We start from the raw sequence: 57,671 nt of genomic DNA on the forward strand, positions 1-57,671 counted from the left end.
GTGCTGCCGAGCACTGAGTGCGGGGCGTGGCCAGGGCTGCGGTCGGCACGGGGCCCCGGCCGCCCTCGTCACGGTGCGGGCTGCCGGGCGTCGAGCCGTGCCGCCGGGCTGCCGCCGACGCAGTGGCGGCAGAGGCCGTCGCACACCGGGGGCGCCCGACGCCTCCACCTGGGCGTGTCACGTGTCGCCGTCGGGTGAGTGGCCGGGCGGGGCCCGGGTAGGCGGGGAGTAGTCAAGAGGCGACGACGTTCAGCGACCGCCGGAGGCCAGCCATGACGAGTCCGCATCCCGACCCCGTACCGCCCGGCCCGACTCCGGGTCCGGGTCCGGCGCCGGGGCCCACCCCGCCGGATCCCTACCCGAGCCCGGTCCCGCCCCCGGCCCCGGGGCCCGAGCCGACGCCGCCGGCCCCGGGTCCCGAACCGACACCGCCTCCCGCGCCGCCGGCCCCCGGCCCGCCGGAGCCCTCACCGTCCCCGATCCCCCCGGGCCCTGATCCGACCCCCAGCCCGGAACCGGGTCCGCCGCTGACCACCGGGACCTGAAGGGGCCGAGGGCCAAGGCCAGGTTCCGCCCCGGCCTCGCCTCCACCGCGGCCAGCCGCTGACGATGAGGGGTCTGGCGGGGCCGAGGGCCAAGCGCGGGCCCCGAGCCGACTCCCGGCCGCCGGAGCACTTACCTTCCCCGACGCCCCAGGCCCGGACCGGGGCCCTCAGCCCGGGCCCCGGTCCGCCGCTGACGACCGGAACCTGAAGAAGGAACCGAGGGCCAAGCCCCGGTCCGGAGTCGACTCTCGCGGCCCTGTGCCCGTCCGGAGCCGACTCTCGCGGCCCTGTGCCGGTCCGGAAGCGACCCTGGCCGCCCCGTCCCGTCCCGGAGTCGACTCTCGCGGCCCTGTGCCCGTCCGGAGCCGACTCTCGCGGCCCTGTGCCGGTCCGGAAGCGACCCTGGCCGCCCCGTCCCGTCCCGGAGTCGACTCTCGCGGCCCCGTCCCGGTCCGGAGCCGACCCTCCCGGCCCCGGCCCCGCCCCTCAGCCCGTACCCCGGTCAGCGGCCACCGACCGGCGGCCACCGACCGGAGGCCGGAAAGGCCTGAGGCCCAGGGAGCTGCGCGGGTGGACGGTGTGCCCATGCCGGAGACGCCGCCCCCCGCGGAGCGCTACGCGCGGACCTCCGACCGGTCCCCGCCCCACAGCGTGTGGAAGGACCCGTCCCGGTCCACCCGGCGATAGGTGTGCGCCCCGAAGAAGTCCCGCTGCGCCTGCGTCAGGGCCGCCGGCAGGCGCTCCGCGCGCAGGGCGTCGTAGTAGGCGAGTGCCGCCGCGAAGCCGGGTGTCGGCACGCCCTGCCGGGTGGCCGCGATGATCACCTCGCGCCAGTCGTCCTGCGCCTCGGCGATCTCCTGCGCGAACGTCTCGTCCGACAGCAGGCTGGGCAGGTCCGGCCGGGCGTCGTACGCGGCGCGGATGCGGTCCAGGAAGGCCGCCCGGATGATGCAGCCGCCGCGCCAGATCGCCGAGACCGCGCCCAGGTCGATGTCCCAGTGGTACTCCTCGCTGCCCGCCGCAATCTCGTGGAAGCCCTGCGTGTACGACACGATCTTGGACGCGTACAGCGCCTGCTCCACCCGGTCGGCGAAGGCGGCGGCCTCCGCCTCGCCGAGCGGCGCCGGCTTCGGTCCGGCCAGCCCCCGGGACGCCTCGCGCAGCGCCGCGTGACCGGACAGGGAGCGCGCGAACACCGCCTCGGCGATGCCCGACACCGGCACGCCCAGGTCCAGCGCGATCTGCACCGTCCAGCGGCCGGTGCCCTTCTGCTCGGCCTGGTCCACGACCACGTCCACGAACGGCTTCCCGGTGGCCGCGTCCACGTGGGACAGCACCTCGGCGGTGATCTCGATCAGGTACGAGTCCAGGCGCCCGGTGTTCCAGGTGCGGAAGATCTCCGCGATCTGCGCGGGGGAGTACCCGGCGACGTCGCGCAGCAGCTGGTAGGCCTCGCCGATGAGCTGCATGTCGGCGTACTCGATGCCGTTGTGCACCATCTTCACGAAGTGACCGGCGCCGTCCGGGCCGACGTGCGTCACACAGGGCGCCCCGTCCTTCGCCTTGGCGGCGATCTTCTCCAGCATCGGGCCGAGGGAGTCGTAGGACTCCTTCGGGCCGCCCGGCATGATGCTCGGCCCGTGCAGCGCGCCCTCCTCGCCGCCGGAGACGCCCATGCCCACGAAGTGGATGCCCTGCTCGCGCAGCGCCTTCTCCCGGCGGCGGGTGTCCGCGAAGTGCGCGTTGCCACCGTCGATGATCATGTCACCGGGCTCCAGCAGCGGCGCGAACTCCTCGATCACCGCGTCCGTGGGCCCGCCGGCCTTCACCATGACGACCAGCCGGCGCGGACGCTCCAGCGCCGCGACGAAATCCTTGGCGGTCTCGGCCGCGATGAAGTCGCCCTCGTGACCGAACTCCTCCACCAGCGCGTGCGTCCGCGACGCCGTACGGTTGTGCACGGCGACCGTGTAGCCGTTGCGCGCGAAGTTCCGGGCGAGGTTGCGGCCCATGACCGCGAGCCCGGTGACGCCGATCTGCGCTGAAGTGCTCATACCGCCTGCTCCCTAGCTGCCTCGTGACTGCGGCTCCGTCGGTGCGGACCCTCGCCCATCCTGACGCGCCGCCACGGCGAGCGCACATCCGACCCGCCACGCTTGTTTACGCACGGAACGCGCCGGTCGGCTCACCGTGGCCACAGGTACCGCCAAGGAAGGTTCCTTACCGGCCACTTGCGGCGGACAGGAGGCCGATTTCCCGTCTTGTCATGGCCTGTTCGTGGCGCTTACTTTTGCCGCTCCTGACGCATGCCGAGGGGATTTCGGACATGGCCGTACGCGGCCGGCATCGCCGGTACCAGCCGAACAGGATCAACCGCGCCTCACTGACCGTCACGGCGGGCGGCGCCGGACTCGCGATCCCGCTGGTCGCCGCGGGCACCGCCGACGCGGCCGACGCGGCGACCTGGAACAAGGTCGCCGCCTGCGAGTCCAGCGGGGACTGGCACATCAACACCGGTAACGGCTACTACGGCGGGCTGCAGTTCACCCAGTCCACCTGGGAGGCCTACGGCGGCGCCCGGTACGCGCCGCGCGCCGACCTCGCCACCCCGGACCAGCAGATGGCCGTCGCCGAACACGTCCTCGACGGCCAGGGGCCCGGGGCGTGGCCGGCGTGCTCGGTACGGGCCGGCCTGAGCCGGGGCGGCGCCGCTCCGGACGTGCACACCGACGGCGCCGCGAGCCGGCCGGCCAGGACCGGTCCCAAGCGGGACGTGCGGGACGTGAAGCCGCAGACGACCCCGCAGTCCCGGGCGGGCCGGGCCGAGATGTACACCGTGGTGCGGGGCGACACGCTGTCCGGCATCGCGGGCGAGCAGCACGTCCGGGGCGGCTGGCGGCAGCTCTACGAGGGCAACCGGGCCGTCATCGGCTCCGACCCCGACCTCATCCTGCCGGGCCAGCGGCTCGGCCTGCGCGCCACCGCGTCCCCGGCCTCCGGCACCCGGCCGCACACCGACACCGCGTCCAAGTCGAAGTCCCCGAAGAAGAAGGAGCCTTCGAGGAAGAGACCCGCGGAGAAGAAGCCCGCGGAGAGACCCGCGGAGAAGAAGGGCCACTCGGGCCGGACCGGGCACGCGGAGCACAGGACGCATCCGGCGCCGTCCGGCGGACACTCGTTCACCGCCCCGGTGCACGCGGGCATCGGCACCGGCTACCACGTTGCCGGGTCGCACTGGTCGAAGGGCTACCACACGGGCGTCGACTTCCTGGTGCCGACCGGTACCAGCGTCGAGGCGGCGGGGGCCGGACAGGTGGTGTCCGCGGGCTGGGGCGGCTCCTACGGCTACCAGGTGGTGATCCGGCACGCGGGCGGGCACTACACCCAGTACGCCCACCTGTCGGCGATCTCCGTGCGGGCCGGGCAGAGCGTCGCCACGGGCCAGCGCATCGGCCGGTCGGGGTCCACCGGGAACGTCACGGGCCCGCACCTGCACTTCGAGGTGCGGACCGGGCCCGGCTTCGGCTCCGACATCGACCCGATCGCCTTCCTCCGGGCCGGCGGCGTCAGGATCTGACCCGCGCCCGGTGTGCGTTCAGCACGGACGGCGGGGCGTAGATGTTCGCGCACAGCGGGACGTACGGCGTGTCGTCCCAGGCGGCGCCGAGGGCGTCGCCGGGCACCCGTACGTCCCCCGGCACCCGTACGTCCTCCGGGACGGCCGGTGCCAAGTCGCCCTCGGGCAGGCCCGCGTCAGCGGAGCGCGCCGGGGCGGGGCCCGCCGGAACCGGGTTCGCCCGGGCCGGGCCGGTCCGGGCCGAGCCCTCCGGGTTCGAGCGGACGGGTCCCTCCCGCGTCGGGCCCTTGCGCTCCGGGCCCGTCTCCGCCGGCCCGGCCCCGGCCGCGGCGGGCGTGCGCTCGAGCCGCTCGGTGGTGAGGAGGATCAGGCCGCCCGCGGTCACCGCCGCGCAGCCGAGCGCCAGCACGGTGCCCGCACTGCCGTGCCGGAACGTCTCGCCGAACATCAGGACGCCGACCGCCGCCGCCAGCACCGGATTGACCACGGTGGCCGTGGCCAGCGGGGCGGCGAGGCCGCCGCCCCGGTAGGAGGCCTGGGAGAGCATGACGCCGGCCGTCGCGAACGCGCCGATCACCGCGAGGGAGGGCAGGTCGCCGAGGTCGATCCCGTGGCTCCAGTCGACCGCGACGGTCTTGGTGAACACCGACGACATGCCGAACGCCGTGCCGGAGGCGGTGGCGAGCAGCACGCTGCGCACGGCGGGGTGCCGGTGCACGGCCAGGCCCGCGCAGGTCAGCGCCGTGACCGCCCCGCCGGTGACCAGCGCGACGGCCACCCGCTCGGCCGGGCCGAGGGACTGCGCGTCGGCCGAACCGACCAGGGACAGCAGGCCCGCGAGGCCCACGGTGGCCATGACCGCGCCCCGCCAGGCGGCCGCCCCGGCCCTGCGGCCGACGAACAGCGCCGCCATGGGCAGGGCGAAGACGATGGTCAGCGCGCCCAGCGGCTGCACCAGGCTGAGCGGGCCGCAGGCCAGCGCCACGACGTGCAGCACGCCGCCGAGGCCGTTCAGCGCCAGCGCCGCCCACCAGCCGGCCCGGCGCAGCGGCACGTACGACCCGTCGGGGCACGACACCGCGACCTGCTCCTGCACGATGGCCCCGCCCGCGTAGGCGACGGCGGAGACGAACGACAGCAGCACGGACAGCGCGAGGGCGCTCATCTGCGGCTCCTTCGCGCGGGGCGGGCCCCCTGGGCCCGGCGCGGCGTACGGTCGGCGGTCATGGCGAACACTCTGCCCGCCCGGGCCCGTTCCCGTCGTCGTCCCTGAGCACGCAATGGGTCATACTGCCGATGGAGTACACCTGCGCCCCGATCATCCCCGAGACGGGTGCGAGCGGGCGGCGGACCCCGGTTCCGCGGCGGCGTCCGGGGGTTGGTAGTAGTGCTGTCCGTGGACCTCGACCCCGAACTCGCCGCGCTCCGCCCGCTGGGCGGCTTCTTCGTGCTGCGCACCGCCGCGGCCCCGGCCGGGCCGGCGCCCGAAGGCCTCGCGACCCTCGCGGAGACGTACGCGGCCACGGCGCCGGAGGCCCGACACGACGCGCTGGCGCTCCGGGTCGCGACCGTCGCCGGCCGGCTGCGCGCCCCTGAGCCGCGGGTTTCCGCCTCCATCAGCCAGCAGGGGCTCGCCGCCCGGCTGTGGTCCGTGGCCCTGGGCTGCGCCGCGCTGTACGGCCGGCTGCCCGGCCTCGACCCCCGGCTGCTGCGCTGGGACCCGGCCGCCGCGGCCCCGGACGACCTGTGGCTGACCGAGGTGCGCCCGCTGCCCGGGGACGCCGCCACGCTCGCGGACACCGTGCTGCACGGCCATCTGGAACCCCTAGGGGTGGCCCTGAGGACCCGTTACGGGATCGCGGCCGGACTGCTGCGGGGCAACGCCGGCTCCGCGCTCGCCGGCGCGGCGCGGGAACTGGACCGCTGGGCCCGCGCCAACGGCCGTACCGACGTGGCGCAGCGGGCCCGCGTCCTCACCGACGGTCTCTTCGCCCATCCGCTGCTGCGCGGCACCGGCACCGTCACCGGCACGGCGACGGCGTTCCGCCGCCGCAGCTGCTGCCTGTACTACCGGGTGCCCGGGGGCGGAGTCTGCGGCGACTGCTGCTTCACCCGGCCGCCGCGCTCTTCCCCGCGCGCCGCATCTGGGTGACCATGAAGGGCAACGTACGGACGAGACCTGGGGGTTGTCGGGTGCGAGTGGGACTGCTGACCCGGGAGTACCCCCCGGACGTGTACGGCGGCGCGGGCGTCCATGTGGAGTTCCTGGCCCGTGAACTGGCCGCGCTGGTGGACCTGGAGGTGCACTGCTGGGGCGAGGGGCGCGCAGCGGGCGTCGTGCGCCACCGCCCCTGGTCCGCGCTGGACGGCGCCAACGACGCGCTGCGCACCTTCTCCGTGGACCTCTCCATCGCCGCCGCCCTGGAGGGCCGCGAACTCGTCCACTCCCACACCTGGTACGCCAATCTCGCCGGGCACCTCGCCAAGCTCCAGTACGGCGTCCCGCACGTGGTGACCGCCCACTCGCTGGAGCCCCTGCGCCCCTGGAAAGCCGAGCAGCTGGGCGGCGGGTACGCGCTGTCGAGCTGGACCGAGCGCACCGCGATCGAGGCGGCCGACGCGGTGATCGCCGTGTCCGGGGCGATGCGCGAGGACATCCTCGCCTGCTACCCGGCCCTCGACCCGGACCGGGTGCACATCGTGCACAACGGCATCGACACCGCCCTCTACCGCCCGGACCCCGGCATCGACGCCCTGCTCCGGCACGGCGTCGACCCCACCCGCCCGTACGTGCTGTTCGTCGGCCGGATCACCCGGCAGAAGGGCGTGCCGCATCTGCTGCGCGCGGTGCGGGACATCGACCCCGGCACCCAGGTGGTGCTGTGCGCGGGCGCGCCCGACACCCCGGAGATCGACCGGGAGTTCCGCGAGCTGTACGAGGAGCTGAGCCGGGTCCGTGCCGGCGTGCTCTGGATACCGCAGATGCTGCCCCGCCCGGAGGTGATCCAGCTCCTCACCCGGGCCGCCGTGTTCGTCTGCCCCTCGGTGTACGAACCGCTCGGCATCGTCAACCTGGAGGCGATGGCCTGCGGTACGCCGGTCGTGGCCTCCCGGGTCGGCGGCATCCCGGAGGTCGTGGACGACGGGCACACCGGCCTGCTGGTCGACGTCGACGACGACTTCGAGGCGAACCTCGCCCGGGCGCTGGACACCGTGCTCGGCGATCCGGCGGCCGCCGGCCGGATGGGGGAGGCCGGACGGCTGCGCGCAACGGGCGAGTTCGGCTGGGACGCGGTGGCCCGGCGGACCGCCGGACTCTACGCGGAGATCCTCAAGCAGGCTTAGTCCGGCCCGCTCGGGGCATCCATGTGGAACCAGGGGTGAGGGGAGCCGTCATGCGTCGTGGTGGGCCTTCGGTACTCGGCATCGTGCTGGCGGGCGGGGAGGGCAAGCGCCTGATGCCGCTCACCGCCGACCGCGCCAAACCAGCGGTCACCTTCGGCGGCACCTACCGGCTCGTCGACTTCGTCCTGTCCAACCTCGTCAACGCCGACGTGCTGCGCATCTGCGTGCTGACCCAGTACAAGTCGCACTCGCTCGACCGGCACATCACCACCACCTGGCGGATGTCCAGCCTGCTGGGCAACTACGTCACGCCGGTCCCCGCCCAGCAGCGGCTCGGCCCGCGCTGGTACCTGGGCAGCGCCGACGCCATCCTGCAGTCGCTGAACCTCGTGTACGACGAACAGCCCGAGTACGTGGCCGTGTTCGGCGCCGACCACGTCTACCGGATGGACCCGCGGCAGATGCTCCGCCAGCACATCGAGGGCGGCGCGGGCGTGACGGTGGCCGGTATCCGGGTGCCGCGCTCGGAGTCCTCCTCCTTCGGGGTGATCACACCTGGCTCGGACGGCCGCACCGTGGAGCGCTTCCTGGAGAAGCCGGCCGACCCGCCCGGCCTCACCGACGACCCCGAGTGCGTGTTCGCCTCGATGGGCAACTACGTCTTCACCACCAAGGCCCTCATCGAGGCGCTGCAGCGGGACGCGGACGACAGCCAGTCCGTGCACGACATGGGCGGCTCGATCCTGCCCCAGCTCACCGCCCGCGGGGAGGCGCAGCTCTACGACTTCAGCCAGAACCACGTCCCCGGCGAGACCACCCGGGACCAGGGCTACTGGCGGGACGTCGGCACGCTCGACGCCTACTACGAGGCGCACATGGACCTGATAGCCGAGCGCCCCGCCTTCAACCTGTACAACCGTCAGTGGCCCATCTACACGCACTCCTACCAGCTCTCCCCGGCGCGGTTCAACGCGGGCGGCATCGCGAGCGAGTCCATCATCAGCGCCGGCTGCCTGATCCGCGGTCAGGTCACCCGCTCCGTGCTGTCGCCGGGGGTACGGGTCGATCCGGGCGCCGTCGTCCAGGGCTCGGTGCTCCACGACAACGTGCGCATCGGCCGGGGCGCGGTGGTGCGCGGCGCCGTGCTCGACAAGAACGTCGAGGTCCCGCCCGGCGCGACGATCGGCGTCAACCCCGAGCGGGACGCGGAGCTGTACACCGTCTCCAAGGGCGGTGTGATCGCCCTGGGCAAGGGGCAGCGGGTCGACTGACCGGCGCCCCGCCGGAACGCGTCGTCGCGACGCGTTGAGCATCACCCTCCTGGAATGCCCGGGTTCGCCTCGTTCGCCCGCCACGATGCAGGCAGCGATGTCGAACCATCGGAGGTCATCCGACATGAGAGGGACCCGGCGCACACGGCTGTGCCTGGCCGGGGTGATGGCAGCGTCCACGCTGATCGCCACCCCCGCCGCACGGGCCGCCGAGCGGACCGACGGCCACCTCACCGACCTGGTCAACCCCTTCATCGGGAGCCAGGACGAGGGCAACACCTTCCCCGGCGCGGCCGTGCCCTTCGGCATGGTGCAGCTCTCCCCGGACACCGGGCACAACACCGGCTACGACTACACGCAGAACCGGATCCGCGGCTTCTCGCTGGTCCACCTGTCCGGCGTCGGCTGCCGGATCGGCGGCGACCTGCCCGTGCTGCCCACCACCGGCGACGTCACGCGGACGGACTACGCCCAGTACGCCGCGGGGTTCCGCCACGCTGACGAGGACGCGAGCCCCGGCTACTACCGCGTCGGCCTCGACTCCGGCATCCGCGCCGAGCTGACCGCGACGGCGCGCACCGGAGTGCAGCGCTACACCTTCCCGGCCACCGGCCGGGCCAACGTGCTGCTGAACGCCGCCCAGGCGCTGCACCGGCCGGGCGGCAGCAAGGTGGAGATCCTCGACGACCGCACCGTGCGCACGGAGATCACCGGCCACGGCTTCTGCCGGGACACCGGCCCCTACACCGTCCACACGATCACCCGCTTCAGCCGCCCGTTCACCGCGTACGGCACCTGGGACGGACCGACGGTCACCGAGGGCGCCCGCACCGGCGGCGGCGGCGCCTTCGTCCGCTTCGACACGACTCGGGACCGTACCGTCGAGGCGACCACCGCCCTGTCGTACGTCGACGCGGACGGCGCGGCCGCCAACCTGCGGGCCGAGGGCGGCCGGTCCTTCGACACCGTGCGGCGCAGGGCCCGCGAGGAGTGGGAGCGGCGGCTCGCCACCGTCCGCGTCCGGGGCGGCGCGCCGGCGCTGCGCCGGACCTTCTACTCCTCGCTGTACCGCTCGTTCCTCGCGCCCAACGCCGGCAGCGACGCCGACGGCCGCTACCTCGGCTGGGACCGCCGCGTCCACCGCGCGCGGGGCTACACGTACTACCAGAACTGGTCGCTGTGGGACACCTACCGCACCCAGGCCCAGCTCCTCGCCCTGCTCGCGCCCCGTGAGGCCCGCGACATGGCCCGGTCGGTGGTGCAGGTGGACGAGGACGGCGGCTGGCTGCCCAAGTGGGGCTACGGGCCGGTCGAGACGAACGTGATGAGCGGCGACCCGGTCACCCCGTTCCTGACCACCGCGTACCAGACGGGACTGCTGAAGGGCTTCGAGGAGCGGGCCTACCGCGCGCTCAGGAAGAACGCCGACGGCGTGCCGCCCGCCGCCTATCCGGGCATCGGGCGTGAGGCCAACGCCGAGTACCTCGCGCACGGTTTCGCGCCCTACGTCTGGAACCGCCCGCTCGCCAAGATGGGCGACTCCGACTACCACCACGGCGCCTCCGTCACCCTCGAGTACGCCCTCGCCGACGCCGTGCTCGCCCAGATGGCCCGCGGCCTCGGGCACCGCGCGGACGCCGCCCGCTACGCCGCCCGCGCCCAGAACTACCGGACCCTCTTCGACCCCGCGACCGGCTTCTTCCGCCCCCGCGACGCCGCCGGCGCCTTCACCGGCACGTCCGACCCGGCCCGCGCGCCCGGCTTCCACGAGGGAACCGCCTGGCAGTATCAGTGGCTGGTGCCGCACGACCTGCCCGGCGTGGTCCGCCTGATCGGCGGCGAGCGCGCGGCCAACGACCGCCTGGACGGCTTCTTCGCCTACGACCGGCTGCTGGCCGACCCCGGGCGCACCGCCCGCGAGGTGTGGGTGCACGGCGACGCTTACGCCTACTACAACGCCGACAAGTACAACCCGATGAACGAGCCCGACCTCACCGCGCCCTACACGTACCTGTCGACCGGTCAGCCGTGGAAGACAACCGACGTGGTGCACGCGGCGCTGACCCTCTTCACCGACGGACCCACCGGCATGACCGGCAACGACGACCTGGGCACCATGTCCGCCTGGAACGTCCTGTCCTCCGTCGGACTCTTCCCGATCCAGCCCGGCTACGACACCTGGGGCCTGTCCACCCCGGTGTTCGACCGGGTCGACCTCACCCTCGACCGCCGCTTCTGGCCCGGCGGACGGCTCACCGTCACCGCCCCCGGCACCTCGGCCGCCGACCGGTACATCCAGGGCGTCCGCACGGACGGCGCCCCGCACGCGCGGACCTATCTGCGCACCGCCGCGCTGCGCTCCCTGCGCACGCTCGCGTTCACGGTCGGCCCGCGCCCGTCCGAGTGGGGTACGGCGCCCTCGGCCGCGCCCCCCGTACTGAAGTGACCGCGGCCGACCTCGGCTGTCTCGCGAGTCCCGCCCCTCCCGGCCGGGGCGGGACTTAATATGCCGTTAACTGTCTGTAGCGCGGTCGTACTTGACCGTAATCACCCCTCGGGGTTTCACTTCTGGTTTCACCCCTTCGTCGACGTGCGAGGCAAGCCTTGACCTCCGACCCGCTCGCTCCCCTCGACCTGGCCTTCTGGAACATCGAGTCGGAACGGCACCCGATGCACCTGGGCGCGCTCGGCGTGTTCGGCGCGCACTCGCCCACCGCGGGCGCGCACGCGGCCGACCTGCTGGCCGCCCGCGCCGCCGCCGTGCCGGGCCTGCGCATGCGCATCCGGGACACCTGGCAGCCGCTGGCGTTCGGCGGCGCCACCCGTGAGCCCGCCCCCGACTTCGACCCGCTGGACCACGTACGCCTGCACGCGCCGACCGCCGACTTCCACGCGGTCGCGGGCCGGCTGATGGAACGGCCGCTGGAGCGCGACCGCCCGCCGTGGGAGGCGCACGTGCTGCCCGGCGAGGACGGCGTCTCCTTCGCCGTGCTGTTCAAGTTCCACCACGCCCTCGCCGACGGCCTGCGCGCGCTGAAGCTGGCCGCCGGCGTGCTCGACCCGGTGGACCTGCCCGAACGCGCCCCGCGGGCCCTCGAGCCGCCGCGCGGCCCGCTCGCCGACGTCCTGTCCGACGTGCGCGCACTGCCCGGCCTGGTGCCCGGCCTGGTCCGGGGCGCGCTGTCCGACGTGGGCCGGGCCCTGGACATCGGCGCCTCGCTCGCCCGGTCCACCCTCGGCATGCGCCCCTCGTCCGCGCTGACCTCGGCGCCCAGCGGCACCCGCCGCACGGCCGGGGTCGTCCTCGACATCGACGACGTGCACCGGGTCCGCAAGAGCGCCGGGGGCACCGTGAACGACGTGCTCATCGCCGTCGTCGCCGGCGCGCTGCGCCGCTGGCTGGACGAGCGCGGCGAGAAGACCGAGGGAGTGGCGCCGCGTGCCCTCATCCCGGTCTCCCGGCGCCGTCCGCGCACCGCGCACCCACAGGGCAACCGGCTCTCCGGGTACCTGATACGGCTTCCGGTGGACGACCCCGATCCGCTGCGCCGGCTCGACGTCGTCCGTACCGCGATGGTCCGCAACAAGGACGCGGGGCCGAACCGGGGCGCCGGCGCGGTCGCGCTGCTCGCCGACCACGTGCCGGCCATCGGCCACCGGCTCGTCGGGCCGCTGGTCGGCCAGGCCGCGCGGCTGTGGTTCGACATCCTGGTCACCAGCGTGCCGCTGCCGGGGTTCGGGCTGCGGCTGGGCGGTCACGACCTGACGGAGGTGTATCCGCTGGCCCCGCTCGCCCCCGGGCAGTCGCTGGCGGTCGCCATCTCGACGTACCGCGGGCACGTCCACTACGGCCTCGTCGCCGACGCCCGGGCCGTGCCCGACCTGGACGTCTTCGCCCGCGCCGTCTCGGAGGAGGTGCGCGACCTGCTCGCGGTCTGCGAGCCCTGAGCCAAGGCCTCCGGCCGGGGCGCGGCCCGGTGCGGGGGCCGGCTGGGGCCGCGTCCCGGACGCGCGCCGGGCCCGCGGCCCTCCTCCCCTGGACGCGAGTGGGCCTCGGGGTCCCACCCCCGCCACCGCTCCGGTTCGCCTCGGGGCGGACCTGCAGCGGGGCCCGACGCGGTTTCTTCCCGGTCCGCCTCGCGGCCGGTGCGGGCGCGGGGGGATCAAGGCCGCCGGCGGGACGGGTGTCGTCGCAGCCCAGTGGGTTGGGTCGGTGACGGGGAGTGGGGGCCGGCGAAGCCATTTGGTCCTACGGTGGGCCGCTCCGTAAAATTCCCGCTTCGAAAGCGGGCGCGAGTCGGAGCGCTGCGCGGATGAGCAGGGAAGCGGCAGCGCGATGACGGTGACAGAGGACGGTTCCGTGTCCATGGAGGCAGCCATGGCCGTCCCCACGGACGCATCCATGGACGAGATGGTCCACGGACCGGGTATCGACCCCGAGCGGCTGGCCGTGTGCCTCAGCGTGCTGGAGGAGCTGGACCGCATCGACGTCGACCACCCCGACGCGATCGCGGTGCGCCGTGCCACCTCGCACATCTACCGCACGGTCAAGCAGCGCCGCCGCCAGGAGCGCCGGGCCGCCAAGACCGCGCACGACCGCGCGGTCACGGAGGCCACCGCCACCGGCTCCGCCGAGCGCATCGACGACGAGACCGAGGGCATCCTGCCCTCCTCCAAGATCGAGGAGGGCCGGGTCGCGGGGATCCTCCAGCGCCCGCGCTCCTGCTACGTCTGCAAGCAGCGCTACGTCGAGGTCGACTACTTCTACCACCAGCTCTGCCCGAAGTGCGCCGACGAGAACCGGGCCAAGCGGGACGCCCGCGCCGACCTCACCGGCAAGCGCGCCCTGCTCACCGGCGGCCGCGCCAAGATCGGCATGTACATCGCGCTGCGGCTGCTGCGGGACGGCGCGCACACGACCGTCACCACCCGCTTCCCCAAGGACGCCATCCGCCGGTTCAAGGCGATGGAGGACTCGGCGGACTGGCTGCACCGGCTGGAGGTCGTCGGCATCGACCTGCGTGACCCCGCGCAGGCCGTGGCCCTGGCCGAGCAGGTCGCCGAGGCGGGTCCGCTCGACATCCTGATCAACAACGCCACGCAGACCGTGCGCCGGCTGCCCTCCGCCTACGCCGCCCTGGTGGAGGGGGAGAGCGCGCCGCTGCCCGCCGGTGAACTGCCCTCCCACCACGTCATCGGCGCCTTCAACTCCGGCGCCGTCGACGGCATAGCCGCGCTGCCCGTCGGCATCAGCGGCCTGGACGCGCAGAAGGTCGCCGACCTCGCCCTCGTCGCGGGCAACGCCAGCGTCGCCCGCCACCTGGACGGCACCGCCATCGACGCGGGCGGCCTCGTCCCCGACGTGGTCGACACCAACACCTGGGTGCAGACCATCGAGCAGATCTCCCCGGTGGAGCTGCTGGAGACCCAGCTCTGCAACTACACGGCGCCGTTCATCCTCATCAGCAAGCTGCGCCCGGCGATGGCGGAGGCGGCGCGGCGGGCCGGCCGCGGCCGCGCCTACGTCGTCAACGTCTCCGCGATGGAGGGCGTCTTCAGTCGCGGCTACAAGGGCGCCGGGCACCCGAACACCAACGCCGCCAAGGCGGCCATGAACATGGTGACGCGGACCAGCGCCCAGGAGATGTTCGACACGGACGGCATCCTGATGACCGCCGTCGACACCGGCTGGATCACCGACGAGCGGCCGCACTACGACAAGCTGCGGCTGGCCGAGGCCGGCTTCCACGCGCCCCTGGACCTGGTCGACGGCGCCGCCCGGGTGTACGACCCGATCGTGCGCGGCGAGGCGGGCGAGGACCTGTACGGCGTCTTCATGAAGGACTACGCGCCCGGCAAGTGGTGAGCCGGCCCGCACCCCGGCGGACGAGGAGCCCACTCGGCCCGAAGGCGTGTTCGCCCGATGGGCCGAGTGGGTGATTCAGTCGGACCATCGGGTGATGCGATTTGTGGCGAACGGCTGCATTCTGAGACGCATCGGGGGGTCGGACGACTCACGATAGTTACACCTTGTTTGCACTCCCTATCGAGCGGCGGCCCGCTCATTTGGTTAATCTGGAGTCCGCGGACAGCAGTACAGGGTTCCACCCACACCCATCGTCCGTACCGGCGCCACCGCGTCCGAACTGGCCTTCCATCCAGACCCGAGCGGGCACGAGCGCCGGATAGCGCAGCTGTGCGGTATGCCCCGAGGGTGAGCCCGACACATAAGGAGTGCGCGGTGACACCGGAGACGACGAACCTCGACGAACGCACCAAGGAACGCGGCGAGCGCGCCGGACGGCGGCACGGCGAACTCGGCAGCCTCGACGTGTGGGCCCGGTCCGCCCCCATCCGCCTCGCGGGTTATGAGGAAGACCTCGCCGAACCCCACATCCTGCCCAGCGTGGACTGACCGCCGGGCCGAACCACCCGGACCACCCGAACCACCCGGACCACAGGGTCCCCCGTGGACATGGGCGTGACGAGTTCACGCCCATGCCGGGTTCCGCGGACCGGACCGCCGCATCACCCCGTACGGCCCGGTCAGGCCGGGTCCGGCAGGGGCGCCGTCCGGGTCCACGGGCGCAGGCTCTCCAGCTCCTCCGCCAGGGCCAGCAGGTCCGCCTCCCGCCCCGGCCGCGCCACCAGCTGCACGGCGCACGGGGCGCCGGACGGCAGCGCGCCGACGGGGACGGACATCGCCGGCCAGCCGGTCAGGTTCCACGGCGGGGTGAACGGCGAGTAGGCGGTGTTCGCCACGACGTTGCGCAGCCAGCCGCGCTCGTGCCAGGCGGCGGCCCGCGGGGAGCGGCGTGCGAGGGCCGGAGTCAGCAGCACGTCGTGCTCGGTGAGGAACGGGGTCAGCCGGGCGCGCAGGCGTTCGCGCTGGTCCCCGGTGCGCACCGACCCGACGAAGCGGCGGCCCACGGCCGCGTGCACCCGGGTCCGCCGGGCCAGCAGCGCCGGGTCGAGGGCCTCCGCGTCCACCGCCGTACCCGCCGTCCAGTGCCGCAGCGAGGTCACGGCGAGGGAGAGCGGATAGGGCGGCTCCGCGCGCCTGACCCGGTGTCCCGCCCCGGCCAGCGCCCCGGCCGCCTCCCGGACCGCGGCCGCGTACGGCCTGCTCACACTCACCCCGGCGAGCGGGCTGCGCAGGCCTACGGCGATCCTGAGCGGCGTCCGCCGCGCGGGCCGCGGGAACCCGGTGTCCGCGAGGACCGACAGCATCAGCCGCAGATCCGCGACCGTGGTGGCCAGCGGGCCGTTCTCCGACATGCCGAACCAGTCGCCGTTGCCGATCCCGGCCGGGACCACCCCGTGCCCGGGCTTCAGCGTGACCAGCCCGCAGTTGGCCGCCGGGATGCGCAGCGAGCCCATGCCGTCGTTGCCGAGCGCGAGCGGCACCAGGCCCGCGGCCACCGCGGCCGCGCTGCCGCCGGAGGAGCCGCCCGCCGTGCGGGTGAGGTCCCAGGGGTTGCGGGCGGTGCCGTGGACGCCCTCCGTGGTGCCGAAGACGCACAGCTCGGGCACGTTCGTCAGACCCACCACCACGGCCCCGGCCGCCCGCAGCCGGGCCACCGTCACATGGTCCTCGGCAGCCGGTTCGTCCGGCGTCGCGGCGGACCCGTCGCGGTGCGACTCGCCGCGCACCGCCAGGTTGTCCTTGACCGCGACCGGCACGCCGGCGAGCGGCAGCCCGGCCAGACCGGCCCGCGCCGCCACCTCGTCAGCCTCCGCCAGCGCCGCCTCGGCCCGCACGGTACGGAAGGCCCCGATCCGGGCGTCCAGCCGCTCGATCCGCGCGAGGTGCTCCGCCACCACCTGCCGCGGCGTGACGTCCTTGTCGCGAACGGCCGCGGCGATCTCGGCGGCGGTCCGGCCGACCCAGCTTGTCACGGGCACTCCCTGGTTACTCGTCGGTATGAATGAAGCGCGCAGGGAGAACTGTGCACGGTCGGGCGCAGCACGTCGAGAGGCGCGGCCGCCACGGACGCTTCGAACCGCGGTCGTTAAGCGGTCTTGGTACGGGAACCCGGAGGCGGAACCGGTCAGCGGCGCCCCCGCCGCGGACCGGCGTCCATGTGTCCCGACCCGTGCCAGAAACGCCAGCGAGGAGCGCCCATGACCGACCCGGCCGCCACTTCCTTCTCCCTGCAACGCGCGATCGCCCGCGAACTGCGGGTGAGCGAACACTTCGACGTGCGGCAGGAGACCGAGCGCCGGGTGGCCTTCCTGGCCGACCGGCTGACCGCCACCGATCTGTGCTCGCTCGTGCTGGGCATCAGCGGCGGTGTGGACTCGACGGCGGCGGGGCGGCTGTGCCAACTGGCCGTCGAACGGGCCCGCGCCGGGGGCCGGGAGGCGACGTTCTACGCGATGCGGCTGCCCTACGGCACCCAGGCCGACGAGCACGACGCGCAGGCGGCGCTCGACTTCATCCAGCCCGACAAGGTCCTCACCGTCGACGTGAAGGCCGCCTGCGACGCGGCGCTGGAGGCGCTGCTGGACGGCGGCGCCGTCTTCCGAGACCCCCACCACCGGGACTTCGTGCACGGCAACATCAAGGCCCGGCAGCGCATGATCGCCCAGTACGCGGTGGCGGGCGCGCACGCCGGCCTGGTCGTGGGCACGGACCAGGCGGCCGAGGCCGTCTCCGGCTTCTTCACCAAGTTCGGCGACGGCGCGGCCGACGTGGTGCCGCTCACCGGCCTGACCAAGCGGCGGGTACGGGCCCTCGCCCGGGAGATGGGCGCGCCGCCCGGGCTGGTCGGCAAGGTCCCCACCGCCGACCTGGAGAGCCTCAACCCGGGTGTCCCCGACGAGGAGGCGCTCGGCGTCACCTACGACGACATCGACGACTTCCTCGAGGGCAGGCCGGTCGACGAGGCCGCCTTCGCCGCCATCGTCCGCCGCTACCGCGACACGGAGCACAAGCGGCAGCCGCCGATCGCCCCCTGAGCGGGACCCGCCGGCTCAGAGGGCGATCGGGGACGGCGGGTCCGGGCGGGCGGCGGACGCCGCCCCGGTGCTGCCGCGCGAGGTGAGGCGGGGCACCGGCACGCCCACCGCCGTGCCCGCTCCCCGTCCAGCAGGGCCATCAGCTCCCGCGCGGCGGTCCGGCCGGACCCGGCGCTGCCGCGGGACAGCGCGGACAGCCGTGGCGTGACCATCCGGCACAGCGCCGAGTCCTCCCAGGACCCGACCGGCACGTCCCGCGGCCCGCAAAAGCCCGGGTCGGCCGCGGCGGCCGGACCCGCCACGGCCATCACGTCGTTGTCGTGGATCAGCGCGGTCGGCGGCGGTGACCAGCCGAGCACCCGGCGGGTCACCGCCGCGCCCTGCGCGTCGGAGCTGTCGGTGGTCACCGAGCTGACCCCGGTGAGGCCGCGCCGCCGCGCCTCGGCGGGCAGCGTGGCGATCCGGCGCCGGGTGTGCGCCAGGCCGGGCGGCCCCGCGACGCGCACGATCCGGCGGTGCCCCGGCGCGACCAGCTCGTCCACCACCGAGGCCGCGCCGGAGCCGCCATGACCGTCGACGCCCACCACCTCGTGCCGGGAAGTGACCCGGCGGCTCGCCCCGGCCGAGCGCACCGCCCCGTACGAGGGCACCGACCGCCGCGTCCACGGTCTGTGAGCCGGTCGCCGCGCCTAGGACCGCCCCGCCGCCCCCGCGAGCCGGGTGGGCGGCAGGTACTCGCGTACGAACGTCCGCTCCCAGCACGCCCCGGTCGCCCGCAGCTCCCGCCAGGTGGTGTAGCGGTAGCGGAAGAGGCGGGCCCGGACGAACCGGGGCGGGGTGTCCCGCGGGAAGGGCGAGCGGCGCAGCAGCCTCAGGGTGTCGCGGTCGTTCTCCAGCAGCCGCTCCACCAGCCCGCCGAACCAGTCGCCGGCGTAGCCCGGGGACAGCGCTGCGAACCACATCAGCCAGTCCAGGCGCAGGTGGTAGGGCGCGAAGGGGCGCGGCCAGTGCCGCGGGTCGCCCGGCTTGCCCTTGAACTCGTACTCCAGCCACCGCGAGTCCTCCCGCGGCGCGTCGTCCAGCGTGCCCTCGATCACCACCTCGTACCGGATCCGGCTGACGCTGCCGAACGCGCCGTAGGTGTTCACCAGGTGCAGCGGGTCGAAGGACCGGTTCATGACCTGGCGCCGGGAGACCATGTTCAGCACCGGGCGGTGGCTGAGGAACAGCAGCAGCGCGGCGACGGCCAGGACCAGCACCTCGTACCAGAGCGGGGCCGCGGGCACGGACGGCGCCGTCGCGGGCAGCCGCAGCGCGGACAGCGCCAGCACGATGGTGATCCAGTTCAGCCAGGCGAAGTTCCCGGACAGCACCAGCCACAACTGGGTGACGATCATCAGCGCGGCCGCGGCCGAGGCGACCGGCTGCGGGGTGAACAGCAGGAACGGCACCGCGAGCTGGGTCAGGTGGTTGGCGGCCACCTCCGCGCGGTGCAGCGGCTTCGGCAGGTGGTGGAAGAACCAGCTCAGCGGGCCGGGCATCGGCTGGGTCTCGTGGTGGTAGTCCAGGCAGGTCAGCTTGCGCCAGCACGCGTCGCCCCGCAGCTTGATCAGCCCGGCCCCGAACTCCACCCGGAACAGGATCCAGCGCAGCAGGAACAGCACGACCACGGGCGGCGCGACCTCGTCGTTGCCGAGGAAGGCCGCCAGGAAGCCGGTCTCCAGCAGCAGCGACTCCCAGCCGAAGGAGTACCAGGTCTGCCCCACGTTGACGATCGACAGGTACAGCGCCCACGGCACCAGCCACAGCAGGATGCCGCCCCACAGCGGCAGAGCCGAGTCCACCCCGGCGAGCAGGGCCGCCGACACCGCGCAGCCCGCCCAGGCGACCGCCGCGAAGAAGCGGTCGGAGTAGTGCAGGTGGAACAGGCTGGGCGCCCGCCGGAAGGGCACCCGCGCGGTGAAGCGGGGGACCGGCAGCATGCCGCGCTCGCCCAGCAGGGCCCGGAACTGCAGGGCGGTCACCAGGAACGCGACCAGGTAGACACCGGCGAGCGCGCGCTGGAGGACCAGCCGGCTCAGCCAGTAGTCGGGTGCGGTGAACCAGTCCACAACTGTGCTCCTGCCAGGGTCGTGGCCACCGCGACGAGGGTGCCCAGTGGCGCGGGAAGGGCCCGTGACACCGTGTACCGCACGCCTCCGCCTGCGTAACACGGCCGGGTGCGGCGGGCCGCGCACGCCCGCTCGAAGAATCATGCAAATGCTGGCAAGGTGGGCGCATGGCTGATCGGGGAGCGAGCGCCCCGTCCCTCCCGGAGGACTGGCCCGCCCACCCGGACCCGGTCCTGGCGCTCAACAACATGGGCAGCTTCGACTGGGACCTGGACACCGGTCTGTTCAGCATGGACGCCCAGGCGCACGAGGTCTTCGACATGCGCCCCGACGAGTACGACGGCAATCCCGGGACGCTCTCCGTGCGGGTGCCGCCCGCCGAGGCGCACCGGCTGGACACGCTGGTGGCCCTGGCCATCAAGGAAGGCCGGGAGAACTACGGCGCGTACTTCCGCCTCCGACGCCGTGACGGCAGCCTGCGCTGGACCCACACCCAGGGCTTCATACGGCGGGACGAGACCGGCCGCCCGCGCCGCATCATCGGGATCGTCCGGGACGCCACCGCGGAACTGGTGGAGAGCGAGAGCGCGGGCAGCCTCGACTCCGCCGCGCCGGACGCCGCCCGGCGCGACCAGACCGACGTCGTCCAGATCGCCACCGCCGCCCTCGCCCACGCCCGCACCGTCCAGGACGTCATCGACGTCGTCACCGACACCCACGGCCTGACCCTGCTCGGCTCCAGGAGCATGGTCCTCGGGCTGGTCGAGGCGGGCCGCATCCGGCTGGTCGCGGAGGGCCCCGCGGGCAGCTTCGTGCCCGGCACCCGGGTCACCCGCACGGACGAGCCCTACCCGATGAGCGAGGCGGTGCGGACCCTCAGCCCGTGCTTCATCGAGTCACCGGAGGAGTTCGCCGAGCGCTTCCCGACGCTGTGGTCGCACATCACCGGCCTGCGGATCACCTCCGCCGCCTACCTGCCGCTGATCGCCCAGGCCCGCCCGATCGGCGCGATGGGCCTGCTCTACGACGACCGGCGCGGCTTCTCCCCGCAGGAGCGCAACGTGCTCGTCGCGCTCGGCAGCAGCATCGCGCAGAGCCTGCAGCGGGCCATGCTCTACGAGCAGGAGAAGGACCTCGCCCAGGGCCTGCAGCAGGCCATGCTGCCCCGCACCATCCCCAGCGTGCCCGGCGCCGACGTGGCCGTCCGCTATCGAGCCGCCGCCGTCGGCGGCGCCCTCGGCCGGGACATCGGCGGCGACTGGTACGACCTGATCCCGCTGCCCGGGGGCCGGGTCGGCGCGGTGATCGGCGACGTCCAGGGCCACGACACGCACGCTGCCGCCGTGATGGGCCAGCTCCGGATCGTGCTGCGCGCCTACGCCGCCGAGGGCCACACCCCGGCCACCGTCATGGCCCGTGCCTCCGTCTTCCTGCGCGACCTCGACACCGACCGCTTCGCCACCTGCCTGTACGCCGAGGCCGACCTGTCCACCGGCGTCGTCCAGGTGGTCCGCGCCGGGCACATCGACCCGCTGGTCCGGTACGCCGACGGGACCTGCCGCCGCGTCCCGGTGGAGGGCGGCCTGCCGCTCGGGCTGTCCGCCGAGTTCGGCCGGCTGGAGTACCCCGTCTGCACCCTCGAACTCGACCCGTGCGACACCCTGCTGCTGTGCACCGACGGGCTCGTCGAGCAGCCCGGCGTCGATCTCGACGACGGCGTGCGCGCCCTGACCGCCCTCATCGCCGAGGGCCCCGAGGACGTGCGCGCGCTCGCCAACCGGCTGATAGCGGCGGCCGAGGCACGCGGCGGCGACGACGACGTGGCCCTGCTCCTGCTGCGCCGCCGCGCCCCGGAGGCCCGGCGGACCGGCGGCCGGTTCCAGCAGCACGTGGCGCCCGGCGACCCCGAGGCGCTCAGCCAGGCCCGGCACCTGATCCGCGCCGCCGTCCGGGGCTGGGGCGCACGGGAGCGGGCCGACGACATCGAGCTGGTCGCCGACGAACTGATCACCAACGCCCTCATGCACACCGAGGGCGCCGCGATCGTCACCCTCCGGGCCCTGGATGGCAGCGACCGGCGGCTGCGGGTCGAGGTGGAGGACTCCTCCAGCGCCCTGCCGCGCCGCCGCGACGCGGGGGAGGACGGCGTCTCCGGCCGCGGGCTGCTCCTGGTCGACCGGCTCGCCGACGTGTGGGGTGTGGAGGCGCGCGGCGGCGGCAAGGCCGTGTGGGGCGAGTTCCGGGTGCCGCGGCGGCCGGCCGCCTGACCGGTGTGGCGCCGCGGACGCCGGATGGCACCCTGGAACCATGCCGGAACTGCCCGAGGTAGAAGCGCTGAAGGACTTCCTCACCGAGCACCTGGTCGGCCGCCGGGTGGTGCGGGTGCTCCCGGTCGCCGTCAGCGTCCTGAAGACGTACGAGCCCCCGGTCACCGCGATCGAGGGCAGCGAGGTCACGGCCGTGCGGCGGTACGGCAAGTTCCTCGATCTGGCCACGGGCGACGGGCTGCACCTGGTGACCCACCTGGCCCGCGCCGGCTGGCTGCAGTGGCGGGACCGGCTGCCCGACGGCCCGCCCCGGCCGGGCAAGGGCCCGCTCGCGCTGCGCGTCGCGCTGGAGACGGGCGAGGGCTTCGACCTCACCGAGGCCGGCACCCAGAAACGCCTCGCGGTCTACGTCGTGCACGATCCGGAGGAGGTCCCGGGCCTCGCCCGGCTCGGCCCCGACCCGCTTGCCCCGGACTTCGACGCCGGCCGGCTCGCAGCCCTGCTGAAGGACGAGAGACGGCAGCTCAAGGGCGCGCTGCGCGACCAGTCCCTGATCGCGGGCGTGGGCAACGCCTACAGCGACGAGATCCTGCACGCCGCCAGGATGTCCCCGTTCAAGCTCGCCGCGTCCCTGACCCCGCAGGAGATCCGGCGGCTCCACGAGGCCCTGCGCGGCACCCTCGCCGAGGCGGTCGAGCGCTCGCGCGGCATCGCCGCCGGACGGCTGAAAGCGGAGAAGAGGAGCGGTCTGCGGGTGCACGGCCGCACCGGCGAGCCCTGTCCGGTCTGCGGCGACACCATCCGCGAGGTGTCCTTCAGCGACTCCTCGCTCCAGTACTGCCCGACCTGCCAGACGGGCGGCAAGCCGCTGGCCGACCGCAGGCTCTCCCGGCTGCTGAAGTGAGACCCGCCCGGCCCGCCCGGCCCGCCCGGCGGAACGGCACGCGCGGCCGTCGCGGTCGGCGTGCGCCCGGCGGCCCCGTCGCCCGGGGCGCCGCGCCTACCGGGGGGTGAGCGACACCAGCGGCTGTCCGTCCGCGGTGCGCACGTCGTAGCGGGCGATCTGGTCCGGACGCATCGAGGAGCCGGCCATGGTCGTGGTCGTCCCGCTGTCGCGGGCGCCCACCGTCCAGCCGGAGACCGTCTGCTCCGAGCCGTCGCGGCCGACGACCACGAGCCGGCAGGAGTGCGGCCCCGAGCCGTCCTTCACGTCCAGCCGCATCCGGCTGCCCAGGTCCCCGTCCTCCGTGGTCACCTGAGCCCATACCCCGGTGCCCGGGTCGGTCGCCGCGGTCACCCGGGCGGCGGGAGCGCCGTGCGCGGCGTGCAGCACGACCCCCGGTCCGGCCACCGCCAGCACCACCGAGGCCGCCAGGCCGTACAGGAGGCGGCGGTGCCGGACGCGGTGCCGGAGCGCCAGTTCGCCCAGGAGCCGCTCCAGCAGCCGGGGGCCGGGCTGCGCCACGGGCTGCACGAAGCGCGGCGTGGCCCGGCGGTACAGCATCAACTGCCGTGCGGCGGGACCGAATTCGGTCACCTGTGCCGCGCACCGGGGGCACTCCATGAGGTGGTCCTCGAAGCGGAAGGCCTCCGCCTCGTCCAGCACGCCGAGCGCGTACGCGCCGACGTCGCGATGCCGTTCCAGGGACCTCATGCCGAATCCTCGTGCCGATGGGTGCGGGTGGGGTTACTCCTTGCTCCCACCCGTACGCAGCGGACAACCGAATCACTCAAGGCGCGCACCGAATCGTGACCAAGAGATTCGTAGCGGCGCGCCCCGCGGATTGGTGCGATTTCCGGAAAATCTCGTAGCCGGCCGAAGCGGAGGTCAGGGCGTCGGCCGGGGCCTTCAGAACAGGTGGATGGCGAGATGGCCGAGGGGCAGTCCGAGCCGCCAGGCGGGGGTCCACACCTTCGGCCCGTCGTCCTCGCCGGACACCGCGCCGCCGCCCGGCACCGCGTCCAGGTCGGGCGCGAGCAGCTCGGTCTCCTCCAGCCAGCGCCAGGCCTCGGCGGCGAGCGCCAGGTCCGGCGAGGGCGCGGCGGCCGCGGACTCCCCGGCGGCCAGCTCGGCCATCCGCCGGCCCACCCACTCCTGCCACGCCTGGTCGTACGCCGTCAGCGACAGCCAGTTCTCCAGCTGCGAGATCACCCGGATGCCGGAGAGCTCGCCGTCGGTGTCGGAGAGGAAGACGGTCAGCGCCAGGGCGTCCCGCCCGGCCCGGAACTCGAAGGACGTCGGCGGCATCAGATCGCCGGTGCGCAGCAGCTCGTCGGCGATGTACTCCGCGTAGAACCAGGCCATCGGGACGGCCGGTTCACCGCCGCCGGTGCCGTCGCCGCCGTCGGTGCTCTCGTGACCTCGGTGCCGCATCCCTTCCTGCCTTCCTCCGGTGCGTGCGCGTCGCCCGAATCCCGGACCGGCCAGGGCCCGGCCCCCTCCGGAAACGCGGATGAGGACAGCTCATGGCCCGAACGGGGGTCTCAGCAAGGCGCTTTACCGAGGCTTGACCCGGCAGCCGGTTTCACCGCAGGTCGGCCGCATAACCCGGAAGGACCCGGCGCAGGGCGCGCAGCGCGTAGTACGCGCGGGATTTCACGGTACCGGGCGGAATGCCGAGGATCCGCGCGGCCTCCGCCACACTGGCCCCGCGGAAGTACACGAGTACCAGTACGTCACGGTGTTCCGGCGTGAGTGTCTTCACAGCCTCCCGGACGTCGAGCGCGGCGGTGGCCCGTTCGGCGTGGTCGGCGGTCACCCGCGCGTTCTCCGGCACCTCGTCGCCGATCTCCGGCGGCCGCGCCTGCCGGGCCCGCCGCGCGTCGATCGCGAGCCTGCGGGCGACGGTCAGCAGCCAGGGCCGTACCGAGTCGAAGTCGGCCGCGTGCAGGGCCTCCGGATGCTGCCAGGCGCGTACCAGGGTCTCCTGCACGAGGTCCTCGGCACGCTGCCGGTCTCCGTCGCTCAGCCTCAGCAGCAGCGCGAAGAGGGGGCCGCCGTGCTCGCGCTGGAGTGCGGCGAGCTCGTGCTCGGCGGTCGTCGTCCCGTGGGGAAGTGAGGTTCCGGCCGTCATGGCCGTATGGCAGCGCAGGGCGCCGCCGGGGGACAGGGGGCGCGCGCCGCTCTGCGGCGGACGGTCCGATCGCGTCGGTGAGCGGTCGCGCGAGCGGTGCGCGCACCGGCGCGGGCGGCACCGGATGGGCTAATTCCGGCCGCCCGTCCGTTTGCGCCGGGCGCGGGATTCATACCCATATGCCCGTCATGGCTTTGCCGGTGAACGAGAAGTCCGCAGTGACGACGATGCTGGGGTGAATCGATGATCGCACGCAGGCATCAGGTGGCGCTGGCGCTGACCGCCCTGCTCGCCGCCGGGGCCGCCTGCCTGAACCAGGAGCGGCGCGAGCCCGTCGCGGCGGGCCGCCCGGCGCCGCCCGCCGCCCGCGCGGTCACCCTCGTCGCCACCGGTGACGTGCTCCCGGACCGCTCGGTCGCCGAGCGGGCGGGCTACGACGCCGGCGGCCGCGGCCACGACTACCGCCCGATGCTCTCCGGCGTGGAACCCCTCGTCCACGGGGCCGACTTGGCGCTGTGCCACCTGGAGACCGTCACCGGCGACGGCGTGGACCCCGCAACCGCCTCCCCGCCGCAGCTCGCCGCCGGCCTCGCCGCGACCGGCTACGACGGCTGCGCCACCGCGTCCGAGCACGCCCTCGACGACGGCGCCCCCGGCATCCTGCGCACCCTGGACACCCTGGACCGGGCCGGCCTGCGGCACACCGGCACCGCCCGCACCGAGGCCGAGTCCCGCTCGGTCACCCTGTACCGGGCGGGACTGGCCAGGATCGCGAACCTGTCGTACACGTACGGCACCGACGGCCGGCCGCTCCCCGACGGGCAGCCCTGGGCCCTCAACCCGCTCGACGCCGACCGGATCGTCTCCGACGCCCGCGCCGCCCGGCTGGCCGGCGCCGACGTGGTCGTGGTCTCCGCGCACTGGGGCACCGAGTGGCAGGACGTCCCCGACGGGCTCCAGCTCGGGCTGGCGCGGGCCCTGACGGCCTCGACGACCAACGGCCGCCCGGACATCGACCTGATCCTCGGCACCCATGCCCACGTCCCGCAGGCCTACGAGAAGGTCAACGGCACCTGGGTGGTCTACGGCCTCGGCGACCAGATCGCCGGTGAGATGTTCAACGACAGGGGCGTGCGGGACTCGCGCGGCAACGAGTCCACCCTCGCCCGGTTCACCTTCGCCCCGCCCGCCGCCCCCGGCGACCGCTGGCGGGTGACCAAGGCCGAGTTCGTCCCGCTGATGTACGACGTCGACGCCGGGCGGGTGATCGACCTCGGCCGGGCGATCGCCGGCGGCGCCGAGCTGGAGGGGGTGCGCGACCGCATCCGGGACGTGGTCCTCAGCCGCGGGGCGGCCGGGGACGGGCTGCTCATGGGGAACTGATCAGCCCACCGGGCCGCGCTCGGCCGGCCCGCGCCCGGCCAGCACCGAGCGCCGGTAGGAGTAGCCGAAGTAGATCACGCAGCCGACCAGGAACCACACCGCGAACCGCACCCAGGTCTGCCACTGCAGGAACGTGATCAGCCAGACGGAGAAGAGGACTCCGAGCGCCGGCAGGAAGGGCATCCACGGCGTGCGGAAGGTGCGCGGCAGGTCCGGCTGCCGGTAGCGCAGCACGATCACCGCCGTGCACACCACGACGAACGCCAGCAGGATGCCGATGTTGGTCAGCTCGGCCGCCTCGCCGATCGGGATGAACCCGGCGATGACCGCGGACGCCGCTCCGACGATCCAGGTCACCCGGGTCGGCACGTGCCGGGTCGGGTGCGTCTTGGCGAACCAGCGGGGCAGCAGCCCGTCCCGGGACATGGAGAACCACACCCGGGTCACGCCCAGCATGAACGTGAACATCACGGTGAGGATGCCGATGATCGCGCCCACCGCGATCACGTCGGCCAGCCCGCTGAGCCCGACCGACTTGAACGCCGTGGAGAAGCCGCTCTCCGGGTCGATGTCCTTGTAGTTCTGCATGCCCGTGAGCACCAGGCAGGCCGCCACGTACAGCACCATCGAGATCGCCAGCGAGTAGATGATCGCCTTCGGCATGTGCCGCTGCGCGTCCTTCGACTCCTCGGCGGCGGTCGACATGGCGTCGTAGCCGAACACCGCGAAGAACACGGTCGCCGCGCCGGTGAACGCCCCGCTGACGCCGAACGGGAAGAACGGGTGGTAGTTCGCCGTGCTGATGTGGAACACGCCCACCCCGATCACCAGCAGCACCACCAGCACCTTCAGCGCGACCACGAAGGTCTCGAACCGGGCGGCGCTGCGCATGCCCTGGTTGAGCAGCCAGGCGATCAGCAGGCACAGCAGGGCCGCGAACAGGTCCACCCGGTGCCCGTGGCCGGTACCCGGCGCGCCCAGCATCCAGGCGGGCAGGTTCGCGCCCATCTCCTCCACCAGGAAGCTGAAGTAGCCGGAGATGCCGATGGCGACCACCGCCACGATCGCCGTGTACTCCAGCAGCAGGTCCCAGCCGATGAACCAGCCCGCGAACTCGCCGAGCACCGCGTAGCCGTAGGTGTACGCCGAACCCGCCTTCGGGATCAGCCCCGCGAACTCGGCGTACGACAGCGCGGCGCAGGCGCTGGCGACACCGGCGATGAGGAACGACACCAGCACCGCGGGCCCGGCCGTCTCGTTGGCCACCGTTCCGGCCAGCGTGAAGATGCCCGCCCCGATGATGCCGCCCACCCCGATCGCGGTGAGCTGCCACAGGCCGAGCGACCGCTCGAGCCGGGCTCCCGCGCCCCCGCCGACCTCGGTCTCCTCGATGTGCTCGATGGGTTTGCGGCGGAGAATCCCTTCACCCGCTCGGAGCTTGGCCACGCGATCCACCTCTTCGCCGACGGCAAACGGCTGACGGCGGATCATGATGGCTCAGCGGCGTCACGTACGGAAGACGCCACGCACTGCCGCTCCGGCCCGCTCCGGCCCGCCCCGGCGGGCGGCGGCACGCCCGGCCGCGGCCCCGTCCGGCACCGCGCCCGCTACGGGACGACCGTCACCGGCCAGCGCCCCGCCTTCACCAGCCGCACCGCCACCGAGCCGATGATGCGGTGCCCTGCCTGCTCCGAGGCGCCCACCACCACGGCGTCCGCCTTGAGTTCGTCGGCAGCCTTCACCAGGCCGTTGTAGGGGTCGCCGCGGAAGGTGTGGAACTCCCACCGGATGTCGAATATCCCCCGTACCCGCTCGGCCGCCTCCCGGATGTAGGCCACCAGGTCCTCGGCGATCTCGTCGGTCGTCTCCGCGACCGGCGCGCCGAGCGCGGCTCCGGCCGCGAGCACCGGCTGCACGTACACGACGGCCAGCAGCGCGCGCTGCCGGCGGGCCAGGCCGCCCGCGTAGGCGGCGGCGCGCAGCGAGGAGTCGGAGCCGTCCACCCCGACCACGATGACCTTGGGCCCGTCGGTACCCCGCTCGAACTGGTGCGCGTGCTGTTCGTGCTGTTCCGTCACGGCCCGAGGCTATCGGAAGCACCCCCTCCACCCGAAGCACGGGTTCACGCCCGCCCCGCCCGGCGCTGCGCCGCCCCGGGGCGGCCGCCCGCTCGCGTGCCGGCCGCCGCCGCGACCCCCGGGCCCCGCGGCGGCGGCGTTCGTTCGACGGGCGGCGGGACCGGGGCCTTCCTAGAGTCGGAACCATGACTGCCACCGCCGGGCCGGCCGCACGGAGGGCTGCCGGAGGGCCGGGGGACCCGGCCGCCGGCGGGCTCCTCGGGCGGGTGCCCGAGGCCTTCGCGGCCTTCTTCGCCGTGTGCGGCCTGCTGTGCGCCCTGCTCGCGTTCTTCGCCCCGCTGCGCCGCGCGCTGCGCCCCCTCGTGCGCGCCCTCGACCTGCTCCTGATCCCGATCAGCGCCAACCTCGCCTACGCGGTCTTCCTGTTCCTGCTGGCCGGCGCCACCGCCGCCCGCAAGAAGGTCGCCTGGTGGCTGGTCGTCGTCTACCTGGGCCTGCTGGTGCTCAGCGACGCCCTCGGACTCGCCCTCGGCCTGTACGGCCAGTCACTGCCGTCCCTGGTGCTGTGCGCCCTGCTGCTGGGCGTGCTGGTGGTGGCCCGGGGGGAGTTCTGCGCCGCCTCCCGCCACGGCGCCGTGTGGCGGGCCCTGGGCGTACTGCTCGGCGGCCTCGCCGTGGCCGTCCTGCTGGGCTGGGGCCTGGTCTCGCTGTTCCCCGGCACCCTCCCGCAGAGCCAGCACCTGGCCTGGGCGGCTGACCGGGTGTGCGGCGGGCTGGTCGCCAACAGCGCCTTCGACGGCCGCCCGCCGCGCCGGGTCACCTTCGTCCTCGGCCTGTTCGGCGCGCTCGCCCTGCTGAACGCGGCGGCCGCGCTGTTCCGTTCGCAACGGCTCGAGGCGGCCCTGCACGGTGACGAGGAGGACCGCGTCCGGGCCCTGCTGAGGGCCTACGGCGACCGGGACTCGCTCGGCTACTTCGCCACCCGCCGGGACAAGGCCGTCGTCTTCTCCGCCAGCGGCAAGGCCGCCGTCACCTACCGCGTCGAGGTGGGCGTGTGCCTGGCCAGCGGCGACCCGGTCGGCGACCCCGAGGCCTGGCCGCACGCCATCGCCGCCTGGCTGGACGTGGCCCGCCGCCACGCCTGGGCCCCCGCCGTGATGGGCGCCTCGGAGGACGGCGCCCGCGCCTACGCCCGCGCCGGGCTCGGCGCCCTCCAGCTCGGTGACGAGGCGATCCTGCACGTACCCGGGTTCGACCTGGACGGCCGGGACATGCGCGTCACCCGGCAGGCCGTGCACCGCGTCCGCCGCACCGGCGCCACCTGCCGGGTCCGCCGCCACGCCCAGCTCACCGAACGGGAGACGGAGGAGATCGTCGCCAAGGCCGACGCCTGGCGGGACACCGAGACCGAGCGCGGCTTCTCCATGGCCCTGGACCGGCTCGGCGACGCAGCCGACGGCGACTGCCTGCTGGTGGAGGCCCTCGGCGACGACGGCCGGCTGCTGGCGCTGCTCTCCTTCGTGCCCTGGGGCCGCGACGGGGTCTCCCTGGACCTGATGCGCCGTGACCGCGGCGCGCCCAACGGGGTGATGGAGTTCATGGTCGCCGAACTGTGCGCCGCCGCGCCCAAGCTGGGAGTGCACCGGATCTCCCTCAACTTCGCCGTCTTCCGGTCCGCCTTCGAGGAGGGCGCCCGCATCGGCGCCGGACCGGTCCTGCGGCTGTGGCGCCGGCTGCTGCTGTTCTTCTCCCGGTGGTGGCAACTGGAGGCCCTGTACCGCTCCAACGCCAAGTACCACCCGCAGTGGTACCCGCGCTTCATCTGCTACGGCGAAGCCGCCTCCCTCGCCCGTATCGGCCTCGCCTCCGGCATCGCCGAGGGCTTCGTATCCGTACCGTCCTTGCGCAAACTCCGCGGAAAGGGGCACCCGGAGACAGGGCGGCGGCCCGCCACCATGGAGGGGCCGCCGTCCTCGAGCGCGCTCGGCCTCGACGGAGGGGACGAGGCCGCGGCCGCCGCCCCGGACGCGGGCCTGCCCGACCAGGTCCGCGTCCGGCACCGCACCCTCGGCCGGCTGCGCGCCGCCGGCACCGACCCGTACCCGGTCGGCACGCCCCGGCCCACGCACGCCCTCGCCCGCGTCCCGCAGGGGCAGGACGTCACGGTCGCCGGCCGCGTCATGCTGGTCCGCGACTTCGGCGGCATCGTCTTCGTGGCGCTGCGCGACTGGTCGGGCGACCACCAGCTCGCCCTCACCCGCGACCGCTGCGGGCCCGCCCTCGACCGCTTCCGGGCCGACGCCGACATCGGCGACCACATCACCGCGAGCGGGTACGCGGGGCGCAGCGACAAGGGCGAGCCCACCGTCTTCGTCCGCTCCTGGCAGCTCACCGGCAAGTGCCTGCACCCGCTGCCCGACAAGCGCCACGGGCTCACCGACCCCGAGGCCCGGGTCCGCCGCCGGCACCTCGACCTGATCACGCGGCCGGACGCCCGCCGGGTGCTGAGCGCCCGCTCGGCCGCCGTGCAGGCGCTGCGCCAGGGCCTGCTGGACCGCGGCTACCTGGAGGTGGAGACGCCGGTGCTCCAGCAGATCCACGGCGGCGCCAACGCCCGGCCCTTCACCACCCACGCCAACGCCTACGACCTCGACCTGTACCTGCGCATCGCCCCGGAGCTGTACCTGAAGCGGCTGTGCGTCGGCGGCGTGGAGAAGGTGTTCGAACTGGGCCGCACCTTCCGCAACGAAGGCGTCTCCCACAAGCACAACCCCGAGTTCACGATGCTGGAGGCCTACCAGGCGCACGCCGACTACGACGTGATGCTCGGCCTGGCCAGAGAACTGGTCCAGGGCGCCGCCCGGGCCGCCCTCGGCGCCCCCGTCGTCCACCGGGACGGCAGGGAGTACGACATCTCCGGCGACTGGCCGGTCAGGACGGTGTACGGCGCGCTCTCCGAGGAACTGGACGAGGAGATCGGCTCCGGCACCGAACTCCTGCGGCTGCACCGGCTGTGCGACCGCGCCGGGGTGCCGTACACCGCCGACGACGGCCCGGGCGACGTCGTCCTGGAGATGTACGAGCGGCTCGTCGAGCAACGCACCCTGCTGCCCACCTTCTACAAGGACTTCCCCACCGACGTCTCCCCGCTCACCCGGCAGCACCGCAGCGACCCCAGGCTCGCCGAACGCTGGGACCTCGTCGCCTTCGGCACCGAACTGGGCACCGCCTACTCCGAGCTGACCGACCCCGTCGAACAGCGACGCCGGCTGACCGCGCAGTCGCTGCTGGCCGCCGGGGGAGACCCCGAGGCGATGGAGCTCGACGAGGACTTCCTCGACGCCCTCGAGTACGGGATGCCGCCCACCGGCGGCCTCGGCCTCGGCGTCGACCGGCTCGTCATGTTCCTCACCGGCCTGACGATCCGCGAGACGCTGCCCTTCCCGCTGGTGCGCCGCGGCCGGCGGCGCTCCTGAGGCCCGTTCACCGGGCGCCCCGCGTTGCGCCGTACGGGTGCATTACCGCCGCCGCACCGGTGCCGTTGTGGTGCGCCGGTGGCGCGCCGGGCGACTGATGAGTCATGCAGAAGGATCAGTTGTTCACACGGCGCCGCATGCTGCTCGCCGGATCCGCCGCGCTGGGCGCCGCGGGCACCGCGGGGATCGTCCTGGCCGGCGGCGGGGAGCCGGCCCGTACCGCCGCACCCGTCGCGGGCCCGCAGGCCCGCCAGCAGCTCAAGTCCTCGGCCTTCCGGCTCCAGCCGCTCACCGGGTACGGCCCGCCGCGCGCCGCGCCCCGCAAGCCCAAGGTGCGGCACGAGCCCATCCTGCGCATCTCCGGACGCGGCCGGCAGATGATGCTGACGTTCGACGACGGCCCCAATCCGGCCTACACCCCGCACATCCTGGACACCCTGGCCAAGTACGACGTCCGGGCGATGTTCTTCGTCTGCGGGGAGTGCGTCGTGGACAACCGGGAGCTGCTGGCCCGGATGGCCGACGAGGGGCACGTGGTCGGCAACCACACCTGGACGCATCCGCTGCTGACCAGCCTCAGCCGCAAGGAGATCCGCTCCGAGATGGCGCGCACCAGCGACGCCATCGAGGACAGCTACGGCGAGCGCCCCCAGTGGTTCCGCGCGCCCTACGGCGCCTGGAACCGCGCCGCCTTCCAGCTCGGTTCCGAGCTGGGCATGGAGCCGATGGCCTGGACGGTCGACACGACCGACTGGATGACGCCCGGCACCGGCACCATCGTCGACCGGGTGGAGAACGGCGCCGCCCCCGGGGTCGTGGTGCTCTCCCACGACGCCGGGGGCGACCGGTCGCAGAGCGTGAAGGCGATCCGGGAGTACCTGCCTTACCTCCTGGACTCCGGTTACCACCTCACCGTGCCGCCCAGGCGCCTCGCCTGACCGGGCGTCAGCCCGTCCGGCGGCGGCTCACTCCACCGCCACCAGGCGGGCGAAGACGACGACGTTGCCGTCGTAGCCGTGCTGCTTGGTGAAACCGCCGCCGCAGGTGATCACCCGCAGCTCCGGGTCGCCCTTCGAGCCGTACACCCGGTTGCCGGGGAAGCCGCTCTTGGCGAAGACCTCCACGTCGTAGATCTCGAACACGGCGGTCTTCCCGTCCTGGCGCCGGACCTCGACCCGGTTGCCCTTCTTCAGGGCCCCGAGCCCGTAGAAGACGGCGGGCCCCTGCTGGTTGTCGACATGCCCGACGATCACCGCGGTGCCCTTCTCCCCGGGGGACACGGCACCGGTGAACCAGCCCGCCAGATTGGGGTTCTCCGGTGGCGGAGCCCCCACCCAGCCCTGGGTGTCCAGGCCGACGGGCTGCACCGGCGCGTCGACGCGGATCGCCGGGATCCGGACCCGGTCGACCGGGGAGAACCCCAGCGGGGTGACGGCGGCCGTCACGGCGGACGGGTCCTGGTCCGGCGTGGCCCGGCTGTCCGCGGCCGCCGCCGACGCGGGCTGCGGCGGGCCGGTGTCGAACTCACCGGAGCCGTTGCGGATGAGCGCGAGACCGGTCAGCAGAACCAGCGCCACCACGCCCCAGGGGGCGCGCCTGCGCCGCCGCTCCTCCTCTTCGGCCAGTTCGGCGAGTTCGGCCGCCATGGACGCGTACATTCGCCATCCCCTCTCGACACGGCGGTCACCACGTCTTCACGCATGGGAAAACGCTAAGTCCCATGCGGGGGACGGGCGACGGGGCGACGGGCGAACGGGTGGCCCGTCACCTCGCCGGTGCGCCATCCGAGTTGCGGCCCGGAGATATTTTCTGATGCGCCGTGACCTGCGCGAATATCTGATTGTGTGGTTTTCCGTCGGCGTGTCCGATCACCAGAACGGACCATTCTCGAAGTGCGGGCGTGTTCCGGGCGTCTGAGGGTGTTGTCTGGAGGTGCTTTCTCGCCGATCGCCCGGGGACCGGACCCGGGGTGCCTCCTGCGGAGGATCACATGCGAAACCAACGTGCCCTGGGGGCCGCGTGCGCTGCTGTCGCCGTGCTCGGGCTCGCCACCGCCCCCGGGGCCGTCGCGGACGGCATCGGGAACGGCGGCGGCACATCGGGCAACACCGGCACCGGGAACACCGGTGCGGTGGTGATCCCCGGAACCGGCAACGGGAACTTCAACGGAGTCCTCCCCGGGAACGGAATCCTCCCCGGGAACGGGAACTTCCCCGGGAACGGGAACTTCCCCGGTAACGGGAACTTCCCCGGGAACGGGAACTTCCCGGACAACTTCCCCGGGAACGGGAACGGGAACGACAACGACCGGGAGAATGGGCGCGGGAACGACAACGACCGGGGCAACGGGCGGGGCGACGACGATTTCGGCAGGGGCAACGGGCGGGTCGACGACGACTTTGGCAACGGGCGGGGCAACGGACGCGGGCACGACGTCGACTTCGGCAACGGCAGGGGCGACGAGTTCCGCGGCGACGACTTCGGGCACGGCGGCGACTTCGGCGAGGGCGACGCCCGCCGCGTCATCACCTCGCCCGACGTCCTGCCCGCCGGCGGCCGGCTCACCGTGATCGTGAACGGCTGCCGCAGCGGCACCGCGTCGTCGCGCGCCTTCCACACCGTCCACCTCACGCCGGACCGCGACAGCGTCTCGCGCGGTCTCGCCCACGTCGACCGCGACGCCCGGCCCGGACGGTACGAGATCAGGGTCGACTGCCACGGCCGCACGCTGACCCGCCGGGCGGCCTTCACCGTGCTCGGCGGTGTCCAGGGCGGTCTCGGCGGCAGCAGGTCCACCGGCGCCACCCCGACCGACATGGCCATCGGCGGCGGGCTGGTGGCCGCAGCCGCCGTGTTCGGGGGCGGCGCGTTCTGGCTGCGCCGCCGGCCCGGCAAGCGCGTCTGACCCCTCACGGCTGCGGCCCCACTGGTGCCCGGCCCCCGGACGGCCCTCGCCTCGCTCCGGTCCCGTCGTGCGGCCGGGGCGAAGTCGGGTGGTGCGGCGGTCCGGACCGGCGCGGCGGGCTACGCGCCGGCGCCCGGGATCAGGGTGAGGAACGGCTCGGCGGTCGCCGCGATGCCCCGGCTGTAGGGCGCGTCGAAGTCCCAGATGAGGAAGAGCATGAAGGCGATGGTCGCGGAGAACAGCCCGGCCAGCACCAGCTCACGCACGGTGCGCCGGATCTGCAGGGCGAAGACCATGCCGATGGTGATCACCGCCCCGCTGATCAGCCCCCACCAGACGACGGGCGGCATGGTCGGGCCGGTCGAGTCGGCGCGCGCGTTGCGCGCCTGGTCGGCGGCGGAGATCTGGTCCAGCACCGGCTGGTACGCCTGCGCCTCGAAGTCGTTCCTCGGCTGGTAGTCCGTCACGTCGTGGCGGATTCGGGTCAGCAGCGCGCCGCCGCGCTCGGTGACCTGCCCGCGCTCGGTCATCGACTTCCACTCGGTGGTGACCACGTACCGGGCGTACGCGTCGACATCGGCGCGGATGCGGTCGCGGACGCCGGGCGGGTAGACCCGGACCCGCTCGGAGATCTCGTGCAGCGCCTGGGCCTCGGCCTGCACGTGGTCCTGGGCGGCGCTGCGCGCCTCCCACACGCCCGCGATGGCCAGGCCGAGCACGATCGCGTACACGACGCCGATCCACATCGTCATGTACTCGATGACGTCCGGGGTCTCGCTGGGGTCCTCGTTCTCGGGAGCCCTCCGGTGCCGTACGAGGGTGATGACGACCACGACGGCGCAGGCCCCCAGCATGGCGAGGACGAGAACAAGCCAATCCGACAACGGTGCCTCCAGAGGTGAGCGGCCGGCGCGTCAGCGCGGGCGCAGCGCCGCGACGGCGACGATCGCAGGCACGGTGATGAGCAGGACGTAGGTGACCGGTGAGGTGGGGGAGGGGGGCGTGTGGCGGGCCGGCCGCGGGTGGTACGCCGGGTAGCTCACCGGAGTCGCGGCGGGCCGCGGGGCCGGCTTCGGGGCGGGCTTCGGCGCCGGCGGCGGGGCGGGCGGGGGCACGGGCCTGGGCCTGGGCGGGGGCGGGAGCGCGGGTGTCGCCGGGGCGGACCGGGCGGGCGGCGGGGCGGGTGGCCGTGGCTTCGGCGGAAGATCGGGTGTCGGCCTCGGCTCGGGCGTGGGTTCCGGTGGCGGGGTTGGCGTCGGCGTGGGTGTGGGCGTCGGCTCGGGTGTGGGCGTCGGGGTCGGGGTGGGGGTCGGCGGGCACGGGGGCGGGGTGGGTTCCGGGCAGGGCGGGATCGCGGGCCAGTGGCCGTACCCTCCCGCCACGGCCACCGCCACCGTGCCGTCCGGGCCCGTCGAGGCGTACGCACAGGCGTCGGCCGACGCGGTCCCGGCCGGGCAGCCCACCAGGGCCCAGGTCAATGCCACCAGGGCCAACGCCCGTGTGACGGGCGCGCATCGGGTCGCTTCGGGTCCTTGCACGACGAAGATCATGAGGCTCGGAGCGGGGTCGTACTCCGCGGTGTGCGGGGATTGATCCGAAGGGATGACAAAACGCCATCAATGGTTTGACAGGGTGAAACGCAGCAAGTGGCTGGTTCGACCGCCTTCGTGCCGTCCGCCCCCGGTGCCCCGTCAGAGGGAGCGAAAAGAAATTCGCGTCCGGGTTGAACGCTGCCACCCTCTCGCCCCGTACCCATGGCCGTGCGGCGGCGCAGCCGGGCGCTGCAACATAAAGGCAAATTATGGGAGTTGACGATGAGGACCTCCTGGCGGACCGCCTCACTGGTGGCTACGGCCGCTTCGGTGCTGGCACTGACGACGGCGTGCGGTCAGGACAACACCACGACGCCCGCGTCGGCGGCCCAGAACGTCGGCGCCACGGCGGCGGCGGGTGGCTACGGCAGCCCGGGCGCGGGCACGGAAGCCGGCAACGGCTACGGCGCCGACGGCAACCAGAGCTCTGCCTCCCCCAGCCCGGCCGCCCCCGCCGGCAAGCTGACCGTGGCCGCCAACCCCGACCTGGGCAATGTGCTGACGGACGGATCCGGTCTCACCCTCTACCGGTTCGACAAGGACACCGCCAACCCGCCCAAGTCGAACTGCTCCGGCGACTGCGCCACCACCTGGCCGCCGGTGCCCGCGGACGACGCCACCGCCGGGGCCGGGATCGACAAGGCGCTGCTCGGCGAGGTCACCCGGGCCGACGGCGCCAAGCAGCTCACCGTGGGCGGCTGGCCGGCCTACCGCTACGCCAAGGACGTCAACTCCGGCGACGTCAACGGCCAGGGCGTCGGCGGCAAGTGGTTCGCCCTCGCCCCCGACGGGAAGAAGGCCAAGACGTCCGACCTGCCCGGTCTGTCCGTGCGCAAGGACCCCCGACTGGGCGACATCGTCGTGGACAAGAACGGCATGACGGTCTACCGCTTCCTGAAGGACCAGGCCTGGCCGAAGTCCGTCTCGAACTGCACCGGTGCCTGCCTCGAGAAGTGGCCGGCCGTCGGCCCGGTCAAGGCCGACGACACCGAGGGCGTGAAGAAGAAGGGGCTCATGCCCTTCACCCGGCCCGACGGCGTCAAGCAGATGTCGGTCAACTGCTGGCCGATCTACACCTTCTCCGGGGACAAGGCCCCCGGAGACACCAACGGTCAGGGCGTGGGCGGCACCTGGTACGCCGTCTCGCCCGACGGCAAGCCGGTCGGCGCGCCGGGCAAATAAGGATCACCTCCCCAGGGTCGATCGCCCCGCCCCGCCCGGCGCGCGGCCGAAGGTCCGCCCCCTCCGCACCGCACGGAGGGGGCGGACCGTTCGTGTGCCGTGCGAACCGCCGGAACTGGCCGCAGCGCCGTGACGCAGCGGGGTCGTACGGGCACTTGCCGCAGGCAGTGACCGGGAACGGATGGTCAATTTCCGGTTGGGGTCGCTCCGTTGGCGGGCGATCAGTAGCCTCTGCTCGAACACCGGATCGCCTTCCCCGTCAGCCATCCCTGGGAGAGATACATGGAGCGTCCCGCCTGGGCACCCCGGAGCATCGACATCTCGGTGCCGAGCGTTTCGCGTATGTACGACTTCTACCTGGGCGGATCGCACAACTTCGAGGTCGACCGGGAAGCGGCCCGCAGGGCGATGGAGTTCATGCCGGGGCTGCCGAAGATCATGCAGGCCAACCGGGCGTTCATGCGCCGCGCGGTCCGCTTCGCGGCGGGCGAGGGCGTCACCCAGTTCCTCGACATCGGCTCCGGCATCCCGACCTACGGCAACGTCCACGAGGTGGCCCGGGCCGCGACGCCGGACGCCCGGGTGATGTACGTCGACCACGACCCGGTCGCGGTGGCGCACAGCCAGGCCGTGCTCCAGGGCGACGACCGCACGGACGTGATCGCCGCGGACCTGCGCAAGCCGCAGGAGATCCTCGCCAGCCCGCAACTGGAGCGTCTCATCGACCTGAATCGGCCAGTGGCGCTGCTTCTCATTGCGATACTGCACTTCGTGGAAGACGTCGACGACCCCTACGGCGCGATGGCCGAGCTGCGCGAGGCGCTCGCGCCCGGCAGCCTGCTGATCCTCACCCACGCCTCGTACGAGGGAATACCCCTGACGGCGGAGCGGGCCGAGGGCACGGTGGACGTGTACAGGGACATCCGCAACCCGCTGATCATGCGCTCGCCCGGCGAGATCGCGCGGTTCTTCGAGGGGTACGACATGGTGGAACCCGGAGTGGTGCCGATGCCGCGCTGGCGGCCGGAGTCGGCGCCGGAGGACGATGACCCCTATGCCTCCTCCGGGTTCGCCGGCGTGGGGCGCAAGGCGTGAGCGCGGAGCCGGACGGACCGGAGGACAGACTGCGCCGGTTCGCGACGATCTGGAGCCGGGCGGTCTTCCCGGTCACCTCCACCTCGCTGCCCCGCGCGGAGTTCGAGCAGCGGATCCTGCCCCTCGCGGGCCGGCTGCGCGACCTGCTGCACACCCGCGGCTTCGCCGCCGACGAGGCGAAGGCCGTCGGCGCCGCGCTGGTCGGGGCGCACTGCACCGACCCCGAGGCACTCGCCCGCACCCTGGACTGCGTCGACGCCTACCTGGTGCTCTACTGCGGCGACGACAGCCCGCGGGACGAACTGCGGGCGCGTTCCTCGCGGTTGCAGCACGCGATGGCCGCCGGGTACGCCCAGGCGCTGCGGGAGCGCACCCTCGCGGAACAGGAGTCCATCGCCCAGGCCGCGCTGCGGGCCCAGGGCGTGGTGGCCCAGGCGCTGCACGCCAGCGAGGCCCGGTTCCGCGCCGTGTTCGAGGGCGCGGCCATAGGCATCGGCATCGCCGACCTGGACGGCAACATCCTGCAGGTCAACAAGGCGCTGCTGCGCATGTTCGGCTTCTCCGAACCGAGCCTGCGCGGTCGCCCGGTGCTGGAGTGGACCCACCCGGAGGACGCCCCCCAGGTCTGGAAGCTCTACGAGGAGCTCGTCCGCGGCGAGCGCGAGCACTACCACGTCGAGAAGGCTTTCAACCGGCCCGACGGAACGGTTCTGTGGACCAACCTGACGGTCTCCCTGCTACGGGACCCCGACGGCAACCCCCAGTACCAGCTCGCCCTCATGGAGGACACCACCGAGCGCCGCCTGCTCAACCTCCGGCTGCGCTACGAGGCCACGCACGACGCCCTCACCGGCCTGCCCAACCGCACGCTGTTCTTCGAGCGCCTGGAGAAGGCCCTCGGCGCGGGCGAGGGCCAGCGCTTCGGCCTGTGCTACCTCGACCTGGACGGCTTCAAGACCATCAACGACAGCCTCGGCCACGCGGCCGGCGACCGGCTGCTGGTGGAGATCGCCGACCGGCTCCAGTCCTGCGCCACCGCGCCCGGCGAGATGGTCGCCCGGCTCGGCGGTGACGAGTTCGTGGCGCTGACCACGGGCGCCGACACCGAGCGCGAGGTCGACGAACTCGCCGAGCGCATCATGAGCGCCCTGGTCACCCCCGTCAGCATCGACGGGCGGGACCTGCTGGTGCGCGGCAGCCTCGGCATAGTGGAGGGACCGGCGGGCGAACGCACCGCGGCCGAGGTGCTGCGCAGCGCGGACATCACGATGTACCGGGCCAAGTCGGCGGGCGGCAACCGCTCCGAGCTGGCCGACCCGGAGGCGGACGCCCGTGCCATCACCCGCCACGGCCTCACCACCGCCCTGCCCACGGCCCTGGAACGGGGCGAGTTCTTCATCGAGTACCAGCCGCTGGTGCACCTCGGCGACGGCAGCGTCCGCGGCGCCGAGGCCCTGGTCCGCTGGCTGCACCCGCAGCACGGCGTGCTCGGGCCCGACCGGTTCATCCCGCTCGCCGAGCACACGGGCCTGATCGTGCCGCTCGGCCGCTGGGTGCTGGAGGAGTCCATCCGGCAGGCCCGCGAATGGCGGGAGAGGCACGCGGGACGGGACGCCGCGACCCCACTGCGCATCAACGTCAACCTCTCCCCGTGCCAGCTCGGCCACCCCGGCCTGGTCCAGGACACGGTCGACATCCTCGAACGCGCGGGCGTCACCCCGGACGCGCTCTGCCTGGAGGTCACCGAGTCGGCTCTGATCGGCGCCGACGACGACCTCCTCAAACCCCTGCGCCGGCTCGCCGAGATGGGCGTCGACATCGCCCTGGACGACTTCGGCACCGGCTACTCCAACCTCGCCAACCTGCGCCGCCTCCCGGTGAGCGTCCTGAAACTGGACCGCTCCTTCACCCGGGGCATGCAGCAGTTCCCGGCCGACCCGGTCGACCTGAAGATCGTCGAGGGCATCGTCTCCCTGGCCCACAACCTCGACCTCGCGGTCACCGTCGAGGGCGTGGAGACCGGCGCCCAGGCGGAGCAACTGCGCATCCTGGGCTGCGACACGGCCCAGGGCTGGTACTACGCGAAGCCGGGCCCGCCGGAGCGGCTGCACGAGCTGGCGCTGGTGGACGCGACGGGCTGACGGCCGCCCCGCCGGGGTACGACCCCGACGAGCGGCGTCCGCGCCCGCCACCGCGTCGTCCACCGCGCCCGGGGGCGGGGGCCGGACGACGGGCCGCTCGCTGCCCCGGGGCGCCGGGACGTGGGGCCCGCGCCGGCCTGCCCGCGCTTCCCGGCGCGCGGCCGCCGACCGGCGACGAGTCCGGCCCGGCCACCGTGACGCCACGCCCCGCGCACCTCCGGCCGGATGTCGCGCCTGATCAACGGCGCACGGCCGACGACGCCGCCGCGCTCACCGCTCCAGCAGCATCCGCTGCAGTTCCCGGGCCGCCCGGGGCGGGGCGACGTCGCTGCGGTGGGCCAGCGCGATGGTCCGGTGCAGCCCGGGGCGGGCCAGCGGGGTGACCCGCAGTCCGAGCCCGGCCCGGGTGGCGACCATCCGCGGCACCACCGCCACTCCCAGTCCGGCCCGCACGAACCCCAGCACCGCGTCCATCTCACCGCCCTCCACGGCGAAGTCAGGCTCGAACCCGGCGGAGCGGCAGGCAGCGACGGTCAGTTCCCGCAGGTCGTAGCCGTGCCGGAACATCACGAGCCGCTCGCCCTCCAGACCGGCGATGTCGACGACCCGCCCGCCCCGGCCCGGCGCCCGCGCCTCCGGCGAGGACACCACCACCAGGTCCTCCCGCAGCAGCTCCACCGTGGTCAGGGCGGGCGACGGCGTGGGCAGCGGCAGCACCACCAGGGCCAGGTCCAGGGCGCCACGGGCGAGCTGGCGCACCAGGTCGTGCGATCCGCCCTCCTCGATCAGCAGCCGGATCCCCGGGTACCGGTCGTGGAAGGCGCGCAGCACGTCCGGCAGCAGTCCGGTGCACAGGCTCGGCGTCGCGCCCAGCCTGACCCGGCCCCGGCGCAGCTGCACAAGTTCCTGCACCTCGTGCCGGGCCGTGTCCGCGTCCGCGAGGATCCGCCGGGCCAGCGGCAGCAGGGCCTCACCTGCGTCGGTGAGCGTGATGTTGCCCCGGGCGCGCTGGAACAGGTCCGCACCCAGCTCCCGCTCCAGCGCCTTGATCTGCTGGGACAGCGAGGGCTGGGCCACGTGCACCAGTTCGGCGGCCCGGGTGAAGTGCCGGGTCTCGGCGACGGCCACGAAATACTGGAGCTGCTGGAACTGCATGGTGTCAGGATAGCCTTCGCCTATGGAATCAAGCCGGACCATGTCTTGGACCGATCAGGCCCTTCGGCCCTAGCGTTTCGGACATGGCTCTGGCAACGCGGACGGACCGACGGCCGTCCATGGCGCGCACGATCTGGGACAGCACGGTCGGCAAGAAGACGGTCATGGCCGTCAGCGGACTGATCATGCTGCTGTACCTGGTCGCGCACATGATCGGGAACCTGAAGATCTACTTCGGGGCGGGCGAGTTCAACCACTACGCCCACTGGCTGCGCACCGTCGGCGAACCCTTCATGCACTACGAGTGGACGCTCTGGCTGGTCCGGATCGTCCTGGTCGTCGCCGTGGTCGCCCACGCCACCTCCGCCTACCAGCTCAGCCGCCGGGACATCAGGGCGCGCCCCGACAAGTACGTGCACAAGCGGCCGCGGGCGAGCTACGCCACCCGCACGATGCGCTGGGGCGGGATCATCCTCGGCCTGTTCGTCGTCTGGCACCTGCTGGACCTGACCACCGGGACCGTGCACTCCGGCGGCTTCCAGCCGGGGCACCCGTACCAGAACGTCGTCGACACCTTCTCCACCTGGTACGGCAACGTGATCTACATCGTGGCGATGCTCGCGCTCGGCCTGCACGTCCGGCACGGCTTCTGGAGCGCGGCCCAGACCCTCGGCGTCGGCAGCCGCTCCCGCGACCGCGCCCTGAAGACCCTCGCGAACGTCCTCGCGCTGCTGCTCACGGCCGGCTTCATCGCCGTACCCGTGGGCGTCATGACCGGAGTGGTGAGCTGACATGACCGACTACGTGAACTACACGACCGGCGAACCCGCCGTCGACGCCAAGGCCCCCTCCGGGCCGATCCACGAGCGCTGGGACAAGCGCCGCTTCGAGGCCAAGCTGGTCAACCCCGCCAACCGGCGCAAGCACACGGTCATCGTGGTGGGCACCGGTCTGGCCGGCGGCTCCGCGGGCGCCACCCTCGCCGAACAGGGCTACCACGTCGTCCAGTTCTGCTACCAGGACTCCCCGCGCCGCGCCCACTCCATCGCCGCGCAGGGCGGCATCAACGCGGCGAAGAACTACCGCAACGACGGCGACTCGGTCCACCGCCTGTTCTACGACACCGTCAAGGGCGGCGACTTCCGGGCCCGCGAGTCCAACGTGCACCGCCTCGCCCAGATCTCCGTCGAGATCATCGACCAGTGCGTGGCCCAGGGCGTGCCCTTCGCCCGCGAGTACGGCGGCCTGCTCGACACCCGCTCCTTCGGCGGCGTGCAGGTGTCCCGGACGTTCTACGCCCGCGGCCAGACGGGCCAGCAGCTGCTGCTGGGCGCCTACCAGGCGCTGTCCCGGCAGATCGCGGCCGGGAACGTGGAGATGCACCCGCGCACCGAGATGCTCGACCTGATCGTCGTCGACGGGCGGGCCCGGGGCATCGTCGCCCGGGACCTGATCACCGGGAAGATCTCCACCTACTTCGCGGACGCCGTCGTCCTGGCGAGCGGCGGCTACGGCAACGTCTTCTACCTGTCGACGAACGCCATGAACTCCAACGCCACCGCGATCTGGCGGGCCCACCGGCGCGGCGCCCACTTCGCCAACCCCTGCTTCACCCAGATCCACCCGACCTGCATCCCGCGCACCGGCGACCACCAGTCCAAGCTGACGCTGATGAGCGAGTCGCTGCGCAACGACGGCCGGATCTGGGTGCCGAAGGCCAAGGGCGACGACCGTCCCCCGAACAGGATCCCCGAGGACGAGCGCGACTACTACCTGGAGCGCATCTACCCGTCCTTCGGCAACCTGGTCCCGCGCGACATCGCCTCACGCGCCGCGAAGAACGTCTGCGACGAGGGCCGCGGCGTGGGCCCCGGCGGGCAGGGCGTGTACCTCGACTTCGCCGACGCCGTCCGGCGGATGGGCCGGAGCGCCGTCGAGGCGAAGTACGGCAACCTCTTCGACATGTACCAGCGGATCACCGACGAGGATCCGTACGAGGTGCCGATGCGCATCTACCCGGCCGTGCACTACACGATGGGCGGCCTCTGGGTCGACTACGACCTGCAGACCACCGTCCCCGGCCTGTTCGCGGTCGGCGAGGCCAACTTCTCCGACCACGGAGCCAACCGGCTCGGCGCCTCGGCGCTGATGCAGGGCCTGGCCGACGGCTACTTCGTGCTCCCGGCCACCATCAACGACTACCTGGCGCGCAACCCGCACCAGGAGCCGGTGACCGGGGAGCACCCGGTGGTGCAGGAGGTGCTGGCCGAGACGGAGGACCGGCTCAACCTGCTCCTCGCCGTCGACGGCGACCGCACCCCCGACTCCTTCCACCGTGAACTCGGCGAACTGATGTGGGAGTTCTGCGGCATGGCCCGCACAGACTCCGGTCTGCGCAAGGCCCTGGAGCGCATCCCGCAGATCCGCGACGAGTTCTGGCGGCGCATCAAGGTGCCCGGCACCGGCGAGGAGTTCAACCAGTCGCTGGAGAAGGCCAACCGGATCGTCGACTACCTGGAGCTCGCCGAGCTGATGTGCCTCGACGCGCTGCACCGCGCCGAGTCCTGCGGCGGCCACTTCCGCGAGGAGTCGCAGACCCCCGACGGCGAGGCGGCCCGCAGGGACGACGAGTTCGGCTACGCGGCCGCCTGGGAGTTCACCGGCACCGGCTCCGCTCCCGTCCTGCACAAGGAAGACCTGGTCTTCGAGTACGTCCACCCCACCCAGCGGAGCTACGCATGAAGCTCACCCTGCGCGTCTGGCGGCAGAAGAACGCCGACGCCGACGGCGCGATGTCCACCTACGAGGTGGACGGCATCTCCCCGGACATGTCCTTCCTGGAGATGCTCGACACCCTCAACGAGGAGCTCATCCTCAAGGGCGAGGACCCCGTCGCCTTCGACCACGACTGCCGCGAGGGCATCTGCGGCGCCTGCTCGCTCGTCATCAACGGCGACGCGCACGGGCCGGAGCGCACCACCACCTGCCAGCTCCACATGCGGTCCTTCGAGGACGGCGACACGATCGACGTCGAGCCCTGGCGGGCCTCGGCCTTCCCGGTGGTCAAGGACCTGGTCGTCGACCGGTCCGCGTTCGACCGGATCATCCAGGCCGGCGGCTACATCACGGCGCCCACCGGCTCGGCCCCGGAGGCCCACGCCACACCGGTGCCCAAGCCGGACGCCGACCTCGCCTTCGAGCACGCCGAGTGCATCGGCTGCGGGGCCTGCGTGGCCGCGTGCCCCAACGGCGCGGCGATGCTGTTCACCTCCGCCAAGGTCAACCACCTGGGTGTCCTGCCGCAGGGCGCGCCCGAGCGGGAGACCCGGGTGCTGGACATGGTGGCGCAGATGGACGCCGAGGGCTTCGGCGGCTGCACACTGGCCGGTGAGTGCGCGACGGCCTGCCCGAAGGGCATTCCGCTGATGTCCATCACCGGCATGAACAAGGAGTGGCTGCGCGCCACCCGCAAGGCGGCCAAGCGGTAACCGGGGCCACAGGGACGTTCGCCGCACAGAGGCGGACGGGCGGGGCCGGGAGCGGTGCTCCTCCCGGCCCCGTCTGGTTTCCCGCCCGACGCTCCACCGCGCCGTTCAACAACCCCACACCCGCGCTCCCGCCACCGGTCACACACACGCCAACCGGCATAGGAAGAACAGGAGCGGCAGCCCGGAACGCCGGACTGCCCTGCTGCCCACCCCGGCCCGTGACCAGGGAGTCAACCATGACCGGCGTCACCACGCTCGACCGTCCCTCGCAGCCCGCGGCCCCCGCCCGCTACACCGTCACCCTCGCCCGCGACGAGGACGACGTGCGCGCCGCCCAGCGGCTGCGGCACGACGTGTTCGCCGGAGAGCTGGGCGCCCTGCTGACCACCCCGCAGCCGGGCCTGGACGTCGACCCGTTCGACGCCTACTGCGACCACCTGCTCGTGCACGACACGGTGACCGGCGAGGTCGTCGGCACCTACCGGCTGCTGCCCCCGGAGCGGGCCGCGGTGGCCGGCCGGCTGTACTCCGAGGGGGAGTTCGACCTGGCCGTGCTCGACGGGCTGCGGCCCGGGCTGGTGGAGGTGGGCCGCTCCTGTGTGCACCCCGACCACCGTGACGGCACGGTCATCGGCCTGATCTGGGCCGGGATAGCCCGCTACATGGTCGACCGGGGCCACGAGTGGCTGGCGGGCTGCTGCTCCGTACCGCTCGCCGACGGCGGCGCGCAGGCCGCCGCCACCTGGGAGCGGGTGCGCGCCAAGCACCTGGCGCCCGAGGAGTACCGGGTACGCCCGCTGCTGCCGTGGGCGCCGGCCGGCACGGCGCCCGCCGGGCGCGGCGAACTGCCCGCGCTGCTGCGCGGCTACCTCCGGCTCGGCGCCTGGGTCTGCGGGGAGCCCGCACACGACCCGGACTTCGGCGTGGCCGACCTGTACGTGCTCCTGTCGATGCGCCGGGTCAACCCGCGCTACCTGCGGCACTTCCTCTCCCTCGTGCCGGCCTGATGAGCGCCTGGCTGCCCACCGCGCCCTGCACCCCGGACGCCTGCCTGGAGCCGGCCGGCCCGGCCGTGGCCGTGCCCCGGGCCGTGCTGCGGCTCGCCGCGCTCGCCGCCCTGGTGCTCGCGGGGATCGCGCTGTCCCCGCTGCGCGGTCGGCTCCCGGCCGCCTGGGTCAGGCGCTGGTGCCGGGCGGTGGTACGGGCCGCGGGCGTCCGGATCCGGCTCACCGGCTCGGCGCCGGCCGACGGCGGCGTCCTGCTGGTCGCCAACCACATCTCCTGGCTGGACGTCCCGCTGCTCGCGGCGGTGCGTCCGGCACGCATGCTCGCCAAGTCGGAGATACGGCGGTGGCCCGTGGCGGGCCGGCTGGTGGCACGGGCCGGGGTGCTGTTCATCGAGCGGGACCGGCTGCGCGCCCTGCCTGGGACCGTCGCCCGGATCGGCGCGGCCCTGCGGACCGGCGCCGCCGTCGCGGTGTTCCCTGAGGGCAGCACCTGGTGCGGCCGCGCCGGGGGGCACTTCCGCCGGGCCGTCTTCCAGGCCGCGCTCGACGCCGGGGCGCCCGTGCAGCCGGTGCGCCTGAGCTACCGCGGTACCGGGGGAGGGGACGCCACGGCCGCCGCCTTCGTCGGCGAGGACACCCTGTTCGCCTCGCTGTGGCGAGTGGCCCGCGCCCGCGGCCTGGTGGCCGAGGTGGAGGTGCGCCCGCTCATCCCGGCCGGCCGCCACCACGACCGCCGAACCCTCGCCCGAGCCGCCGAACCCCTGCCGCCCACCGCCCCTGGCAGGCACCCGGCCCGGGCCTGAGCCATCGCCGGGAGCCGGCCCCGCGCCGGGGGTTCAGGAGGGCCGCCGAATTCCGGTCGACCACTTGCCCCTGGCAGGCACCCGGCCCGGGCCTGAGCCATCGCCGGGAGCCCGCCCCGCGCCGGAGGTTCAGCAGGGCCGCCGTACCTGGTCGACCACTGCCCCTGGCAGGCACCCGGCCCGGGCGCGAACCATCGCCGGGTGCCCGCCCCGCGCCGGAGGTTAAGGAGGGCCGCCGTACCCTGGTCGCGCCCACCGCCCCGCGACGGCATCCGGCCCGGGACGACCACCGCGCGCATCCCCTCTCCCCCCAGCCGGCGGCTTCGCAGGCAGCGGTCAGCGGTCGGGGTTCCCGCTCATCGCCCGGGCCAGGTGGGCGGCCGTCGCGCTGCCCACGGCCCGGGCCACCTCGGCCGGGGGGCCGGCCGCCACGATCCGCCCGCCCCGGTCGCCGCCGCCCGGGCCCAGGTCGATCACCCAGTCGGCGGACGCCACGACCGACATGTCGTGCTCGACCACGACGACCGTGTGACCCGCGTCGACGAGCCCGTGCAGCCGGTCCATCAGCACCTCGACGTCGGCCGGGTGCAGCCCGGTCGTCGGCTCGTCCAGCAGGTACAGGGTGTGCGCGCGGCGGCCGCGCTGCAGTTCGCTCGCCAGCTTGATCCGCTGGGCCTCGCCGCCGGACAGCTCCGTGGCGGGCTGGCCCAGGCGCAGGTAGCCGAGGCCCACTTCGAGGAGCGTGCGGAGACTGCGGGCGGCGGCCGGGACGTCCGCGAAGAACTCCGCGGCGCTCTCCACCGTCAGGTCCAGGACCTCGGCGATGTTCCGCCCCCGGTAGGTCACCTGCAGCGTCGGCGGGTTGTAGCGGGCGCCCGCGCAGTCCGGGCAGGGCGCGTACGTGCTCGGCAGGAACAGCAGCTCGACGCTGACGAACCCCTCGCCCTGGCAGGTCTCGCAGCGGCCCCCGGCCACGTTGAAGGAGAACCGTCCCACGCCGTAACCCCGGGCCCGGGCCTCCTCGGTGGCGGCGAACACCTTCCGCACCACGTCGAACAGGCCCGTGTACGTGGCCAGGTTGGAGCGCGGGGTGCGCCCGATCGGCTTCTGGTCCACCCGCACCAGCCTGCCGACCGCGTCCGCCTCCTGCGTGAACTCGCCGACCAGCGTCGACTTCCCGGAGCCGGAGACGCCCGTGACGGCGGTGAACGCGCCGAGCGGGAAGTCGGCCGTCACCGAGCGCAGGTTGTGCCGGGTCACCGGGCCCAGCGTCAGCCAGCCGCGCGGCTCGCGGACCGTGCGCGCCGTACGGGGCGGCCCGGCGAACAGGTACCGGGCCGTCGCCGAGTCCGCGACCGGGGCGAGGCCCGCGACCGGGCCGCTGTACAGCACCCGCCCGCCGTGCTCGCCCGCCCCGGGGCCCACGTCCACCAGCCAGTCGGCGCCCCGCACCACCTCCAGGTGGTGCTCCACCACGAACACCGAGTTCCCGGCGGCCTTGAGCCGCTCCAGCACCGTGATCAGCGCCTCGGTGTCCGCCGGGTGCAGCCCGGCCGACGGCTCGTCCAGCACGTACACCACGCCGAACAGCCCGGACCGGAGCTGGGTGGCCAGCCGGAGCCGCTGCAGCTCGCCCGCCGAGAGGGTGGGCGTGGCCCGGTCCAGGCTGAGGTAGCCGAGGCCCAGCTCCACGACCGGCTCGATCCGCGCGGTCAGGTCCGCGGTGAGCACGCGGGCGGTCTCGGTGCCGTCGCGCGGCAGCAGGGCGGCGAGGTCGGTCAGCGGCAGCGCCGCGAGTTCCGCGATGGTCCGGCCGGCGAAGGTCACCGCCAGCGCCTCGGGCCGCAGCCTGCTGCCCCCGCACGCCGGGCAGGGCGCGCTGGCCAGGAACCGCTCCGCCTTGGCCCGCAGGGTCGCGGACCTGGTGTCGGAGAACGTCTTCATGACGTACCGGCGGGCACTGGTGTACGTGCCCTGGTACGGCCGCTGGATCCGGTCGGCGTCCCGCACCGGATGGACGGTGACGACCGGCTGTTCGTCGGTGAAGAGGATCCACTCCCGCTCGGCGGCGGGCAGTTCGCGCCAGGGCCGGTCGACGTCGTACCCGAGGGCGTCGAGGATGTCGCGCAGGTTCTTGCCCTGCCAGGCGCCCGGCCAGGCGGCGATGGCGCCCTCGCGGACGGACAGCGAGGGGTCGGGGACCAGCAGCTCCTCGGTGGTGCGGTGCACCCGGCCCAGGCCGTGGCACTCCGGGCAGGCGCCGGCGGCCGTGTTGGGCGAGAACGCGTCGGAATCCAGCCGCTCCGCGCCCGGCGGGTAGTCCCCGGCGCGCGAGAACAGCATGCGCAGTGAGTTGGAGAGGTTGGTGACCGTGCCCACGGAGGAGCGGGACGACGGGGCCGAGCGGCGCTGCTGCAGCGACACCGCCGGCGGCAGCCCCGTGATCCCGGCGACCCGGGGCGCCCCGACCTGGTGGATCAGTCGACGTGCGTACGGCGCGACCGACTCGAAGTAACGCCGCTGCGCCTCGGCATAGACGGTGCCGAACGCCAGGGACGACTTGCCCGAGCCGGACACGCCGGTGAACACGGCCAGCACGTCCCGGGGGATGTCCACGTCGACACCCTTGAGATTGTGCTCGCGGGCACCACGGACGCGGACGCAGGGATCATGAGGGTTGTGCATCGGGGCGATGGTAGTCCGCCCCGTCCGTCAGGTCTGCGGCGGCCGGTCCTGCGGCTTGCCGAACTCGTTCCGCAGTCTGTCCTGACCGGTGTCGACCTGGGACTGGTACTTGTTCCCGGTCCGCTGGTCGATGTAGTCGCCACCCTTGTCGACGCCCTTGTCGGCCATGTCCTCGTGGCCCTTGAGCATCCCTTTGATCTTGTCCATGAAGGACATGTCAGCCCTCCTTGCAGTCGAGGCTTCCACCCCCAGCCTTACCGGCCCGGCCCGGGAACGCATCTCGGGGCGTCCGCGCCGCGTGCCGTGCACATGAGAGATATATATGCAATTTTGGGGGCATATGTATGCCCGTCGCAGAAAGGGCCGCCCATGAGCACCCCCGGTTTCGGTTTCGGACGCAGTCCGTTCGAGGAGTTCGACGAGCTGATGTCCCGGTTCTTCGGCGGCACCGACGGCCCGGCCGCGTCCGCCCGCCGGCCGCAGCGCGTCGACATCGGCAGCCTGCTGTCGGAGCGGGCACGGGAACTGGTGGCCGCGGCCAGGGACATCGCGGCCGCCGAGGGCAGCGACGAGCTCGACGCCCGGCACCTGCTGGCCGCCGCCACCGAGCACGAGTCCACCCGGCGGCTGCTCACCGTCGCCGGCGCCGACCCCGACCGCATCCGCGAACGGCTCGCCGCCCCCGCCGCCGGTGCGAAGAGCGAGCCCGCCACCCTCACTCCGGCCGCCAAGCGCGCCCTGCTCGACGCCTACCGCATCTCCCGCGCCGAGGGCGCCTCCTACATCGGCCCCGAGCACCTGCTGCGCGCCCTCGCGGCCAACCCGGAGTCGGCGGCCGGACAGGCCCTCGGCGAGGGCGGCTGGGAGCCGGCCCGGGTGCCCGCCGAGATCGCGGCCGAGCGCAAGGAGCCGAGCAGCACGCCCACCGTCGACGAATACGGCCGCGACCTCACCGAGGACGCCCGCAGCGGCCGCCTCGACCCGGTGATCGGACGGGACGAGGAGGTCGAGCAGACCATCGAGGTGCTCTCCCGGCGCAGCAAGAACAACCCGGTCCTCATCGGCGACCCCGGCGTCGGCAAGACCGCGGTGGTCGAGGGCATCGCCCAGCGCATCGTCGCCGGCGACGTGCCGAACACCCTCGCCGGCAAGCGGCTGGTCTCGCTGGACCTGGCCGGGATGGTGGCGGGCACCAAGTACCGGGGCGAGTTCGAGGAACGGCTCAAGAAGCTGCTCGACGAGGTCGCCCGGCACGGCGACGAACTGGTGCTGTTCCTGGACGAGCTGCACACGGTCGTCGGAGCCGGCGGCGGGGGCGAGGGCGCCATGGACGCCGGCAACATGCTCAAGCCCGCCCTGGCGCGCGGTGAGCTGCACCTGATCGGCGCGACCACCGTGGACGAGTACCGCAGGCACATCGAGAAGGACGCCGCGCTGGAACGCCGTTTCGCGCCCATCCTGGTCGGCGAGCCCAGCGTGGACGACACCATCGAGATCCTGCGCGGACTGCGCGACCGCTACGAGGCCCACCACCAGGTGCGCATCACCGACGAGGCGGTCGTCGCCGCCGCCGAGCTGTCCGACCGGTACATCACCTCCCGCTTCCTGCCCGACAAGGCCATCGACCTGATGGACCAGGCCGCCGCCCGGGTCCGGCTGCGCGCCAGGACCCCGCTGGCGGACACCCGGGAGACCGAGGACCGGCTCGCGGCGCTGAACCGGGAGAAGGACCAGGCGGTCGCCGACGAGGAGTACGAGCGGGCCAGGGACCTGCGGGACCGGATCAAGGAGACCGAGGCCGAGCTGGCCGGCGCGGACAAGGCCGGGGAGCAGGCCCCGAAGGTCACCGCCGAGGACATCGCCCAGGTCGTCTCGCGCACCACCGGCATCCCGGTCGCCCAGCTCACCGAGGAGGAGCGGGAGCGGCTGATGAAGCTGGAGGAGCACCTGCACGGGCGGGTCGTCGGCCAGGACGAGGCGATCACCGCCGTCGCCCGCGCGGTACGGCGGGCCCGGGCCGGCATGAGCGACCCGAACCGGCCCGTCGGCAGCTTCCTGTTCCTCGGCCCGACCGGCGTCGGCAAGACCGAGCTGGCCCGCGCCCTCGCCGCCGCGCTGTTCGGCGACGAGAGCCGCATGATCCGCCTCGACATGAGCGAGTTCCAGGAGCGGCACACGGTCTCCCGGCTGGTCGGCGCCCCGCCCGGGTACGTCGGCCACGAGGAGGCCGGCCAGCTCACCGAGGCCGTGCGCAGGCAGCCGTACGCCGTGCTGCTGCTGGACGAGGTGGAGAAGGCGCACCCCGACGTCTTCAACACCCTGCTGCAGCTGCTGGACGACGGCCGGCTCACCGACTCCCAGGGCCGCACCGTCGACTTCAAGAACACCGTGGTCATCATGACGTCGAACATCGGCGCCGACCGCATCCTGGCCGCCGGCACCGAGGACTACGCCAAGGTCCGCGAGGCCGTCGTGCCGGTGCTCCAGCAGCACTTCAGGCCCGAGTTCCTCAACCGCATCGACGAGATCATCGTCTTCCGCGGCCTGGAGCGCGGCGAGCTGCGGCAGGTCGTGGACCTGGTGCTGGAGCACACCCGGCGCCGGCTGCACGCCCAGGACGTCGGCCTTGAGGTCACCGACGCGGCCGCCGGGCTGCTGGCGAACCTCGGGTACCAGCCGGACTTCGGCGCCCGCCCGCTGCGCCGCACCATCCAGCGCGAGGTGGACGACCGCCTCGCCGACCTGCTGCTCTCCGGCGGGCTGGCCCCGGGCGACCGGGCGGTGGTGGACGCGGCCGACGGCTCCGTGGCGATCCGCGCGGAGCGCCCGGTCGGCGTGCCGGGCTGAACCGCTCAGGCGCCGGGTGCGAACAGGGCGGCGAGGCGCCGGTAGGAGTCCAGCAGCGCGGCACGGTCGTACGTGCTGGTGGTGACGAGGACCTCGTCGGCGCCCGTCGCCTCGAGCACCGTCTCCAGCTCGTGCGCCACCTGGTCGGCGGTGCCGGCCACATGCCCGGCGAGGGCGGACTCGTAGAGATCCCGTTCCCTCGCGGTCATCGCGCGCTCCTCGATCTCGCCGGCCGGGGCCAGCGGCGGGAAGGTGCCGTGGGTCCGCGAGTACGCCATGGCCCAGGCCTCCGGGACCAGCAGCCGCCGCGCGTCCTCGTCCGTACCCGCGACCGCGACGGTCCCGGAGACCACGACGTACGGCTCGGACGCCCAGGGCGACGGGCGGAACAGCGAGCGGTACTCGTCGACGCCGCGCAACATGCGCTCGCGCCGCCGCAGGTCCCCGATGACCATCGGCAGCCCGGCGCGGGCCGCGATCCGCGCGCCCTCGCCCGTCGCCAGCACGAACGCCGGGACCCGCAGACCCTCGGCCGGCCGGGCGTGCACCCCGGTCGGGGAGGTCCCGGCGAACCAGCCGAGCAGTTCGCCGAGCTGGGCCGCGAAGTCCCCGGCGGCGTCCTTGTCCCGGCCGAGCGCCCGGCGGACCCCGTCCGTGAAGCCGACGGAGCGGCCGAGACCCATGTCGATCCGGCCCGGGAACAGCGACTCCAGCACCCCGAACTGCTCGGCGACGACGAGCGGCTGGTGGTTGGGCAGCATCACCCCGCCGGTGCCGACCCGGACGGTGCGCGTCGCCGCGGCCACCGCGGCGGCGAGCACGGTCGGCGCGGAGCCCGCGACCCCCGGCACGCCGTGGTGCTCCGACACCCAGAAACGGTGGTAGCCGAGGCCCTCCGCCTCCCGCGCCAGCGCGACGGTGTCCCGCAGCGCCTCGGCGGGCGGCCGCCCCGCGCGCGTACGGGAGCGGTCGAGTACGGAGAACCTGGTCCGGGCGATCACTGCGCTCACGCAGGGTTCAACGTCACGGGGGCGCCAGGATTCCCGTACCCGCGGCCCTCACCGTCCCGACCGGGTCCGCGCACCGCGTGGCGCGCGGATCACCTGCAACTCCAGGGCGAGCGGCGGCTCGGCCGCCCCCGGGCCGCCCGCCCGTGCCCACTCGGCGATCTCAAACGTGCAGTCGTCGTCCAGCGCGAAGCCGATCCACACCGGTCTGCCGCCGGCCCGCCGGCCCTCCGCGGACGGCCGCACGACCACGACGTTCGCCTGGTCGCACGGCCCGAGGCAGTCGCTGGTGCGCACCTCGAAGCCGCCCTCGGCGGCGGCCGCCCGCAACCGGTCGAGCTGACCGCCCGGATCGGTGCCGGGCTGCTTGGCCGGAACGCCGCAGCAGCAGCCCCGGCAGACGACGACGGTGCAGGGATGCGGGAACCGGCCGGGCACGGAAGGCATGGCAGAAGCATGCGGCCCCGGGTCGGCGGCAGTTGACACCGGGGTGGCTAGGGTGACCGGGTGACAGACAGCAGCGCGCGTCCGGTCGCCGTGTTCGACCTCGACAACACCCTGGCCGACACCGCCCACCGCCAGCACTTCCTGGAGAGCCGCCCGCGCGACTGGGACGCCTTCTTCGCCGCCGCGCCCGCGGACCCGCCGCTCGCCGAGGGCGTGACGCTCGCGCTGGAGACGGCCCGCGAGTGCGAGATCGTGTACCTCACCGGGCGGCCCGAGCGGTGCCGGCGCGACACGCTGGACTGGCTCGCGGCCCACGGACTGCCCGAGGGCCGGGTGCACATGCGCGGCGACGCCGACCGCAGGCCCGCCCGGTTCACCAAGCTGGAGATCCTGCGCCGGCTCGCCCGGGGCCGGCGGGTCCGGGTCCTCGTCGACGACGACGAGCTGGTGTGCGACGACGCCGAGCGCGCCGGGTTCGCCGTCGTGCGGGCCCGCTGGGCCGACCGGTCCGCCGCGCTGGAGGACGCCCAGGAGCGGGAGGGCCGTACCTGAGGTCCCGGCGGACCGAGCGGCGCGGTCCCGGACGGCTACTCGGCCTCGCCCTCGATGCGGAAGCCCACCTTCAGGCCCACCTGGTAGTGCTCGACCTGCCCGTTCTCGATCTGGCCGCGCACCTGGGTCACCTCGAACCAGTCCAGGTTGCGCAGGGTCTGGGCGGCGCGCGAGATGCCGTTGCGGATGGCCTGGTCGAGGCCTTCGTGCGAGGTGCCGACGATCTCGGTGACCCGGTAGATGTGGTTCGTCATGCGGGGGCTCCTCTCCGGCGTGAGGGGCCGCGCGGCGGCACGCCTCACGTCCGGCGCGACCGTGTGTCACGCCGTACTCCACCGTGCCGTATCACCGCCCGGCGCGCGAGGCGTCGGCACCGGGCGCACGGCGACGCTTGACCTGAGCATTGGTCCATACCAAAATCCTGCACACCCGTGTGCGAACGCGTGCGTTCGTCCCCCCCCACGTCGGGCCCCTTCCCCTGTCCGCACCACCCAGGCCAGACAGAACAGGACCCCTCGTGAGACGTCGTCTGCTCGCCCTCCTCTGTGTCACCGGCTCACTCGTCAGCGCCTGCGGCGTCCTGCCCGGCGGGCACGACCGGCAGACCGTCACCGTGTGGCTGATGAAGGACAGCGCCTCCGACGACTTCCTGCGGCGCTTCACCGAGGACTTCGAACGCACTTACGGCGACCTGCGGCTCGACATCCGCATCCAGGAGTGGACCGGCATCGTGGAGAAGGTCCGCAAGGCGCTGAAGGCCGACACGGGGGACGGCCCCGACGTCATCGAGGTGGGCAACACCCAGGTCCCGCTGTACGTCGAGGACGGGCGGCTGACCGACCTGACCCTGGAGTCCATGCGCGACTGGGGCAAGGAGCACTGGCTGCCCGGCCTCGCCGAACCCGGCAAGGACGGCAACAACCAGTACGGCGTGCCCTGGTACGCGGCCAACCGGGTGGTCATCTACCGCAAGGACCTCTTCGAGGAGGCCGGCATCACCGCCCCGCCGAGGACCCGCGACGAATGGCTCGCCGACACCCAGAAGCTCAACTCCGCGGGCAACCAGGGCATATACCTGGCAGGACAGGACTGGTACACGCTCTCCGGCTTCATCTGGGACGAGGGCGGCGAACTCGCCGAGAAGAAGGACTACGACTGGCGGGGCACCCTGGGCACCCCCGCCGCGCTGCGCGGCATGGACTTCTACCGCCGGCTCCAGGCACTCGGCGAGGGACCGTTGGACGCCGACGAGGAACACCCGCCGCAGGCCGGTGTGTTCGCGGGCGGCAGGGTCGCCCAGATCATCGGGGTGCCCGGGCTCGCCCAGTCGATCGTGCGGCAGAACCCGGGCCTGAAGGGCAAGCTCGGCTTCTTCCCGGTGCCCGGCAGGACCGCGGCCCGGCCCGGCGTCGTCTTCACCGGCGGCTCCGACCTCGTCGTACCGCGCAACACCGGCGACCAGTTCGCCGCCACGGCGGTCGTCGGAGCGCTCACCGGCGCCAAATGGGACACCGAACTCGCGCGCACCATGAACTACGTGCCCAACAAGACCACTCTGGCGGCCGCGGTGGCCGGGGAGGAGGGGGTCGCCGCCATGGCGGCGGGCGCCGCGCACGGCCGGGCGACCCCCAACACCCCTCAGTGGGCCGCGGTCGAGGCCGACAACCCGATCAAGGGGTACATGACCCGGGTGCTCGGCGGGGCCGACGCGGCGAGCGAGGCCCGCCGTGCCGACCGGAGGATCACCGAGGCCCTGGCCGACAACCTCGGCTGACTCACCGCAGCACGCTCAGCGACAGCGCGAACCGATCCTCGGCATCGGTCCACCAGTGGGTCAGTTCCAGCCCGGCGGCGGCGAGTTCGGCGGTGACGCCGTCCCTGCGGAACTTCGCCGACACCTCGGTGCGCAGCTCCTCGCCGGCCGCGAAGTCCACGGCCAGGTCCAGCGCGGGCACCTTGACGGTCTGCGCGGTGCGCGAGCGCAGCCGCATCTCGATCCACTCCCGATCCGGGTCCCACAGGGCCACGTGGTCGAAGGCGTCCGGCTCGAAGTCGGCGCCCAGTTCCCGGTTGACGACCGCCAGGACGTTCTTGTTGAACGCGGCCGTCACCCCGGCCGCGTCGTCGTAGGCCCGGACCAGCACCCGCTCGTCCTTGACCAGGTCCGTGCCGAGCAGCAGGCCGTCGCCGGGGGCGAGCTGGGAGCGCACGAGGGCCAGGAACTCCGCCCGCTCGGCGGGCAGCAGGTTGCCGATCGTGCCCCCGAGGAAGGCCACCAGCCGGGGGCCGGGCGTCCCGGGCAGCGCCAGCGGGGCGGTGAAGTCCGCGATCAGGGCGTGCACCTCCAGTCCGGCCCGCTCCGCGATGAGCGCCCGCCCGGCCTGGGTGAGGGCGCTCTCACTGACGTCCACCGGGACGTACGCCGCCAGCGAGGTGAGCGCGTCGATGAGGTGACGGGTCTTCTCCGAGGACCCGGAGCCGAGTTCGACCAGGGTGCGGGCGCCGCTGGCGGCGGCGATCTCACCGGCGCGTGCGACGAGGATCTCCCGCTCGGCACGTGTGGGGTAGTACTCGGGAAGTTCGGTGATCCGCTCGAACAGGTCGCTGCCCCGGGCGTCGTAGAACCACTTCGGCGGCAGCGTCTTCGGGTCGGCGGTGAGGCCGTCGCGGACGTCTG

General features: G+C 73.7%; 45 protein-coding genes and 1 pseudogene (1 of these 46 running past the window's edge). 26 read left to right on the plus strand and 20 right to left on the minus strand.

Going from position 1 to position 57,671, the window contains the following annotated elements; all coding sequences use genetic code 11:
* Nucleotides 1-1,159: 1,159 nt before the first annotated feature.
* A complete protein-coding gene (gndA, locus tag ACFQ9Z_RS10765; protein ID WP_383014122.1) occupies nt 1,160-2,599 on the minus strand; it encodes an NADP-dependent phosphogluconate dehydrogenase in 1,440 nt (479 codons plus the stop codon).
* Between the two features lie 272 nt (nt 2,600-2,871).
* Here gndA and ACFQ9Z_RS10770 point away from each other — a divergent pair, with 272 nt between their 5' ends.
* A complete protein-coding gene (locus ACFQ9Z_RS10770) occupies nt 2,872-4,122 on the plus strand; it encodes a transglycosylase family protein (protein ID WP_383014125.1) in 1,251 nt (416 codons plus the stop codon).
* Here ACFQ9Z_RS10770 and ACFQ9Z_RS10775 read toward each other — a convergent pair.
* On the minus strand, nt 4,112-5,287 hold the full coding sequence (locus ACFQ9Z_RS10775; RefSeq protein WP_383014128.1) for a DMT family transporter: 1,176 nt from the start codon (nt 5,285-5,287) through the stop codon (nt 4,112-4,114). The two genes, ACFQ9Z_RS10770 and ACFQ9Z_RS10775, sit on opposite strands and share 11 nt — an antisense overlap.
* A gap of 231 nt (nt 5,288-5,518) precedes the next feature.
* Here ACFQ9Z_RS10775 and ACFQ9Z_RS10780 point away from each other — a divergent pair, with 231 nt between their 5' ends.
* The 7 genes from ACFQ9Z_RS10780 to ACFQ9Z_RS10810 all read left to right on the plus strand — a co-directional run bounded on the left by ACFQ9Z_RS10780 (nt 5,519) and on the right by ACFQ9Z_RS10810 (nt 15,153).
* Nucleotides 5,519-6,274 carry a (2Fe-2S)-binding protein gene (locus ACFQ9Z_RS10780; protein WP_383014478.1) on the plus strand — a complete coding sequence of 252 codons (756 nt, stop codon included), beginning with the start codon at nt 5,519-5,521 and terminating at the stop codon, nt 6,272-6,274.
* Nucleotides 6,275-6,315: 41 nt separating this feature from the next.
* Entirely contained in the window at nt 6,316-7,467 is a 1,152-nt protein-coding gene (gene glgA, locus ACFQ9Z_RS10785) for a glycogen synthase (RefSeq protein WP_383014131.1), read from the plus strand.
* Nucleotides 7,468-7,517: 50 nt separating this feature from the next.
* A complete protein-coding gene (gene glgC, locus ACFQ9Z_RS10790; protein WP_383014134.1) occupies nt 7,518-8,738 on the plus strand; it encodes a glucose-1-phosphate adenylyltransferase in 1,221 nt (406 codons plus the stop codon).
* Nucleotides 8,739-8,862: 124 nt separating this feature from the next.
* Complete coding sequence (locus ACFQ9Z_RS10795) at nt 8,863-11,184, plus strand: GH92 family glycosyl hydrolase (protein ID WP_383014138.1); 2,322 nt, start codon at nt 8,863-8,865, stop codon at nt 11,182-11,184.
* Between the two features lie 158 nt (nt 11,185-11,342).
* A complete protein-coding gene (locus ACFQ9Z_RS10800) occupies nt 11,343-12,686 on the plus strand; it encodes a wax ester/triacylglycerol synthase family O-acyltransferase (protein ID WP_383014141.1) in 1,344 nt (447 codons plus the stop codon).
* A 388-nt stretch (nt 12,687-13,074) separates the two neighbouring features.
* Nucleotides 13,075-14,604: an SDR family NAD(P)-dependent oxidoreductase gene (locus ACFQ9Z_RS10805; protein ID WP_383014144.1), complete on the plus strand. Its 1,530-nt coding sequence runs from the start codon at nt 13,075-13,077 to the stop codon at nt 14,602-14,604.
* Between the two features lie 375 nt (nt 14,605-14,979).
* Complete coding sequence (locus tag ACFQ9Z_RS10810) at nt 14,980-15,153, plus strand: hypothetical protein (RefSeq protein ID WP_383014147.1); 174 nt, start codon at nt 14,980-14,982, stop codon at nt 15,151-15,153.
* A gap of 131 nt (nt 15,154-15,284) precedes the next feature.
* Here ACFQ9Z_RS10810 and ACFQ9Z_RS10815 read toward each other — a convergent pair whose 3' ends face one another.
* The gene (locus tag ACFQ9Z_RS10815) at nt 15,285-16,637 is read right to left on the minus strand and encodes an amidase (protein WP_383014150.1); all 1,353 of its coding nucleotides are present in this window, start codon (nt 16,635-16,637) and stop codon (nt 15,285-15,287) included.
* Nucleotides 16,638-16,862: 225 nt separating this feature from the next.
* Here ACFQ9Z_RS10815 and nadE point away from each other — a divergent pair, with 225 nt between their 5' ends.
* Nucleotides 16,863-17,699 carry an ammonia-dependent NAD(+) synthetase gene (gene nadE / locus ACFQ9Z_RS10820; protein WP_383014153.1) on the plus strand — a complete coding sequence of 279 codons (837 nt, stop codon included), beginning with the start codon at nt 16,863-16,865 and terminating at the stop codon, nt 17,697-17,699.
* A gap of 15 nt (nt 17,700-17,714) precedes the next feature.
* Here the strand turns inward: nadE and ACFQ9Z_RS10825 are convergent.
* A pseudogene (locus ACFQ9Z_RS10825) lies at nt 17,715-18,250 on the minus strand (substrate-binding domain-containing protein); the annotation flags it as partial.
* Nucleotides 18,251-18,388: 138 nt separating this feature from the next.
* The gene (locus ACFQ9Z_RS10830) at nt 18,389-19,810 is read right to left on the minus strand and encodes a lipase maturation factor family protein (RefSeq protein ID WP_383014156.1); all 1,422 of its coding nucleotides are present in this window, start codon (nt 19,808-19,810) and stop codon (nt 18,389-18,391) included.
* A 167-nt stretch (nt 19,811-19,977) separates the two neighbouring features.
* Between ACFQ9Z_RS10830 and ACFQ9Z_RS10835 the strand changes: the two genes are divergently transcribed.
* Both ACFQ9Z_RS10835 and ACFQ9Z_RS10840 read left to right on the plus strand, forming a co-directional pair.
* Nucleotides 19,978-22,077: a SpoIIE family protein phosphatase gene (locus tag ACFQ9Z_RS10835; RefSeq protein ID WP_383014159.1), complete on the plus strand. Its 2,100-nt coding sequence runs from the start codon at nt 19,978-19,980 to the stop codon at nt 22,075-22,077.
* A 40-nt stretch (nt 22,078-22,117) separates the two neighbouring features.
* Nucleotides 22,118-22,981 carry an Fpg/Nei family DNA glycosylase gene (locus ACFQ9Z_RS10840; RefSeq protein ID WP_383014162.1) on the plus strand — a complete coding sequence of 288 codons (864 nt, stop codon included), beginning with the start codon at nt 22,118-22,120 and terminating at the stop codon, nt 22,979-22,981.
* Between the two features lie 96 nt (nt 22,982-23,077).
* On the opposite strand, the gene ACFQ9Z_RS10845 is transcribed toward ACFQ9Z_RS10840, so the two are convergent.
* The 3 genes from ACFQ9Z_RS10845 to ACFQ9Z_RS10855 all read right to left on the minus strand — a co-directional run bounded on the left by ACFQ9Z_RS10845 (nt 23,078) and on the right by ACFQ9Z_RS10855 (nt 25,151).
* Nucleotides 23,078-23,731, minus strand: a complete 654-nt coding sequence (locus ACFQ9Z_RS10845; RefSeq protein WP_383014165.1) for a zf-HC2 domain-containing protein — start codon at nt 23,729-23,731, stop codon at nt 23,078-23,080.
* A gap of 195 nt (nt 23,732-23,926) precedes the next feature.
* Complete coding sequence (locus ACFQ9Z_RS10850) at nt 23,927-24,451, minus strand: hypothetical protein (protein WP_383014168.1); 525 nt, start codon at nt 24,449-24,451, stop codon at nt 23,927-23,929.
* A gap of 151 nt (nt 24,452-24,602) precedes the next feature.
* On the minus strand, nt 24,603-25,151 hold the full coding sequence (locus ACFQ9Z_RS10855; RefSeq protein WP_383014171.1) for a sigma-70 family RNA polymerase sigma factor: 549 nt from the start codon (nt 25,149-25,151) through the stop codon (nt 24,603-24,605).
* A gap of 243 nt (nt 25,152-25,394) precedes the next feature.
* Here ACFQ9Z_RS10855 and ACFQ9Z_RS10860 point away from each other — a divergent pair, with 243 nt between their 5' ends.
* Nucleotides 25,395-26,534, plus strand: a complete 1,140-nt coding sequence (locus ACFQ9Z_RS10860) for a CapA family protein (RefSeq protein ID WP_383014174.1) — start codon at nt 25,395-25,397, stop codon at nt 26,532-26,534.
* On the opposite strand, the gene ACFQ9Z_RS10865 is transcribed toward ACFQ9Z_RS10860, so the two are convergent.
* Together ACFQ9Z_RS10865 and ACFQ9Z_RS10870 are read right to left on the minus strand one after the other, a co-directional pair.
* On the minus strand, nt 26,535-27,980 hold the full coding sequence (locus ACFQ9Z_RS10865; RefSeq protein WP_383014177.1) for an amino acid permease: 1,446 nt from the start codon (nt 27,978-27,980) through the stop codon (nt 26,535-26,537).
* A gap of 161 nt (nt 27,981-28,141) precedes the next feature.
* Entirely contained in the window at nt 28,142-28,612 is a 471-nt protein-coding gene (locus tag ACFQ9Z_RS10870; RefSeq protein WP_199212949.1) for a universal stress protein, read from the minus strand.
* Nucleotides 28,613-28,797: 185 nt separating this feature from the next.
* On the opposite strand from ACFQ9Z_RS10870, the gene lysX reads away from it, so the two are divergent.
* Nucleotides 28,798-32,088, plus strand: coding sequence for a bifunctional lysylphosphatidylglycerol synthetase/lysine--tRNA ligase LysX (gene lysX, locus ACFQ9Z_RS10875; RefSeq protein WP_383014182.1), 3,291 nt, complete (start codon nt 28,798-28,800; stop codon nt 32,086-32,088).
* A gap of 104 nt (nt 32,089-32,192) precedes the next feature.
* Nucleotides 32,193-33,026: a polysaccharide deacetylase family protein gene (locus tag ACFQ9Z_RS10880; RefSeq protein ID WP_383014185.1), complete on the plus strand. Its 834-nt coding sequence runs from the start codon at nt 32,193-32,195 to the stop codon at nt 33,024-33,026.
* A gap of 27 nt (nt 33,027-33,053) precedes the next feature.
* On the opposite strand, the gene ACFQ9Z_RS10885 is transcribed toward ACFQ9Z_RS10880, so the two are convergent.
* A complete protein-coding gene (locus ACFQ9Z_RS10885) occupies nt 33,054-33,746 on the minus strand; it encodes a class F sortase (protein ID WP_383014188.1) in 693 nt (230 codons plus the stop codon).
* Nucleotides 33,747-34,078: 332 nt separating this feature from the next.
* Here ACFQ9Z_RS10885 and ACFQ9Z_RS10890 point away from each other — a divergent pair, with 332 nt between their 5' ends.
* Nucleotides 34,079-34,993: a hypothetical protein gene (locus tag ACFQ9Z_RS10890; RefSeq protein ID WP_383014191.1), complete on the plus strand. Its 915-nt coding sequence runs from the start codon at nt 34,079-34,081 to the stop codon at nt 34,991-34,993.
* Between the two features lie 119 nt (nt 34,994-35,112).
* Here ACFQ9Z_RS10890 and ACFQ9Z_RS10895 read toward each other — a convergent pair whose 3' ends face one another.
* Both ACFQ9Z_RS10895 and ACFQ9Z_RS10900 read right to left on the minus strand, forming a co-directional pair.
* The gene (locus ACFQ9Z_RS10895) at nt 35,113-35,877 is read right to left on the minus strand and encodes a hypothetical protein (RefSeq protein ID WP_383014194.1); all 765 of its coding nucleotides are present in this window, start codon (nt 35,875-35,877) and stop codon (nt 35,113-35,115) included.
* 30 nt (nt 35,878-35,907) lie between these two features.
* Nucleotides 35,908-36,036, minus strand: a complete 129-nt coding sequence (locus tag ACFQ9Z_RS10900; protein ID WP_268894180.1) for a hypothetical protein — start codon at nt 36,034-36,036, stop codon at nt 35,908-35,910.
* Nucleotides 36,037-36,807: 771 nt separating this feature from the next.
* On the opposite strand from ACFQ9Z_RS10900, the gene ACFQ9Z_RS10905 reads away from it, so the two are divergent.
* The 3 genes from ACFQ9Z_RS10905 to ACFQ9Z_RS10915 all read left to right on the plus strand — a co-directional run bounded on the left by ACFQ9Z_RS10905 (nt 36,808) and on the right by ACFQ9Z_RS10915 (nt 41,003).
* A complete protein-coding gene (locus ACFQ9Z_RS10905) occupies nt 36,808-37,767 on the plus strand; it encodes an SCO0930 family lipoprotein (RefSeq protein WP_383014197.1) in 960 nt (319 codons plus the stop codon).
* A 282-nt stretch (nt 37,768-38,049) separates the two neighbouring features.
* Nucleotides 38,050-38,862: an SAM-dependent methyltransferase gene (locus ACFQ9Z_RS10910; RefSeq protein ID WP_383014200.1), complete on the plus strand. Its 813-nt coding sequence runs from the start codon at nt 38,050-38,052 to the stop codon at nt 38,860-38,862.
* Nucleotides 38,859-41,003 carry a putative bifunctional diguanylate cyclase/phosphodiesterase gene (locus ACFQ9Z_RS10915; protein ID WP_383014203.1) on the plus strand — a complete coding sequence of 715 codons (2,145 nt, stop codon included), beginning with the start codon at nt 38,859-38,861 and terminating at the stop codon, nt 41,001-41,003. The genes ACFQ9Z_RS10910 and ACFQ9Z_RS10915 overlap by 4 nt, the downstream gene beginning before the upstream one ends.
* A 270-nt stretch (nt 41,004-41,273) precedes the next feature.
* Here the strand turns inward: ACFQ9Z_RS10915 and ACFQ9Z_RS10920 are convergent, their stop codons facing one another.
* A complete protein-coding gene (locus tag ACFQ9Z_RS10920) occupies nt 41,274-42,158 on the minus strand; it encodes a LysR family transcriptional regulator (protein WP_383014206.1) in 885 nt (294 codons plus the stop codon).
* A gap of 119 nt (nt 42,159-42,277) precedes the next feature.
* Between ACFQ9Z_RS10920 and ACFQ9Z_RS10925 the strand changes: the two genes are divergently transcribed.
* The 5 genes from ACFQ9Z_RS10925 (at nt 42,278) to ACFQ9Z_RS10945 (ending at nt 47,456) form a co-directional block, all read left to right on the plus strand.
* Nucleotides 42,278-42,949, plus strand: coding sequence for a succinate dehydrogenase (locus ACFQ9Z_RS10925; protein WP_383014482.1), 672 nt, complete (start codon nt 42,278-42,280; stop codon nt 42,947-42,949).
* A gap of 1 nt (nt 42,950) precedes the next feature.
* Complete coding sequence (locus ACFQ9Z_RS10930) at nt 42,951-44,900, plus strand: fumarate reductase/succinate dehydrogenase flavoprotein subunit (RefSeq protein ID WP_383014209.1); 1,950 nt, start codon at nt 42,951-42,953, stop codon at nt 44,898-44,900.
* The gene (locus ACFQ9Z_RS10935; protein ID WP_143634751.1) at nt 44,897-45,646 is read left to right on the plus strand and encodes a succinate dehydrogenase/fumarate reductase iron-sulfur subunit; all 750 of its coding nucleotides are present in this window, start codon (nt 44,897-44,899) and stop codon (nt 45,644-45,646) included. Before ACFQ9Z_RS10930 ends, ACFQ9Z_RS10935 begins: the two co-directional genes overlap by 4 nt.
* A gap of 236 nt (nt 45,647-45,882) precedes the next feature.
* Nucleotides 45,883-46,653: a GNAT family N-acetyltransferase gene (locus ACFQ9Z_RS10940; protein WP_383014212.1), complete on the plus strand. Its 771-nt coding sequence runs from the start codon at nt 45,883-45,885 to the stop codon at nt 46,651-46,653.
* A complete protein-coding gene (locus tag ACFQ9Z_RS10945; protein WP_383014215.1) occupies nt 46,653-47,456 on the plus strand; it encodes a lysophospholipid acyltransferase family protein in 804 nt (267 codons plus the stop codon). Before ACFQ9Z_RS10940 ends, ACFQ9Z_RS10945 begins: the two co-directional genes overlap by 1 nt.
* A 336-nt stretch (nt 47,457-47,792) precedes the next feature.
* Here ACFQ9Z_RS10945 and ACFQ9Z_RS10950 read toward each other — a convergent pair whose 3' ends face one another.
* Entirely contained in the window at nt 47,793-50,141 is a 2,349-nt protein-coding gene (locus ACFQ9Z_RS10950; RefSeq protein ID WP_383014218.1) for an ATP-binding cassette domain-containing protein, read from the minus strand.
* Nucleotides 50,142-50,168: 27 nt separating this feature from the next.
* Nucleotides 50,169-50,357 carry an antitoxin gene (locus ACFQ9Z_RS10955; protein WP_383014221.1) on the minus strand — a complete coding sequence of 63 codons (189 nt, stop codon included), beginning with the start codon at nt 50,355-50,357 and terminating at the stop codon, nt 50,169-50,171.
* Between the two features lie 153 nt (nt 50,358-50,510).
* Between ACFQ9Z_RS10955 and ACFQ9Z_RS10960 the strand changes: the two genes are divergently transcribed.
* A complete protein-coding gene (locus ACFQ9Z_RS10960) occupies nt 50,511-52,988 on the plus strand; it encodes an ATP-dependent Clp protease ATP-binding subunit (RefSeq protein ID WP_383014224.1) in 2,478 nt (825 codons plus the stop codon).
* Nucleotides 52,989-52,993: 5 nt separating this feature from the next.
* Here ACFQ9Z_RS10960 and ACFQ9Z_RS10965 read toward each other — a convergent pair whose 3' ends face one another.
* Together ACFQ9Z_RS10965 and ACFQ9Z_RS10970 are read right to left on the minus strand one after the other, a co-directional pair.
* Entirely contained in the window at nt 52,994-53,998 is a 1,005-nt protein-coding gene (locus ACFQ9Z_RS10965; RefSeq protein ID WP_383014227.1) for an LLM class flavin-dependent oxidoreductase, read from the minus strand.
* A 48-nt stretch (nt 53,999-54,046) separates the two neighbouring features.
* Entirely contained in the window at nt 54,047-54,442 is a 396-nt protein-coding gene (locus ACFQ9Z_RS10970) for a (2Fe-2S) ferredoxin domain-containing protein (protein ID WP_383014230.1), read from the minus strand.
* A gap of 60 nt (nt 54,443-54,502) precedes the next feature.
* On the opposite strand from ACFQ9Z_RS10970, the gene ACFQ9Z_RS10975 reads away from it, so the two are divergent.
* Nucleotides 54,503-54,994: a hypothetical protein gene (locus ACFQ9Z_RS10975; protein WP_383014233.1), complete on the plus strand. Its 492-nt coding sequence runs from the start codon at nt 54,503-54,505 to the stop codon at nt 54,992-54,994.
* Nucleotides 54,995-55,029: 35 nt separating this feature from the next.
* Here ACFQ9Z_RS10975 and ACFQ9Z_RS10980 read toward each other — a convergent pair whose 3' ends face one another.
* Complete coding sequence (locus tag ACFQ9Z_RS10980; RefSeq protein WP_383014237.1) at nt 55,030-55,248, minus strand: dodecin; 219 nt, start codon at nt 55,246-55,248, stop codon at nt 55,030-55,032.
* 263 nt (nt 55,249-55,511) lie between these two features.
* On the opposite strand from ACFQ9Z_RS10980, the gene ACFQ9Z_RS10985 reads away from it, so the two are divergent.
* Nucleotides 55,512-56,768 (plus strand): extracellular solute-binding protein, encoded by a 1,257-nt coding sequence (locus ACFQ9Z_RS10985; RefSeq protein WP_383014240.1) that lies wholly within the window; start codon nt 55,512-55,514, stop codon nt 56,766-56,768.
* Between the two features lies 1 nt (nt 56,769).
* Here the strand turns inward: ACFQ9Z_RS10985 and egtD are convergent, their stop codons facing one another.
* A protein-coding gene (gene egtD / locus ACFQ9Z_RS10990) for an L-histidine N(alpha)-methyltransferase (protein ID WP_383014243.1) crosses the window boundary here: on the minus strand, nt 56,770-57,671 show its 3' portion. It continues 61 nt past the right edge of the window; only the last 902 of its 963 coding nucleotides appear in the window; its start codon lies beyond the right edge, outside the window — the gene reads right to left on this strand; it ends in the stop codon at nt 56,770-56,772.

The organism is Streptomyces sp. NPDC056580 (genome assembly GCF_042793175.1).
Taxonomy (GTDB): domain Bacteria; phylum Actinomycetota; class Actinomycetes; order Streptomycetales; family Streptomycetaceae; genus Streptomyces.

Coding starts and splice junctions, on each gene's coding strand:
- gndA (WP_383014122.1), bottom strand. CDS start 2,599: ATGAGCACTTCAGCGCAGATCGGCGTCACCGGGCTCGCGGTCATGGGC.
- ACFQ9Z_RS10770 (WP_383014125.1), top strand. CDS start 2,872: ATGGCCGTACGCGGCCGGCATCGCCGGTACCAGCCGAACAGGATCAAC.
- ACFQ9Z_RS10775 (WP_383014128.1), bottom strand. CDS start 5,287: ATGAGCGCCCTCGCGCTGTCCGTGCTGCTGTCGTTCGTCTCCGCCGTC.
- glgC (WP_383014134.1), top strand. CDS start 7,518: ATGCGTCGTGGTGGGCCTTCGGTACTCGGCATCGTGCTGGCGGGCGGG.
- ACFQ9Z_RS10795 (WP_383014138.1), top strand. CDS start 8,863: ATGAGAGGGACCCGGCGCACACGGCTGTGCCTGGCCGGGGTGATGGCA.
- ACFQ9Z_RS10805 (WP_383014144.1), top strand. CDS start 13,075: ATGACGGTGACAGAGGACGGTTCCGTGTCCATGGAGGCAGCCATGGCC.
- nadE (WP_383014153.1), top strand. CDS start 16,863: ATGACCGACCCGGCCGCCACTTCCTTCTCCCTGCAACGCGCGATCGCC.
- ACFQ9Z_RS10835 (WP_383014159.1), top strand. CDS start 19,978: ATGGCTGATCGGGGAGCGAGCGCCCCGTCCCTCCCGGAGGACTGGCCC.
- ACFQ9Z_RS10840 (WP_383014162.1), top strand. CDS start 22,118: ATGCCGGAACTGCCCGAGGTAGAAGCGCTGAAGGACTTCCTCACCGAG.
- ACFQ9Z_RS10845 (WP_383014165.1), bottom strand. CDS start 23,731: ATGAGGTCCCTGGAACGGCATCGCGACGTCGGCGCGTACGCGCTCGGC.
- ACFQ9Z_RS10850 (WP_383014168.1), bottom strand. CDS start 24,451: ATGCGGCACCGAGGTCACGAGAGCACCGACGGCGGCGACGGCACCGGC.
- ACFQ9Z_RS10855 (WP_383014171.1), bottom strand. CDS start 25,151: ATGACGGCCGGAACCTCACTTCCCCACGGGACGACGACCGCCGAGCAC.
- ACFQ9Z_RS10860 (WP_383014174.1), top strand. CDS start 25,395: ATGATCGCACGCAGGCATCAGGTGGCGCTGGCGCTGACCGCCCTGCTC.
- lysX (WP_383014182.1), top strand. CDS start 28,798: ATGACTGCCACCGCCGGGCCGGCCGCACGGAGGGCTGCCGGAGGGCCG.
- ACFQ9Z_RS10880 (WP_383014185.1), top strand. CDS start 32,193: ATGCAGAAGGATCAGTTGTTCACACGGCGCCGCATGCTGCTCGCCGGA.
- ACFQ9Z_RS10885 (WP_383014188.1), bottom strand. CDS start 33,746: ATGTACGCGTCCATGGCGGCCGAACTCGCCGAACTGGCCGAAGAGGAG.
- ACFQ9Z_RS10890 (WP_383014191.1), top strand. CDS start 34,079: ATGCGAAACCAACGTGCCCTGGGGGCCGCGTGCGCTGCTGTCGCCGTG.
- ACFQ9Z_RS10905 (WP_383014197.1), top strand. CDS start 36,808: ATGAGGACCTCCTGGCGGACCGCCTCACTGGTGGCTACGGCCGCTTCG.
- ACFQ9Z_RS10910 (WP_383014200.1), top strand. CDS start 38,050: ATGGAGCGTCCCGCCTGGGCACCCCGGAGCATCGACATCTCGGTGCCG.
- ACFQ9Z_RS10920 (WP_383014206.1), bottom strand. CDS start 42,158: ATGCAGTTCCAGCAGCTCCAGTATTTCGTGGCCGTCGCCGAGACCCGG.
- ACFQ9Z_RS10925 (WP_383014482.1), top strand. CDS start 42,278: ATGGCGCGCACGATCTGGGACAGCACGGTCGGCAAGAAGACGGTCATG.
- ACFQ9Z_RS10930 (WP_383014209.1), top strand. CDS start 42,951: ATGACCGACTACGTGAACTACACGACCGGCGAACCCGCCGTCGACGCC.
- ACFQ9Z_RS10935 (WP_143634751.1), top strand. CDS start 44,897: ATGAAGCTCACCCTGCGCGTCTGGCGGCAGAAGAACGCCGACGCCGAC.
- ACFQ9Z_RS10940 (WP_383014212.1), top strand. CDS start 45,883: ATGACCGGCGTCACCACGCTCGACCGTCCCTCGCAGCCCGCGGCCCCC.
- ACFQ9Z_RS10945 (WP_383014215.1), top strand. CDS start 46,653: ATGAGCGCCTGGCTGCCCACCGCGCCCTGCACCCCGGACGCCTGCCTG.
- ACFQ9Z_RS10950 (WP_383014218.1), bottom strand. CDS start 50,141: ATGCACAACCCTCATGATCCCTGCGTCCGCGTCCGTGGTGCCCGCGAG.
- ACFQ9Z_RS10955 (WP_383014221.1), bottom strand. CDS start 50,357: ATGTCCTTCATGGACAAGATCAAAGGGATGCTCAAGGGCCACGAGGAC.
- ACFQ9Z_RS10960 (WP_383014224.1), top strand. CDS start 50,511: ATGAGCACCCCCGGTTTCGGTTTCGGACGCAGTCCGTTCGAGGAGTTC.
- ACFQ9Z_RS10970 (WP_383014230.1), bottom strand. CDS start 54,442: ATGCCTTCCGTGCCCGGCCGGTTCCCGCATCCCTGCACCGTCGTCGTC.
- ACFQ9Z_RS10980 (WP_383014237.1), bottom strand. CDS start 55,248: ATGACGAACCACATCTACCGGGTCACCGAGATCGTCGGCACCTCGCAC.